Origin of the sequence: Nakamurella lactea DSM 19367 (genome assembly GCF_000426645.1) — a bacterium.
In the GTDB taxonomy this organism is placed as follows: Bacteria; Actinomycetota; Actinomycetes; order Mycobacteriales; family Nakamurellaceae; genus Nakamurella; species Nakamurella lactea.
Genome location: NZ_AUFT01000008.1, coordinates 344441 through 402111, shown reverse-complemented (window position 1 = coordinate 402111; position 57671 = coordinate 344441). Strand labels below are relative to the sequence as shown.

Genomic DNA, 57671 nt, shown 5'->3' with positions numbered 1-57671 from the left:
CTGCCCCAATCATCGACGCGACCGGTTCAGGCCGATACCACCAGGCTGATCGCGGGCGTGGAGAGCTCCAGATTCACGTGCCGCGCACGGATCAGGTACGAGCCCGGAGGGATGGCGTCCGGGTCGGCGTTGTCCAGCATGTCAACGGTCAGGGTCGTGACGGACAACGCCGGGATCGGACCCAGTGGCATCACTTGGGCCCCGACGCCCCACCGCGGCAGGCTCCTCGGCAGGGGCGTCCCATCGACACGAAGGAGTTCGCCGGTCACCAAGCTGTGGTCGTGGCCGTCACCCACCCACTCGGCATCCGCCGTATTGCGCAACAGCACGCTGGGCACGAACCGCTCGTTCGCATCATGGGCCAAGCTCGCAACCGGCCATTCCAGCACGAGCCCACGTCGGCGGACCGCCCGTCCGACCCGGATCACCACCGGACCGGTACGGCCGATCTGTGCATGCCCGTAGGGATTGGCAATATCCAGCAGCGACCAGGCGGACGGCCCGGCCTCCGGCCACGGCGCCGCGATCACCGAGAGCCCGCCGCGCGGTGGGATCGGCCGCTCGCCATGGATCAGCCGCCAGCCGGTGCGCGGGCGGCGATACCGCGACAGCTCGTCCAGGTTCCGGGGGCGGAAGCCGAGCAGTTCGTCGATGGCGCACCCAGGCGAACTCACTACGACGTCATCGACGTCGTAGTGGCCCAGTTGCCAACTGCTGGGGTGCATCACCGCAGCATGCCACCGCGAGCGACCTTACGGCTGGGTCACCGGCCGGAACCGGCGCAGCCGCAGCGAATTCGTCACCACGAACACCGAGCTCAACGCCATCGCCGCACCGGCCAGCATCGGGTTGAGCAGCCCGGCCGCGGCCAACGGCAGGCCGGCGACGTTGTAGCCGAAGGCCCAGAACAGGTTCCCCTTGATCGTGGCCAAGGTCTTGCGGGACAACCGGATCGCGTCAACGGCGGCCAGCAGGTCCCCGCGCACCAGGGTGAGGTCCGATGCCTCGATCGCCACGTCACTACCGGTGCCCATGGACAACCCCAGGTCGGCCTGGGCCAGCGCGGCGGCATCGTTCACCCCGTCACCCACCATCGCCACCACCCGGCCTTGCCGCTGCAGCTCGGAGACGGCCTCCACCTTGCCCTGCGGCAGCACGCCGGCGATCACGTCGGCCGGGTCGATGCCGACTTCGGCGGCGACCGCGGCTGCCGTCTCCGGACTGTCGCCGGTGAGCAGGATCGGTCGTAGACCCAGCTCCTTGAGCTTCGAGATCGCCGCCGCCGAAGACGGTTTCACGGTATCGGCCACCACCAGCACCCCCCAGGGAGCGTCGTCGACCAGCACCACAACCGCGGTGCGGCCGGCCGCCCTGGCCTCGATCGCGGCCCGGTTCAACTCCGTCGGCAGCGGGTGGTCGCCGTCGTCCGGCGATGCCCGACCGACCCGCACGACGTGGCCGTCGACGACGCCGCGCACCCCCAGGCCCGGCAGGTCGGTGAACTCGGTGACCCCCGGCAGCTCCCCGATCCGGGATGCGGCGCCGGCGGCCACGGCCCGGGCGATCGGGTGCTCGGAGGCATGCTCGACCGCACCGGCCAGCCGCAGCAACGCCGCCTGCTGCACCCCCGGCGCCGCCGTCACCCCGGCGAGCGTCATCGCGCCGGTGGTCACCGTTCCGGTCTTGTCCAGCAGCACGGTGTCGACCCGGCGGGTCGACTCCAACACCTCCGGGCCCTTGATCAGGATGCCCAGCTGAGCACCTCGTCCGGTGCCGACCATCAAGGCGGTCGGGGTGGCCAGCCCGAGCGCGCACGGGCAGGCGATGATCAACACCGCCACCGCCGCGGTGAACGCCGCGGTCGCCGGGGCACCGTTGCCCAGCCAGAAGCCGAGAGTGCCGACGGCCAACAGGATGACGACCGGGACGAAGATCCCGGAGATCCGGTCGGCGAGCCGCTGCACCGGCGCCTTGCCGGTCTGCGCGAGCTCGACCAACCTGGCCATCTGGGCCAGCCGGGTGTCGTCGCCGACACCGGTTGCCCGGACCCGGAGCAGGCCCCCGGCGTTCACCGTGGCGCCGACAACGGCCGAGCCCTCGGTCACCTCCACCGGCACCGACTCGCCGGTCAGCATCGACTCGTCGATCGCGCTGCTACCGGCCACCACCACTCCGTCGGTGGCGACCTTCTCCCCCGGTCGCACCACGAACAGATCGCCGACCGCGAGCTGGCCGATCGGGATCCGCGACTCGCGTTCGGTGCCGTCGGCGCCGATCCGCAGCACCGCAACGTCCTTGGCGCCCATCGACATCAGCGCCCGCAGCGCAGCGCCGGACCGCCGCTTCGCCCTGGCCTCGAAGTACCTGCCGGCCAATAGGAACGTGGTGACGCCTGCGGCCACTTCCAGGTAGATCTCGGTGGCCCCGCCCGACCTCGACGGGATCAGGGTGAACGGCATCGTCATCCCCGGCACACCGGCGCCACCCCAGAACAGGGCGTACACGCTCCAACTGAATGCCGCGATCACCCCGACAGACACCAGGGTGTCCATCGTGGCCGCGGCGTGCCGGGCGTTGATCGCGGCGCTGCGGTGGAACGGCCAGGCTCCCCAGACCGCCACCGGTGCGGCGAGCGCGAAACTCAGCCACTGCCAATAGGTGAACTGCAGCGCGGGGACCATGCCGAGGGCGATCACCGGGATCGCCAGCGCCGCGCTGATCAGCGTCCGGTCCCGCAGCGACCTGACCTCGGCGCCGTCCGGGTCGTCACTGCGGTCCGCGTCACCGCGGTCGGAATCGTCGGCGGCCGGCGGGGCGGGGATGACGGCCGTGTAGCCGGTCTTCTCCACCGTCGCGATCAGCTCGTCGGCGGTGACGCCCTCGACCGCGGTGACGTGGGCCTTCTCGGTGGCGTAGTTGACGGTCGCGCTGACGCCGTCCATCCGGTTGAGCTTCTTCTCGATCCGGGCGGCACAGGAGGTGCAGGTCATGCCACCGATGTTCAGGTCGATGATCCGGCTGTCGGCGAGCTCTGCTGGCGCCGAGGCCATTGAGGTTGGTGCGTCACTCATCTGTGCCTCCTTCCGAAACGAAATGACGATGTTGTCCGAAGTATTGGTGCCGGTCGAACAGTCAGTGCCGGTCGACGACGACGGTGAAGGGTGCGGTGTGCACCTGCCCTGCATGTTCGAAGTCGAGAAAGACCCGATAGATACCTGCGGTGGGAAATGTTGCGGCGAAACGGATCTGCGGGCCGCCGGTCGGTTCGTGGTCCTGCGGGTGGGTGTGCAGGTAGGCCAGGTCGCCGGCCCGCAGCGCCACCAGGTGTCCGTCGGCGCCCAGATACGGCGTCAGATCGGTCACCGGGCGGCCGGACCTGGTCACCGTGAACGTCAGCTCCGCCTGTTCCCCGGCTGCGGGTTGTCCGGCCAACACCACCCGGTAGCCGTCGATCTCCGCGGTCGCCGCCGGCGCCGGGAGCCCCTGCGGCGTCAGCTGTCCGGTGACCGTGAGGTCGGTCGCCAGCACCAATCCGTCGGACTCGGCCTGTGGGGTGAAGTCCGCGTAGACGTGCCAGCCGCCAGGTCGGTCCAGCTCGAGCGGGACGGACCAGGTGCCGTCGGCCGCCAGTGTCGGGTGCACGTGCCGGAAGGCGGCCAGATCACGGGACACCGCGATCAGGTGCAGTTCCTTCTCGTGCTTGCGCTGGTAGTCCACGACCGGCCGGCCGTCCGGCCCGTCGATGGCGAACCGCAGGTCGGCGCGTCCTTCGTCAACCACCGATGGAGACTCGAGCCGCAGGGTGTAGCCGCGCTCGGAGACGGCCAGACCCGGTGGCACGGCATCGGCCGGATGTTCGCCGGCTGCCGGGTGGCTGCCCTCGCCGGACCCGGCATCGCTGGTGGTCATGTTCTCGTCCATCGCACCGTCGCCGTGGCCGTCCGCGGTGTCCTCGTCGGCGTTCCCGGTCGCGGCGATCGCCGGCGCGGAGCTGCCGATCAGGTAGCCGCCGCCGAAGACGGCTGCCACGGCGACCAGGAAGCCGAGCAGCGTCATCGCCGTCCGGTTCTTCATCACGGCTACCTTGCCGGGACCAGCTGGTAGCCGGCCTCGTCGACGGCGGCTCTGACGGCCTCCCGGTCGAGTTCCGATTCGCTGGTCACCCGGACCGGCGAGTCGCCGCCGGCGACCAGGTCGATGGTCACCTCGGAGACGCCGTCCAGGTTCTGCAGCTCTTCGGTGACGGCGCCGACGCAGTGGCCGCAGGTCATGCCGGAGACGGTGTAGGTGGTGGTCAGGCTCATCAGAAGTCCTTTCGCGCAATGGAGGTCAGTGCGCATGAGATGGCGGCAGGCGCGTTGCGACGGCCGCTGAACGGAGGGTGTGGGGTGCTCCAGGTGCGAGACGGGACGGTCAGCTCCGGACCAGCCGGGCGATGGCCGCCGACGCCTCCTTGATCTTCGCGTCGGCTTCGGCGCCGCCGGATTCCACGGCGTGCTTGACGCAGTGGTCCAGGTGCTCGTCCAGCAGTTCGAGCGAAAACGCCTGCAACGCCTTGGTTGCCGCCGACACCTGGGTGAGGATGTCGATGCAGTACTGGTCGGATTCGACCATCCGCTGCAGCCCGCGGATCTGCCCCTCGATCCGGCGCAACCGCTTGAGGTGGCTGGTCTTCTCGGGCGTGTAGCCCCAGCCCTCGGGCGGGACGGCGCCGCCGGAGGCCGGCTCGGTGTTCTCGGTCATCAGGTCTCCTCGATACCTCTTGGGGGTATGACTAGAAGATACCCCTACCCGGTACCTGACGCAAGCTCTGGCGCGCGCGCATGACGACAGCCGGCCGGAACGGCCGGCTGTCGTGCGCGGTCGATCCCGGACCGTCGGATCGTCGGGGCCGTGCTGGATCAGGTCAGGTAGCGGAACGTCGTACTGCCCGGCGCGATCTGTTCCACCGTCATCGGGGACTCCGCAAGCCGCTGCAGCAACGGCTGCAGCCCTTCCGCGGATTCGAGTTCGAGCCCGACCAGCGCCGGTCCGGTCTCCCGGTTGTTCCGCTTGACGTACTCGAACAGGGTGATGTCGTCGTCCGGGCCGAGCACGTCGATCAGAAAGCGGCGCAACGCTCCCGGCTCCTGCGGGAACTCCACCAGGAAGTAGTGCTTGACGCCGAGATGCACCAGCGAACGTTCCAGGATCTCCCCGTACCGGGAGACGTCGTTGTTGCCGCCGCTCACCAGGCAGACCACCACCGAACCGGCCGGCAACTCGGGCATCGACGGATCCAGCAGCGCCGCGACCGACAACGCGCCAGCGGGCTCGGCGATGATTCCCTCCTGCTGATAAAGATCCAGCATCGCGGTACAGATCGCGCCCTCGTCGATGGCGAGCAGTTCGGCGCCCGGGCCGCCGGCGGCACTCGCGTGAGCGATGGCCGTCGACAGCACGGCGTACGGAAGGTTGCCGATGGTGCGGACCGCGGCCCCATCGGTGAACGGGTCCAGCCGGTCCAGCCGGACCGGCCGGCCGGCGGCCAGCGCCGCGGCCATGGAGGCGCCGCCGGCGGGCTCGGCGCCGATCACCCTCACCTCCGGGGCATGACGCGAGAGCCAGGCGACGGTGCCGCCGATCAGGCCGCCGCCGCCGACCGGCACGATCAGCGCATCCTGCCGCAGCCCGCGTTCCCGGAGCTGATCGGCGATCTCGGCGGCAACGGTGCCCTGGCCGGCCATCGTCCGCTGGTCGTCGAACGGCGGGACCGCGATCGCGCCGGACCGCTGCGCGTCCGCGGCGGCCGCCGCCGCGGCGTCGTCGAAGGTGTCGCCGGCGATCACCAGTTCCACCAGATCGCCGCCGTGCGCCCGGATCCGCTCCCGTTTCTGTCTCGGAGTGGTGGCCGGCAGGTGGATCCGGCCGTGGATGCCGAGTAGACGACAGGCCAGCGCAACGCCCTGCGCATGATTGCCGGCGCTGGCACAGACCACCCCGGCCGCCCGCTCCGCCTCGGACAGCTGCGCCATCAGGTTGTAGGCGCCGCGGATCTTGTACGAGCGGACCGACTGCTGGTCCTCCCGCTTGAGCAGCACCGTGTGACCGGTAACGGCGGACAGTCGCGGGCTCGGCTCCAGCGGCGTGCGGTTGACGACACCGGCGATCCGGGTCGCTGCCGCGTCGACCCGGTCGGCAATCCCGGCCAGGTCGATCCCGCCCAGGTCGACTCCGGGCGCGGTCGGGTCGAACGCGGTGCCGTCGGGAAGTGCCACCCGGCGATCCTGCCACCCGCGCCGATCGTGCCGTCGGCCGCGTCCCATCAGCCCGTTCCGCGACAAGCGACCGTCGAGACGGGTGTGCACCGCAGGCGTAGCGGGGTTGTCACACGGCCCCGACGACCACCGGGACAACCGCGCTACCGCAGGCGTAGCGGGGTTGTCACACGGCCCCGACGACCACCGGGACAACCGCGCTACCGCTGGCGTAGCGGGGTTGTCACACGGCCCGGACGACCACCGGGACAACCGCGCTACGGCTGCGGGGATACACCTGCACCGACGCGATCACACAATCTCGAACACAGCTCCGTTCGACAATGTTGACTTCGACCCGCAGTCACGGGAGGATGGGCCGTCCGGGGACGATCCGAGGTAGGTGAAAGGCACAGCATGCTGGCAGCGATCCGTCAGGCACGAATCCTGGACGAGGTTCGGCGGTCTGGTGGAGTGCGCGTCTCGCAGCTGACGGACATCCTCGGCGTCTCGGACATGACGGTGCGGCGCGACCTCGATTCACTCGACCGCAAGGGACTGCTGACCAAGGTGCACGGCGGCGCCACCGCGCTGGACACCGCAAGTTCGGTCGAGCCCGGTTTCGAGGTGAAGAAGGTCCGCGAACGCCCGGAGAAGGAGGCGATCGCCGCCCACGCCGCGAAGCTGATCCAGCCGGGTATGGCGATCGCGATCACTGCCGGAACCACCACCTGGGCGTTGGCCCCGCACCTGGCGGCCATCGCCGACCTCACCGTGGTCACCAACTCGCTCAAGGTCGCCGAAGTGCTCTACGACCAGTCCCGACCGGATCTCACGGTCGTGCTCACCGGCGGGCTGCGCACTCCGTCCGACGGGTTGGTCGGACCCATTGCGGTACAAGCGATCCGCTCGCTGCACGTCGATCTGCTGGTGATGGGAGTGCACGGCATCGATGCCAAGGCCGGCCTCACCACGCCGAACCTGTTGGAGGCCGAGACCAACCGGGCGATGGTCGATGCCGCGCGCCGGCTGGTGGTGGTCGCCGACCACACGAAGTGGGGCGTCGTCGGGCTGTCCCAGATCGCGCCGCTGGCCGCGGTCGACACGCTGCTCACCGACGAGCATCTCGATCCGCAGGCCCGCCAACAACTCTCCGAGCAGGTGGGCGAGGTGATCGTGATCCCCACCCGACCGATCGAATTCAGCGAGGCCGGTTCGTGAGCGAGTTCCACCGCACGTCCACCACCCTATCCGACGACCGCGAGCTGATCTATTTCGACGAAACGCCTGACGTCGACCGCGATTTCGTCGATCGCCGTGACCTGCCGAAGGTCGAGCCGCTGTCCCAGGTCAGGTACGACGCCCTGCACGGTGAGTGGGTTGGCATCGCCGGACACCGGCAGACCCGGACGTATCACCCGCCGGCGGGCGAGTGCCCGCTCTGCCCGTCCACGCCGGACAATGCATCGGAGATCCCGGCACCGGAGTACGACGTCGCGGTCTTCGAGAACCGGTTTCCGGCGTTCGCCGGCATGCCCGGCCGCGCCGACGGGGCAGGCGGGGCAGGCGGGGCAGGCGGGGCAGGCGGGGCCGACGGGGCCGACGGAGCCGACGGGGCAGCCGGTGGTTCCGACGACGCGGCCGATCCGGTGCCGACCGATCCGTTCAGCACCCGGCCTGGCGTCGGCCGCTGCGAGGTCGTCTGTTTCACCTCCGAGCACGACGCGACGTTCTCCGACCTGACTCCCCGCCGGGTCCGCACGGTGATCGAGGCGCTCGTCGATCGGACTGCGGCGCTGTCTGCGCAACCCGGTGTGGCGCAGGTGTTCTGCTTCGAGAACCGCGGGGCGGAGATCGGCGTCACCCTGGAGCATCCGCACGGTCAGATCTACGGCTACCCATATGTCACGCCCCGCACCGAGCAGCAGTTGGCTGCCGTGGACCGGCACCGGGACCGGACTGGCCGCAACCTGTTCGCCGACCTGATCAGCGGCGAATTGGCTGACGGTTCCAGGCTGGTCGCGCAGAACGAGCACTGGATCGCCTTCGTGCCGTTCGCCGCGCGCTGGCCGGTGGAGGTGCAGGTGTATCCGAGGCGCCAGGTTCCCGATCTGCCGGCGCTCACTGCAGCCGAGAAGGACGCACTCCCCGAGTTGCACCTGGAGCTACTGCAGCGGATGCAGGATCTTTTCGACGACACGCTGCCGGCGATCACCGCCTGGCACCAGGCGCCGGTCGATCGGGGTCGCGAGGACTACTGGCTGCACCTGCAGCTGTTCTCGATCCGGCGAGCGGCCGGCAAGCTCAAGTACCTGGCCGGTTCCGAGTCGGCGATGGGAGCTTGGGTGAGCGACGTGACCCCGGAAGCGATGGCCGGCCGGCTGCGTGCGGTCGAACTGGCCCCCGAGCTGGAAAGGGCAGCACTGTGAGGGATGCACTGTGAAGACATTGGTCGTCGGCGGCGCCGGCTACATCGGATCGGTGGTCACCCGACTGCTGCTCGACCAGGGCAACGAGGTGGTGGTGCTGGACAACTGTTCCACCGGGCACGCCGATTCGGTACCCGAAGGGGCGCAACTGATCCAGCGGGACATCACCGAGTCCGACGGCGTGTTGGCCGGTGCCGGGTTCGACGCTGTGCTGCACTTCGCCGCCAGGTCGCTGGTCGGCGAATCGGTGGAGCACCCGAGCAAGTACTGGCACACCAATGTGATCGGCACCCGCGCGCTACTGGATGCGATCACCGAACACCAGGTGCCGAAGCTGGTGTTCTCCTCCACCGCTGCGGTCTACGGCGAGCCGGACGTCATGCCCATCACCGAGGAGACACCGGCCCGTCCGACGAACACCTACGGCGCTACCAAGCTCGCCGTCGACATGATGATCACCGGCGAATGTGTCGCCACCCCACTGGCGGCGGTCTCGTTGCGGTACTTCAACGTGGCCGGCGCAGCATTGGGCGCCGGTGAGCGGCACACGGTTGAGACCCACCTGATCCCGATCGCGCTGGACGCGGTGATCGGCCGGCGGGACAAGCTCACCATCTACGGCGACGACTGGCCGACCCCCGACGGCACCCCGATCCGGGACTATGTGCACGTCCTCGACCTGGCCAGGGCGCACGTGCTGGCGATCGAGGCGGCCCAACCGGGCGAACACCTGATCTGCAACCTCGGCAACGGCGACGGCTACAGCGTCCGGGACGTGATCGCCGCCATCGAGCAGGTCACCGAACTGCCACTGCCGGTGACCGTCGGGCCACGGCGGGCCGGCGACCCCAGATCGCTGGTGGCATCAGCGGATCGGGCCCGCGACCGGCTCGGCTGGCGGCCCGAGTTCGACCTGCAGACCATGGTTCGCGACGCCTGGGATTTCCGCCGCACCACTGCGACGGGGCCGGCTGCAGCCGAATGAGCATCGCCGAACGCTTCCAGCTGCAGTACGGCGGCAGACCCGACGGCGTCTTCTCTGCCCCCGGCCGGGTGAACCTGATCGGCGAACACACCGACTACAACAACGGCCTGGTCTTGCCGTTCGCCATCGACGCCAGGGCACAGGTCGCCGTCCGGCGGATCGACGAGCCCGTCATCCGGGTGGTTTCGGTGCAGCGCGAGGGCGCCGTGATCGAGGCGCCGCTGTCGGTGCTGCGGCCCGGCACGGCAGCCGCAACGGGTTGGCCCGCCTATCTTCTCGGCACCGCCTGGGCGTTGATCGAGGCCGGCATCGACGTTCCCGGCGCCGAGCTCGCACTGGACTCGGCGGTGCCCGTCGGTGCCGGGCTGAGCTCGTCGGCGGCGGTGGAGTGCGCCACCGCGCTGGCGTTGTCCACCATCGCCGAGGTCCGGCTGACGCCGGCCGATCTGGCCCGGCTGGCACAGCGGGCCGAGAATGCCTTCGTCGGTGTACCGACCGGCTTGATGGATCAGATGGCTTCCGCCGGCTGCCGCGCCGGTCACCTGCTGTTCTTCGACGTCGGTGCCGGCACCACCGAGAACATCCCGTTCGACCCGGCGGCGAACGGGCTGCAGGTGCTGGTGATCGACACCGGTGTCCATCACTCACTGGCCGACGGCGAGTACGCCAAACGCCGGGCTTCGTGCGAGTGGGCCGCCGAGCTGCTCGGGCTGAACACGTTGCGGGACATCACCGATGCCGGCGAAGCACTGGCCCGACTCGGCTCACCGGCAAGCGGTCTGCCGGCGGCCGACCGCGAGCTGCTGGTACGCCGGGTCCGCCATGTGCTCAGCGAGAACGGCAGGGTGTTCGATGTCGTGCAGCGACTCCGGGCCGGTGACATCGCCGGCATCGGCGCCGACCTGACCGAGTCCCACATCTCGATGCGGGACGACTACGAGATCTCCAGTATCGAACTGGACACCGCGGTCGATGCCGCGCTCGGCGCCGGGGCGCTCGGCGCCAGGATGACCGGCGGCGGCTTCGGCGGTTCGGCCATCGCCCTGGTGCCGTCGCAGGACGCCGCCCGGGTGGCCGAGGCAGTCGACAGGGCCTTCGCAGCAGCAGGTTTCGCTGCCCCGACGAGCCGGCACTTCACCCCCGCCGACGGTGCACGTCGGGAGAGTTGACACCCCGCCCGTCGGGAGCGACCGAATCGCGCCCCGCCGGGCGGGAGGTTCTCACCCGTGGTGCTGGAGCTTCTCGTTGGCCGCGATCGAGTTCGCCATGTTCGAGGCGTTGCCGGCGGCGTTGTTGATGTTCGTCGAGGCGGTGGATGCGGAGAAGGCCGAGCGATCGTAGGCGCTGCGTTCGTGCGACCCGGAGGCACCGGTGGCACCGGGCTGGGTACCGGCGGAACCGTTGGCGGCCACCGTGTGTACCGAGGTACCGGTCTTGGTCGCGCTGCTGGCCAGCTTGATCCATTCCTTCGGGTCCGTCAGCTTCTCCGGGTTGGCGCCCATGTTGTAGCCCTGGTTCACCGTGGCGGCGCTGTTGGCCACCACGCTCTGCACGGCATTGAACTGATTGCCGGCTCCAGGGATCTTCTGGCCCAGCGCGGACACGCCGACCGCGCGGGCGGTCGCCGCCCAATCGCCGCCGGTCTCCCGGTAGGTCTTGACCCCGATCACCGCGGTGCCCGACGCGCCGGCAATCGGATCGATCACCTTCCAGGCGGTGTCGTGATACTTGGCGTACTTCTCGGCCTTGGCGAAGTTCGCCGCCTGCGTCGCATACTTCGACTTTGCCGCATTGAGTGCCGTCTTCGACGCGGCCAGCGAGGTGCGGCTGGAGTTGAGCGAGTTCTCCGCGGCCGAGATGGCCCGCCCGTTCACCCGGTCTGCGACAGCCCGGACGATCTTGAACCGACTGCCGGACTTCTCTGCGCTGAGCGCCAGCTTGGCCACCCGGGTGTTCTTACTGGCGGTCAGGAACGCGGTGCGGGCCACCTTGAGCCCGTCGTTCGCCTGGTCGAGTGCCTTCCCGGCCTTCGCCACCTTGGCGACCTTCGCCGCACTCGTCAGCCCCTTCACCCCGGGGATCAGCCCGAGGGCGTCGAGGCCGATCTGGGTCCACGATCCCTTGCCGTTCATCAGCTTGTTCAGCACGTCGAGGGCCAGCGCGGCGGCACCGGTTGCCAACGCGATCGGCCCCATGATCGGTGTCAGGCAAGGGATCAGCGCCAGCAGGCCGGCTACCGCGGAGATGATCTTCAGCACCGGCCCGAGGTGCTCGGCCGCCCAGGAGACGCCGGACTTGGCCGCGCTCCAGGCGTCCCCGGCCAGCTGCTTCAGCTTGTCCCGCCAGCCGGGTGGGTCGACCGGCCGCATCTTCTTCGCCCGGCCGATGTCGTCGCAGCAGGCCTTGAGGTGCTTGCTGTGCTCGACCCGGATGGCACCGGCCTTGGTCACCAGATTCTGCAGATCCTGCTGTGCCGTCTGCAGGGTGCTCAGCGCCGATCCGGACTGCGGGCGATAGCTGTCGGCGGGCAGCGTCCGGCCTTCCGGCAGGTCGTCAGCGGCCCGTTTCCGGGCGTCCTGGTGCGACTTGTCGGCCGAGGCGGCCGTGCCGTACGCGGTCTTCGCGTTGCTGACCGCTGTCTGCTGGTGCGCATGCTGAATGCGCAGCGTCGACATCTGCTGCTGCAGGGTCTCGAGGTGACCGGCGTAGGTGTGCAATGCGGTCCTGACCACGCCCCAGGCCTCGGCGGTGGTGTCCAGATGCGGCACCAGGTCCTTGTTGATCCGCCCGCGGTAGACCGCCGACTCGTCACCGACCCACTCGGTGGTGTCCACGGACTTGATGTCGCCCGCGGCACCGGAGGCGGTGGTGCCGAAGTTGCCCCAGAGCGTCGCGGAGGCCCGGATCGAGGACGGGTCCCCGCCGAGGGTGAAGGTCTCCATTCCGCGCCACCGCCGTCCCGATCCGCTTCTGCTTGGGGAAACCCCCCGACGACGACTCTAGGAGAGAGTGGCCCGCGGGGCAGCCCATGCGGATGGGGAGTACTCCCCATCCGAACCCGCTGCTACCTGACCCTGATCCCCCGGATCCTGTTCATGGCCCCTGTCCGGCAGATCGGGCACTCGGTCGGCGAGTTGCGGGCTGCCAGCCATGGTCATCGGCAGTGACGGGCGGCGACTACTTGACCGAGCCGGACATCATTCCGGAGATGAAGTAGCGGCCGAGCACGATGTAGATCACCAGCGTCGGGAGCGAGCTGATCAATGCACCGGCCATACTCGAGGCGTAGTCGGGGTTCTGCCCACCGGACAACTGTTGCAGTGCATAGGTGGCCGGGCCGTTCGTCGAGTTCGACAGGAACAGTGCGAACAGGAAGTCGTTCCAGGCAGAGGTGAACTGCCAGATCAGCGTGACCACGAAACCCGGGATGGAGACCGGCAACACGATCGAGGTATAGGTCTTCCACATGCCGGCGCCGTCCACCCTGGCCGCTTCCAGGATCTCGTTCGGCACCGCCGTCGCGTAGTAGTTCCGGAAGATCAGCGAACAGATCGGGATGCCGAAGATGGTGTGGACGACCATCAGGGTGACGACACCCTGCGACAGCCCGATGTCGTTGATCAGCAGCTGCTGCAACGGAATCATGATCGCCGGGTACGGCAGGAACATGCCGAACAGGAACAGTGTGAAAACCATGTTCGATCCGGGGAACCGCCACTTGGCGAAGACGAATCCGTTCATCGAGCCGAGCATCGAGGAGATGATCGCCGCCACCGATGCGATGGCCAGCGACCTGCCCATCGGGGCCTTGAGCGTGTCCCAGGCCTTGGACCAGCCCTGTCCGGTCCAGTTGATCGGCAGCTGCCACGACCGGCTGGCCGAGATCTCCGCCCCCGGCTTGAAGCTGGTCACGATCATCACGTAGGCGGGGATCAGCACGATCACCAGAAAGATGAACAGCAGCACGTACTTCACGATGCGCGCACTCGTTGCCCGGCCACCGCCCGGTTTCGGCGTGTTGGCGTTGGTCTGCCCCGGGATCACCGGGATCGCGTCGACGGTCGAGGTGGTCATGATCCTGCCTTCTTCTCGGACCGGCGGGTGTAGATCAGGTACGGGATCACGAAGATCGCCACCACCACCAGGATGATCGTCGAGTTGGCGCCGGCCAGACCGTATTTGTAGGTCGACAGCTGGGCCCAGAGCATGGTCGCCGGTACCCCGGCCACGTAGCTGGTCGCGCCGGCCAACGCGTAGATCAGGTCGAACATCTTCATCGACATGTGCCCGATGATGATCAGTGCGGACAGTGCCACCGGCGACAGTTGCGGGAACAGCACGTACCGGTAGATCTTGAACTCGCTGGCCCCGTCCATCCGGGCCGCTTCCCGCTGGTCGTCCGGGATGCCGCGGAAGCCGGCCAGGAACAACGCCATGATGTAGCCGGACAACTGCCACACCGCTGGCAGCGCCATGGCCACCATGTTGAACTTGGAGTTCGAGCTGAACCAGGCGTTCTGCAGCGAGTCGAGGCCGACCAGCTGGAACAGCTGGTTCAGGCCGATCGCGTTCGGCCCGGTCTGCGGGTTCAGCAACCACTTCCAGGCGACCGATGCCGCGATGAACGAGATCGCCATCGGGAACAGGTAGACCGAGCGGAAGATCCCCTCGAACTTCGGTCCCTTCTCCAGCAACAGCGCCCAGAGCACACCGAACACCATGGTGCCGATGATGAAAGCCACCGTCAGCACCAACAGGTTCCACCATGCGTGGACGTAGGTGGAGTCGTTGGCCAGCCGGGTGTAGTTGTCGAACCCGATGAAGTGGACCTTCAGGTTCAGGTTGTTGGAGTTGCGGTTCGTCAGCGAGGTCAGGAAGTTCTTGACGATCAGGTAATAGATGAAGACGCCGATCAGGATGATCGACGGCAGCACCAGCAGGAATCCTGGCAGCCAGGTCGGCATGCCGCGTTTGGGTCGCGGAGCGGGAGTCGCGGCGGCCGTTTCACGGTCGGCTACAGAGGTATCGGGCATCGTCTCCGGCTTTCGGTGAGTAGGTCGATCTGCAGTCTGACAGCGACCGACGGGGCCGGCTCGTTCGAGCCGGCCCCGTCGGGGTTACCGCTGCAGGCGCACTTCGTCAGCCGAGGTTGTCGGACGCCGCCGAAACCAGATCGGTCTGCAGACCGGCCTGGTCCTTGGTTGCCATGAACTTCGAGATCGCCGAGGAGATCGCGGTGTTCCAGCCAAGGCTGACCGCCGCGCCGTGTGCGATCGAGGAGACGATCGTGGCCGACTTGAACTCGTCCATCGCCCACTGCTGGTACGGCGGGAAGATGTCCTTGGAGATGTCGGTCCGGGCCGGGATCGAGCCCTTGGCCAGGTTGAAGGCGGTCTGGCCCTCCTTGGAACCGACCGTCATCAGCCAGTCCTTGGTGCCGGCAGCGTTCTTGGCGCCCTTGGGCAGGGTGAACGAGTCGGCGAGGAAGTCGTAGACACCGTCCTGGCCGGGAACCGCCCAGTAGCTGTAGTCGACGCCGTCCTTCTTGCCCTTGCTGGTGAACTCGGCAACCGCCCAGTCGCCCATCACGTTGTAGGCGGCCTTGCCTTCGATCACCATGTCGGTGGCCGGCGGCCAGTCGTCACCGTCAGCCGCGGTGTTGGTGTACTCCAACAGCTTTGCGTAGTCGGCGACCGCGGTGGTGACCTTCGGGTCGTCCCACTTGGTGCTGCCGTCGAACAGGCCGGTGTAGCCCTCGGCACCGAGGTCGGAGATCAGCACGGTCTCGAACAGCTCGACCTGGGTCCAGGTGCCGCCGATCGACAGCGGGGTGGCGATCCCGGCCGCCTTCAGCTTGTCCATGTCGGCGATCCACGCCTTGATGTCGGCCGGGGCCTTCTTCGGGTCGATGCCGGCCTTCGTCAGCACCTCGTTGTTCACCCAGACCACGTTGGCGCGGTGGATGTTCGAGGGCACCGAGTAGATCTTGCCGTCGACGGTGAGCCGGTCCAGCAGGTCCTTCGGGAACACCTTGTCGCCACCGAGGGAGTCGATGACGTCGTTGATCGGCTCGATCTGACCGGCGTTGATGTAGTCGGTGAGCTCGGCGCCCGCGTGGCCCTGGAAGGAGTCCGGCGGGTTGCCGGCCTGCAGGTCGCTGGCCAGCTTCGCCTTCGCGTTGCTGCCGGCGCCACCGGCCACCGCGAGGTTGACGAACTTGTTGTTCGGGTACATCTCGCTGAAGATCTTGGTCAGCGCGTCCAGGCCGAGCTTCTCCGAGCCATCGGCCCACCAGGTGAAGACACCGACGTCGCCACCGGCGCCGCCGTCACCGACCTTGCTGGCGCTCACCTCGGTGCCGCCGGCCGCGGCCGTGTCGCTGGCGCCGGCCGTGTCACTGGCTCCGGCGGAGTCGCTGGCCGCAGCGGTATCGCTGGCCGCAGCAGTGTCACTGGCCGCGGCGGTGTCTCTGGCCGCGGCGGTGTCACTGGCGGCGGCGGTCGGGCTCGAACCGCCCGAATCCGCGGTGTTGTCGGAGCCGCAGGCCGCCAGCATGAGGCTGACGGCGGCGAGTCCGGCGATCAAGGGGGTACGGCGCATTCCGCTTCCTCCGAAAGAGAGTGGGGCTCCACGGCCGCCGGCGCTGCGGTTCGGACCCATCGGAACGGGAACCATGAACGAAGCAGCGCAGGTTCGGTGGTCCGACGGATCGTATGACCCGATGCCCCTGGAATGCCAGCTGCGAGCCCCGCCTTTATCGGATCGTATTATTCTAGGATTAGTCGGAAATCTCCGGGGATGACGGGCGTGCGCGGCGGATCGTCACCCGTTTGAGCGCCGGGCGATCGATTTCTCGGTCCGGATGAGCGAGTTATGTTGCCGAATGCCGGCAGCATCCCGACCGGGCGCTTGACTTGTGTCTGATGAATGCTCCATTTTTGAGAGGTGACAACCAGCCAGGGCGAGGCACCGACGGTCCGTAGTCCTCGGGCGTCTCGGCTCCGCGAGATGAGCCGGCGGCTGGTCCTGGAGGAACTGATCAGGTCGGCACCGATCAGCCAGGCCGACGTGGTCCGCCGGACCGGTCTGTCCAGGGCGACGGTGGCGTCCGTGGTGACCGAGCTGACGGCCGAAGGACGGCTGGTGACCGTCGACGGACCGGCGCCGAACGGGCGCGGCCGACCGCCCCGGCTGTTGCAACCGCATGCCGGTTCCGGTGTGGTCGCCGGGCTGGACCTCGGTCACTCGCACCTGGCGATCGCGGTCGCCGACCTGACCGGGACGTTGCTGGCCGAGACCCGCACCCCGATGAACATCGATGCCTCCGCCGATGCCGCGATCGACACCGCCGTCACCAGCCTGCAGAAGATGCTCGGCGAGCTGGCCGCCGGTGGCGAGCTCGGAGCACCCAAGTCCATCGTCATCGGCGTGCCGGGACCGATCGACAGCACCACGGGACAGCTCCGCTCCGGGACCGTGCTGTCCGGCTGGGTCGGCGTGCAGCCGGCGGAGGAATTCAGCCGCCGGCTGGGCCAGCCGGTGGTCCTGGAGAACGACGCGAACCTCGGCGCCATCGGCGAGTACACCTACGGCCGGGGTCGCGGGATCGACAACCTGCTCTATGTGAAGGTGTCCAGCGGAATCGGTGCTGGGATGATCCTGAACGGCGAGCTGTACCGCGGATCCCGCGGTACCGCCGGCGAGATCGGGCATGTCCAGGTGTCCGAGGACGGGCCGCTCTGTCGGTGCGGCAGCCGCGGCTGCCTGGAGACCCAGTCGTCCGCCGAGGCGGCACTGGCGCTGTTACGTCAGACCCACGGACCGCAGATGACGCTGGAGGATGCGATCGCCATCGTCCGGGCCGGTGACCCCGGTGCGGTGCGGCTGTTCACCGACATGGGCACCGCGATCGGCCGGGTGGTGGCCGCGGTGTCGGCCAACCTGGACCCGCAACTGGTGGTGGTCGGCGGGCCGATGGTCGACGACCCAGGGCCGCTGCTGGCCGGCATCACCGCGGCGGTCCGGCGGTACACCCAGCCGTATGTGTCCTCGCAGCTGGTGGTGGCCGGCGGCCAGCTGCACCAGCGGGCCGGGCTGCTCGGCGCGGTCGCGATGGCCACCCAGCTGGCCACTGCCCCGTAGTGATGCACCGCAATCCAGTGATGCAACGGCCCCAGCGGGTTCGCGCTCAGTAGCTGTAGAGCGAGCCGCCGGCCTTCACCTTGCCGCCGACGATGGACACTCCGGCGGAGGTTCCGATCAGGTCGGCGCCGGCCGCCAGCAACGCCCGGACCTGCTCGATGGTCTTGATGCCGCCGGATGCCTTGACCCCGATCGAGGTCGGCACCGCCGCCCGCAGGTAACCGATGGTGGCCGGATCGGCGATCCCGACCGCGCCGCTCGAGGCGTTCTTGACGAAGGCGACCCCGGCATCCACCGCGGCCTGCACCACCTTGGCCCGCTGATCGGTGTTCAGCAGCGGAAGCTCCAGCATCACCTTGATACCGATCGGCGAGGCCGCCGCGACCAGTGCCTGCAGATCGGCCAGGAACCGGTCGAACCGGTGGCTCAGCACCAGGGCGATGTTGACCGTCGAGTCCAGCTCGTCGACCCCCTCGTCGACCAGCGTCCGCACCTCCGTCACCCTGGCGGCGGTGGTCATCATGCCGAACGGGAAGTCGATGATCGAGCCCACCCGGATGTCGGTACCGCGCAACTCGTTGCGAGCCGTGCCGACCCAGGTCGGTGGCACGATCGCCGCGTCGAAGCCGTACTCGAGACATTCGGCGACGTGCTCGCGAACCTGGGTCTCGGTGATCGCCTGGCCGATCAGCGTGTGCTGGATTCGACCGGCCAATTGTTCCGCAGGCAGGGTGAGCGCCGGATGTTCTTCCGCTGCCGGCCGTTCGTTCTGCATCATCGGCCCCCTCGCCGTTGGGGTTCGTTGTCGCCGGGGTCTCCGGGTCGAGCATGGCAGACGGGGCGCGCTCTAGTCTGTCCGGATGCGCATTCTGTCCATCCAGTCGTCCGTGGCCTACGGCCATGTCGGCAACAGCGCGGCGACCTTTCCGCTACAGCGGCTGGGCCACGAGGTCTGGCCGGTGGTCACGGTGCACTTTTCCAACCACACCGGCTACGGCCAGTGGCGCGGCCCGGTACTCGATCCGGCCGACGTCCGCGAGGTGATCGCCGGCATCGAGGACCGCGGCGTGCTCGGCACGGCCGACGCCGTACTGACCGGCTACCAGGGATCACCGGGCGTCGCCGAGGTCGTCCTGGACACCGTCGCCAGGGTCCGCGAGTTGAACCCGGCCGCGGTGTACTGCTGCGACCCGGTGCTGGGAGACGTCGGCCGCGGCTTCTTCGTGCTACCCGGGATCCCCGCGCTGATGCGCGACACCGTGGTGCCGACGGCAGACATCGTCACCCCCAACCTGTTCGAGTTGGCCTACCTCGCCGGTGACGGCCCGGACCCGGACACCGCGACCCCGGCCGACGTTTCGACGCCGGAGGCGATTCTCGCTGCGGTGCAGCGGGTCCGGTCGCTCGGCCCGCGGACGGTGTTGGTCACCTCGGTCGAGACCGCCGGCATCGGGGCTGACGAGATCGGCATGCTGGCCGTCGACGACTCCGGCGCCTATCTCGTCACCACGCCGAAGCTGGACATCTCGGTGAACGGCCTCGGCGACGTGACTGCGGCGCTGTTCCTGGCGCACCTGCCGGACGGCATCGACACCGCGCTGGCCAGGGTCGCGTCGTCGGTGTTCGCGATTCTGAAGGGCACGGTCGACGCCGGGTCAAGGGAGATCCTGTTGGTCCAGGCCCAGCAGCAGATCGCCTCTCCCGCAGGAGAATTCGCCGTCAGCAAGCTGGGCTGACGTGGCCCGTCGGTGGACAATGACCACGGCGCTCGGCGCCGCGGTGTTCGTCGTGGTCGCCGGCTGTTCATCGGCCGGAACGTCGGTCGGGACATCGCTCGGGACGTCGGTCGGGACGTCGACCGGGCCACCGATGGCTGACGGCACCGGCGACCACAGCACCGCCGCGTCGCCGATCAGGTCGAGGAAGCTCGACCTGCAGGCGCATCGCGGCGGCGCCGGCGAACGCACCGAGAACTCGATCGCGAGTTTCACCCATGCCATCGAGCTCGGGGTGACCACGCTGGAACTGGACACCCAGATCACCAAGGACGGCAAGGTCGTCGTCACCCACGACAACACCATCAATCCCGACGTCTGCGCAGAGACGGCCCCGGCAACGAAGAACGATCCGCAGTACCCCTACGTCGGGAAGGTGGTTCACGATCTGACGCTGGCCCAACTGTTGACCCTGGACTGCGGCTTCCAACAGCGCCCCGGGATGCCGGAGCAGCAGGCCACCAAGGGCTCGAGAATCCCTGAGCTGCAGGAAGTCTTCGCTCTGGTCAAGGCTCACCGCGCCACCGTGATGATGAACATCGAGACCAAGATCGACGCCACCGCGCGGGAGCAGAGCGCGCCGGTCGACGAGTTCGTCGGCCTGTTGCACGATCAGATCACGGCGTCCGGCCTTGCCGATCAGGTCACCATCCAGAGCTTCGACTGGAGCTCGCTGCAGGCCATGCACCGGCTCGATCCGACGGTGCCGCTGGTCGCATTGACCACCACCGCGAACACCCAGATGGACCTGCCCGGCGCGTCGCCCTGGCTCGGCGGGCTGGACATCGACGACTACGACCGGGACGTGGTGAAGGCGGCGCACGCGATCGACGGGGTGACCGCTGTTTCGCCAGCGGTGGTCGACGTGACTCCCGGGATGGTCCAGGAGGCACATGCCTTGGGGCTCACGGTGATTCCCTGGACGGTGGACGACCCGGACCAGATGCAGCAGCTGATCGACATCGGAGTCGACGGCATCATCACCAACTACCCGACCCGGTTGCGCACGGTGATGGCGGACAACAAACTGCCGCTGCCACCGGCCTTCCCGGCCTGATCGGCTGCCGAGGCGCCGGCGGTCAACGGTCAGTCCCGGCGTCCGCGCGGTAGCTTCCAGTAGCCGCAGAACATGATGCTGGTCTTCGGGACACCCTGCCCGACCCAGTGCCGGCGCATCGTCGTCGGGACGTGCGACTCACCAACCGCCCAGCCGAACATCTGCGGGTCGACGCCCTCGTCCAGCGCGTGCCGCACCGCGGCCCGGCCGGGTGCGGCATGCGGGTCGTCCCGGACCACCCATCGGAGTTCGACGCCGGACGGCCCGACGATCGGTTGGGCGTCGTCCGGGTGCGGGGTCTCCACGACGGCCGTCCCGGTGGCGTCATCACCCAGCGAACCGAGAATTCCGGCCACCGCCGGCAGGCCGGTCTCATCGGCCACGAGGAACAGTCGGCTGCACTGCGGATCGGGGTTGAACGCGGTGCCTTCGTCAATGATCGCCACCGCGTCCCCCGCGGAGCACGACTGCGCCCAGGTCGCGGCCGGGCCTACCGGGCCGGCGGCCGGGTCGCCGTGCAGGACGAAGTCCACATCGAGTTCCGGACCGTCGGAGCCACCAGGGCGAAACGCCCGCACGGTGTAGTTCCGCATGATCGGCCGGGTCGCCTTCGGCATCGTCAGATATTTGACGTACGACAGGGTGTCGAGCTTGTCCGGTAGCCGTTCCAGCGTGTGGTCAGCGATCGGGATGAACAGCCGGAACCATTGGTCGAAGCCCATGTGGTCGAACCGCGCGATGTCGCCGCCGCCCAGCGTCACCCGGGAGAAGTTCGGCGAGATTCGCTGCCGCCGGAGAACCCGCAGGTTGAGCAGCGTCGACTCGGCCGGCTTGACCCGGGTCGTCGAGAGATTGGTGCGTGCCATCGAACGCCCTTCCGTTTTAGAATTAGGCCAGCCTAACCTAATTATCGATTCGTCGACCGGCCGACCGCCCGGTCCGGCGGGGCACGCCGCGCTCGTTAGGGTGGGCCTGAGCGACCGTCGCCGATATCCCAGGAGAAGCCCATGCCCCGTACGAGCCAGGCTGTCATCGCCCGCGCCAAGGGCGCGCCCGTCGAGGTGGTCACCATCAGCGTGCCGGACCCCGGACCCGGCGAGGCGGTGGTGAAGGTGCAGGCCTGCGGGGTGTGCCACACCGACCTGCACTACCGCGAGGGCGGCATCGGCGACGAGTACCCGTATCTGCTGGGCCACGAGGCGGCCGGCCTGGTCGAGGCGGTCGGCGAGGGTGTCACCGAGGTGACGCCCGGCGACTACGTGATCCTGAACTGGCGCGCGGTCTGCGGCGATTGCCGCGCCTGCCGCCGCGGCAGGCCCTGGTACTGCTTCAACACCCACAACGCGTCGCAGAAGATGACCATCGCCGACGGCCCGGATGCCGGCACCGAACTCAGCCCGGCGCTGGGCATCGGCGCCTTCTCGGACTACACGCTGGTCGCTGCCGGCCAGTGCACCAAGGTCGATCCGGCGGCCCCGCCGGCCGTCGCCGGCCTACTGGGCTGCGGGGTGATGGCCGGCCTGGGCGCCGCGATCAACACCGGCGGCGTCGGCCGCGGCGATTCCGTCGCGGTGATCGGCTGCGGCGGCGTCGGCGCGGCGGCCATCGCCGGTGCCCGGCTGGCCGGCGCCGCGAAGATCATCGCCGTCGACCTGGACGACCGGAAGCTCGCCACCGCAAAGGATCTCGGTGCCACGCACACCATCAACAGCTCGGCCACCGACCCGGTCGAGGCGATCCAGGCGCTGACCGACGGCAACGGCGCCGACGTGGTGATCGACGCGGTCGGTCGGCCGGAGACCTGGAAACAGGCGTTCTACGCCCGGGACCTGGCCGGCGTGGTGGTACTGGTCGGCGTTCCCACCCCGGAGATGACGATCCCGGAAATCCCGCTGCTCGACGTGTTCGGCCGGGGCGGTGCGCTGAAGTCGTCGTGGTACGGAGACTGCCTGCCGTCGAGGGACTTTCCGATGCTCATCGACCTGTTCCTGCAGGGCCGGCTACCGTTGGACGCCTTCGTCTCGGAGACAGTCGGGATCAACGACGTCGAGGCGGCGTTCACCAAGATGCACTCGGGTGACGTGCTCCGGTCCGTAGTGGTTGTGGGGAACAGATGAGCATCGTCGGCAGCGCGGATGCGACCTCGGCGCCGCGGATCGACCATGCAGTCACCTCCGGCACCTTCTCGCTGGACGGCGAGACGCATCAGGTGGACAACAACATCTGGGTGGTCGGCAACGACAACGAATGCCTGGTGATCGACGCACCGCACAGTGTCGACGACATCATGGCCGTGGTGGGCGGCCGCACCGTGACCGCGATCGTCTGCACGCATGCCCACGACGATCATGTCCGGGTGGCACCGGAGCTGAGATCCCGTACCGGGGCACCGATTCTGTTACACCCGGCCGACCTTCCGCTCTGGGAACTGACCCATCCGGACGTCCGGCCGGACGATGACCTGGCCGACGGCCAGCTGCTCCGGTCCGGTGGGGCGGAGCTGCGGGTGCTGCACACGCCGGGCCACTCGCCCGGCGCGGTCTGCCTGTACGCGCCCGCACTGGGCGTGGTGTTCACCGGCGACACGCTGTTCAACGGTGGCCCGGGCGCGACCGGCCGCAGCTTCTCCGACCGCCCGACGATCGAACGGTCGATCCGGCACCAGCTGTTCACCCTGCCGCCGGCCACCGTGGTGCACACCGGGCACGGCGACTCGACCACCATCGAGGCAGAAGCCGACGCGCTGGGCCGCTGACGGCGGAGTGCCGGGACAACCCCGCTACGCCCCCGGGACAACCCCGCTACGCCTGCCGTTCGCCGGCACAGCGAAGCGAGGACACAAGCCCGCGACGAAGGAGCGGGATTGTGACCGCAGCCGAGCGCGGCCGGCGAACCAAATGACACAGCGCGGCCGGCGAACCAAATGACACAGCGCGGCCGGCGAACCAAAACGGCTCAGCACTGGGCGCCGCGCAACGCCTTCCAGGTGCGTGCGTCGACGGTGCCGGTGACCGGCAGCTTGTGGTCGGCCTGGAAGGTGCGGACCGCTTGCTGGGTGCCCGGCGTGTAGACACCCCACTGGTCCGGGCCCAGCGGGCCGACCGAATAGTTCAACCGGTTCGCCAGCACCCGCTGCAATTCGCCGATCCAGGCGTGCTGGTTGCTGCCGGGGCCGACTGCCGGGATCTTCGCCGGGTTGGCCGGGCAGACGCAGGAGTAGTAGGCGTGCGAGGTATTCGGGTTGGCGCCCTTGATGAACGCGTCGGCCGGGCCTGCCAGCCGGGCGGCGCAGGCGTCGTACGGCTGGGCGTAGGTGCCCGCGTAGAGCACCCAGGTGTTGCGCTGGTTGGCGAAGATGCCGCACGACTTCTTGGAGTCGGCGGCCTTGGCATCGGCCGGAACCATGCCCTGCGACTTCAAGGTCGCCACCCGCGAGGTGAACGCTGCTCGGTCGAGTTCGGAGGCCAGTTGCACGAGATACCCGCCACTGCAGGGGATATCGGCCTCCGGCACGCCGAGACCGGCCGGCTTCGGCTTGGTGGTCGGCTTCGGCTTGGTGGTCGGCTTCGGCTTGGTCGTCGGCTTCGCCTTGGTCGTCGGCTTCGCCGTCGTCGTGGACTTCGCCGTCGTCGTGGGGGTGACCGCCGTCGGCCTGGTGGTGGTCGGCTTCGCCGGCGTGGTCGCGGTCCCCGGTCCGGCGCCAACGGCGCCGGTCGCCGTCACCGTGACGGTGTGCGGCGCAACGGAGGAGGTCGCGGGATCGGTGTCCGGCGCTCCGGTGCCGCCGGATCCGCTCGCGGTTCCCGCCGTCGGGCTGCCACCGGTGGGCTCGACCGAGCCGGAGATGCTGCCAGTGGCAGACGTCGCGGTCCCGATCGGTGCGTCCGGATCCGGCTGGGCATTGTCCTTGGACCAATTCGGCGCGATCAGGATCGCGGCGAGCACGACGGCCACCGTCAGCCCGATCACTCCGATGACGCCGAACAGGGCATTGCGCCGCCGATGGGCCTCCGGCGGCAGCGCCGTCATCCTGGTCGGTTCGATCGAGGTGGGACCGTATCCGGGCGCTCCGTATCCGGGCGCTGGGTAACCGGCCGCGGCGCCTCCGTCGGTGCGGTAGGGATCGGCGCGGTAGGGATCGACTCGGTAGGGGCCGGAGCTGTACGGCCCGCCCGCGGGCTGTTGGGGCTGCTCCCAGGCCGGCGGTTGCGGGGTCTGTCGAGCGCTGAGCCCTGGCAGGATCGCGGCCGGATCGTCGTCCCGCGGCGCCCCGCCGAAGATGTTCGGGACGGTGATGTCGTTGTCCGGATTCGATCCCGAACCCGGACGCTGGTCGTCACCCGCCACTGGTCCTCCGTGCGTCGCTGTCCTGTGGCACAACCGGCTGCCGTGCCCTCGCAACCCGTCACGGTACTTCAGGACCCTGGGTCGCCCCGTCGTTTTGTCCGGATCGTCGCCGAACTTCGGTCGCCCGTAGGCACCTCACCTGCGCGAATGACGAAGAGTGACGAATTCGACGGTGGCCGGTGAGCGGCCGGTCAACTAGCGCCGACGGGCGATCCGGGCGCCGACCAACACCCCGGCGAGCATGCTGGCCGCACCGAACAACGCCGCCCCCAGCAGCGGCAGGGTCTGCACCCTCGCGGCCAGCGACAGCGGCCCGACGTGGCCCGGCAGGTAGGAATCCGGTTGACCGGGGCCGGGCCCGACCTCACCACCGACCGCCCCCGCGACGACCAGTGGCTCCGCAGCCGCCGGCGCCTTGCCGGCCGGCTTCTTGCCGGTCAACACGTCGTCAATCGCCGAGAAGAACAGCCCAGCGGTCTTCTTGGCGACGCTGGTCAACACCCGCTGGCCGACGCCGCCGACCATCCCGCCGACCACGGCGTCGGCGTCGTAGTCCAGCTGGGTGGTGCCATCGCCCAGGTCGGTCAGTTTCACCGCCACCGTGGTGTCGATGGTGCCCGGCCCGCCGGCGCCGTTGGCGCGCATGGTCAGCGACGCCGTCGCACCGGCGCTCGCCGGCGGAACCTTGTCGTAGAGCCGCACCTCGCCGGTGTAGCTGCCCTTGATCGCCGCCACCCCGAGGGTGACGGTCATCCCGAAGTGTCCGTCACCGATCTCGGTGAGCTGGTCGCAACCGGGGATCACCCCGGCCAACACCGCCGGGTCGTTGATCGCCTGCCACACCCTGTCGGGGGGGGCATGCAGCACTGAGGAACCGGAAACCTTCACGGGGTCAACCCTTCTCGTACCTGATTCGTCGTCAGCGCGGTGGCCGTCGCGCGCAACTCGAACAACTTGCTCGGATTGAGCGGCATCGCGTCGATCCGCAGCCCCACCGCATCCTCCACCGCCGAGGCGATGGTCGCCGCCACCGGGATGACGCCGGCCTCACCTGCCCCCTTGATGCCCAACGGGTTCAGCGGCGACGGTGTCATCTGATGGCCCAGTTCCAGTCGCGGCACCTCGGTGACGTACGGCATCAGGAAGTCCATGAACGAGGCGTTCTGCAACTGTCCGGACTCGTCGTAGGCCATCACCTCGTACAGCGCGCCGCCGACCCCTTGCGCGACCCCGCCGTGCACCTGACCCTCGACGATCATCGGATTGATCAGGTTGCCGCAGTCGTGCACCACGCAGTACTTGCGGATGGCGATTTCGCTGGTGTCCGCGTCGATCTCGACGATCGCCGCATGCATGCCGGAGGCGAAGGTGGACCGCGGCGGCGAGTAGTAGTCCTTACCCTCCAGCCCCGGTTCCTCCCCCTCGGCGACCGGCGGCTTGTCCGGGTCGGCCGGCTTGGCGAACTGGGTGGCGGCCTTGGCGGCCTCATCGAACGCATAGCGCAGCGGGTTGGACAACACTGCAACCTGGCCGAGCGGGATCGACGTCGACGGGTTGCCCTTCATGGAGATCAGGCCGGACTCGATCTCCAGATCGTCCGGGTTGCACTCCAGCACGTCGGCCGCCACCCGCAGCGCCTTGGCCTTCGTCTTGCGTGCTGCCAGCGCCACCGCAGATCCGGACATCACCGCCGCCCGCGAGGCGAAAGTGCCGACCGCGTAACCAAAACGTCGGGTGTCGCCGGTCACCACTCTGATCTTGTCGAAGTCAACGCCGAGCTCGTCGGCGACGATCTGGGCGAACACCGTCTGGTGTCCCTGACCCTGGCTGGTTAGCCCGATCGCCACCTCGACGCTGCCGTCGGTCTGTACGTTGACGTGCGCACCCTCGTACGGACCCGGCCCGGTGCCCTCGACGTAGCAGCCGAGCCCGATACCCAGCAGCCGACCCGACGCCCGCGCTTGTTGTTGCAGCGCAGGGAATTCGTCCCAGCCGATCATTTCCTTGAGCATGGTCAGCTGGTCGGGGTAGTTGCCGGAGTCGTAGATCAATGGCCGGCCGTCCTGAAAGATCAGGCCCTGGTCGTAAGGGAACTCGTCGGGCAGGATGAAGTTCGCCGACCGGACCTGCGTGCGGTCTCTGCCCAGGTACTGGGCGATCCGGTCCATGGTGCGTTCCATCACGAAGACACCCTGCGGCCGGCCGGCCCCGCGGTACGGGGTGACGATCACCGTGTTGGTGTACACCGAGGAGAACTCCACCCGATAGTTCGCCGGCTTGTACGGGCCGAGCAGCTGGGTCGAGGTGACGATCGGGCAGATGATGCCGTACGGGGTGTAGGCGCCGTTGTCGTGCCAGAAGGTGACATCGAGGCCGAGAATCCGTCCCTCGTCATCGAATCCGACCCGGACGTGATGTTCCTGCCCGCGCTCGTGCGCCGCCGAGATGAAGTGTTCGCGGCGGTCCTCGGTCCACTTGACCGGTCGGCCGAGCCGCATCGCGGCCATCGGAACCGTGATCTCCTCGGGCCACGGATGGACGATCTTCACCCCGAACCCGCCGCCGACGTCCGGCGCGATCACCTCCACCTTGCCCAGCGCCAGCCCGAGCTTGGCCGCGATGGCCGCCCGCACGCTGGTGGATGCCTGGGTCGAACTGTAGACCCGCAGGCTGGCGTCGTCGGCATCCCACTTCGCGTGAACCGCCTTGCCCTCCAACGGCATCGACGCGGACCGCTCGATCGACAGGTCGTACTCCAGGGTGTGCGGCGCGCCGGCAACGGCCGCCCTGGCGTCGCCGCGTTCCTGTACCAGGTGGGCGGCGACGTTGTCCGGAACGTCGTCGTGCACGGTCGACGCCGCGGCCCGGGACGCCTCGATCCCGACCACGGGTGCCAGGAACTCGTAATCGACCCGGATCCGGTTGACGGCATCCTCGGCCAGGTAGCGGTTCTCCGCCACCACCATCACGATCGACTCGCCGACGTGCCGCACCGTATCCTTCGCCAGCGCATAGCCGGTCCGCGCGGCATGCAGTCCGGGATGCGGGATCAGCACCGGAAGTGGCTCCCCTGCAGCACCTTCCAGGTCCTCGTGGGTATAGATGGCCACTACACCCTCGACGTCCAGGGCGTCGGTGACGTCGATGTCCAGGATTCTGGCGTGCGCGTGCGGGGAACGCAGGTAGGCGACTTCAAGGGCATGCTCCCCGTCGGGGCCGGTACCGACGTCGTCGGTGTACCGACCGTGCCCGGTGGTCAGCCGAAGGTCCTCGGTGCGTTTGACGGCGGTGCCGAAATAGCGAGTGACCATCAGGCGCCGGCCCCGTCGGCGTCCTGGTCAGCGGAATGGGCGGCATCCGAATGCTCGGTGAACCGGTCGGTGAGCGGCGCCGCTGGGTCCTTCGCCAGCTCGGCTGCCCGTAGCACCGCGTCGACAATGTTCTGATACCCGGTGCAGCGGCACAGGTTCCCGGCGATCATCTCGACCGCCTCGTCCCTGGTCGGGTCCGGGTTCTCGGCGATCCCGGCGGTGATGGTGGTCATGAAGCCCGGGGTACAGAACCCGCACTGCAGCGCATGGCAGTCCCGGAACGCCCGTTGCACGGGCGACAGCGAGTTCGGGTCGCCGGACTCGTCGAGCTGGCCGAGGCCCTCGGCCGTGGTCACCTGGTGGCCGGCCGCCGTGACCGCGAAGACCAGGCAACTGCGCACCGGGGTGCCGTCCAGCAGCACCGTGCAGGCGCCACACACGCCGTGCTCGCAGCCGACGTGGGTCCCGGTGAGGCCGAGATCGTGCCGCAGGTAGTCGCTGAGGGTGCGTCGGGACTCCACCTCCGCGCTGCGGTGAGTGCCGTTCACCGTGACGGCGACCGTCGATCGGGCACCGGCTGGCACGGTGCCGGTAGCCACCTCGGCGCCGTTCCGGGACGTTGATCTGACCTGCTCACTCACGCGCTGCGGTCCTCCTCGTTGTGTCCCGACTCGTTGTCCCGACCCATTGTTCCGACGCGCTGAACGGCCTGCGCCACCGCCTGTTCGGCCGCCCGGACGGTCAGCACGCCGGCCAGCTGACGGCGGTACTCGGCGGTGGCGTGAATGTCCGGCAGCGGGTCGACGGCCGCCCGGGCCGCCGCCGCGGTGGCGGCCGCTGCGTCGTCACCGGAGTTCCAGGCGTCGGTCAGATCCACCGTCAGCGGAGTCTCGGAGACCGAGAGGTAGCCGCAGCGCAGGCCGGTGACCGCGCCGGCGGGGTCGACCGTGGCGACCGCGCCGACGCCGCACAGCGCATAGTCGCCGTGCCGCCTGGCCACCTCGACGAACGCCGAGCCGGTGCCGGCAGAGGCGGCCGGGAAGTGCGCCGACACCGCGAGTTCGTCCGCGGCCAGGGCCGACTCCAGCGGCCCGACGAAGAACTCGGTCGCCGGAATGGTCCGCTCCCCGCGGGCCGAACGAGCCGTGATCGTGCCGCCGAGCAGCGTTAGCACGCTGGTCATCTCGCCGGACGGGTCGGCGTGCGCCAGCGAGCCGACAGTGGTGCCGCGATTGCGGATCGTCGGATGCGCCACCAGCCGCAGCGCCTGCCGCAACAGCGGCTGGGCCGCGGCCGCCGCGTCATCCCGTTCCAGACTCGCGTGCCGAACCAGCGCGCCGATCGTCACCCCGGTGGCATCCACAACGATGCGGTCCAACCCTGCTACGGCATTGATGTCGACCAGATGCGCCGGCTCGGCCAGCCGCATCGCCAGCACCGGGATCAACGACTGTCCGCCGGCCAGCACCTTGCCCTCGTGCCCCACCTCGGCCAGCACCGCGACCGCCTCGTCGACGGTGCGCGGCCCGTGCCAAGTGAAGGGAGCGGGTTTCATCCTTACGATCCTGCCCCAGCGCGGCCCCGGGCGTACGGCAGGACCTGACATCGACGGGTCGACTTGCTGTCAGGACCTGCCTGGCGGCGCCGCCGGCGCGCGGTCGAGCAGGTAATGACCCGCCCGGTCGAACCCGGTGACGGCCCAGCCTGTCGCCAACAGGGCCGGCAGTACCTCCCCGACGACCATCCGCCACCTGGTCGCCAGCTCCGGTTCGGAGCGCCGCAGTGCCTCGATGTCCGCCGGGATCGCCAGCCGACAGCGTGACGCGTCCGGCGTCGCGGCGGCGACCGGCGCACCCGCGGCATCCCGATAGATGGCAGCCGGGACCGCCCGGTCGATCCCGACCTCGGGCGGGTCGGGGACGGGCGCCGTCAGGTGCCAACGGACCAGCAGCCGATCGGTGCGGTCGCCGGCATTGATCGCGTCCGCCATCTGGCCGTAGAAGGCCACCAAGTACTCCTCGGCGCTGGCCCCGAGCACCCGCAGGTTGAGGTAGGCGTTCCGGGCGATCAGCGGATCGTAGGTCCACGCTATCGTCTGCACCTCGCGCTGCAGACACCACGCCCGCTGGTGGAGTTTCATCGCCCGACCCACTCCGCGACCGGCGCCGCCGGGCAACACGCCCGCCACATGCGAGTGCAGCAACTGGCTCCCGTTCCCGTCGCGGCCGAGGAAGCCGACGCAAGCACCGATCAACTGTGCCCCGGCGAAGGCGCCCGCCACGTAATTGCCGCTGTGGGCAAGCGCACGCAAGAGGTTCGGTTCCAGCAGCCGGTGTCCCTCGTCCATCTGCCACACCTGATCGATGACGTCGGCGGCATCACGTTGGTGCGCAACATCGTCGAGCAGTTCGATCCGGACAGCTGCTGCCGCCGCCGCGGACAGCGCGGCCGCGGACGCGCCCAGCGCCATCGTGGCCGCCTTCGGCTCCCCGGTCGAGGCTGCTGTTGGCGCGGCGGCGGACGGGGCCGCCGGATCCGTCCGAAGCGTCATGACGACCAGCCTCGCCGGTTACACCGGGCTCTGCATCGTCGGCCGGAACCAAAGCTCAGTGGACCCTGGTGACCGGACACCATCACCCTCCGCGACTGTCCGTGGGCACCAACGAACAGGGGAAGATGGTGGCAACAGACCAAGTCTGGCCTTAGACGGATCCCTAGCGTGAAGGTGTGCTGCCCATGGCGCCGACTGGCCACCCCCTGACCGGCCTGGCCCGCGTACTGTCCGATCTCGGGGGCACCTTCCTGGATCTTCTGCACGGCGACATCGAGCGGACCGGGCACGTCGGTGGCGTGCACATCTACGACCTCGCCCACCCGCTCGAACCGGCCTTCGCCGCCGTGGTGCTCGGGGTCGGCGTGCACGACGAGCAGCAGGCGGCCGACCTGGTCGCCGAACTGGCCGACACGGCCGCTGTCGCGCTGGTGGTCCCGCTGCCGTTGACAATCGGACCGCAACTGCGGGAACAGCTCGACCGCGCCGGTCTGGTCCTGTTCGGTCTGCGGCAAGGGGCGTCGTGGGTGCAACTGGCCGCCGTGATGGGCACGGTGCTGGCAGAGTTCGACGTCGGCGAGGTCGAGCCGGCGTCACTGGGCGGGCCGCCCTCCGGTGATCTGTTCGCCGTGGCGAACGCGGTCGCTGCGCTGATCGACGCGCCGATCACCATCGAGGATCGCCACTCAAGGGTGCTGGCCTTCTCCGGCCGACAAGACGAGGCCGATCCGGCCAGGGTGGCCACCATCATCGGGCGCCAGGTCCCCGCGGAGAACATCGCCCAGTTGCGGAGTCGCGGCGTCTTCGACCGGCTGCAGAACGGCACCGACCCGGTCCATGTCGACGCGCTCGTCCTCCGCTCGGGTGAGTTCTCGATGCCGCGAGTGGCCGTTCCGGTATGGGCCGGCACCGAGTACCTCGGCTCGATGTGGGCGGCAGTCCCCGCTCCGTTGGGCGAGCAGCGACTGGCCGCCTTCGCCGACAGCGCCAAGTTGGTGGCATTGCACCTGCTCCGGGTACGTGCCGGGGCCGACGTGTCCCGTCGGTTGCAGACCGACTTGGTCAGCACCGCGTTGGAAGGCGGCCCCCGCAGCGGCGACGCGATTGCCCGGCTCGGTCTGGCCGGACGATCCTCGGTGGTGATGGCGTTGTCGCTGGTCGCCTCGCCGGGTCTCGCCGGTGCAGCCGACCAGGCCGCCCGCCGCGAACACCTCTCCGACGCACTGGCCATGCATCTGAGTGCCTTTCACCGCACCTCGGCGGTCGCCACCATCGGTTCCGTCGTGTACGCCGTTCTCCCGGTCTTCGGCGACCCGGCGGGCCAAGCGACCCGCACGGCGCGGGCGTTCCTGGACCGGAGCAACAGTCCGGCCGTCATCGGGATCGGTTCGCTGTCACTGGACGCCGCCGGGTTGGCGCAGTCTCGGATCGATGCCGACCGCGCCCTGCGAGTGCTGGCGGCCCGTGGTCGGTCGGGCCGGCTGGCCACCATCGACGACGTCCATTTCGATGCCCTGCTACTGGAGTTCGACGACCTGGTATCGGGGCGCGGCGGGCTGCCCGTCGGGTCGGTCGCCCGACTGCTCGAGCACGACACACAGCACCAGACCCAGTTCATCAATACCCTGCACCACTGGCTCGAGGCCTTCGGCGACGTGTCCCTCGCCGCGTCACGAGCCATCGTGCACCCGAACACTTTTCGGTACCGGCTCCGTCGGTTGGCGGAGGTCGGCGACATCGATCTGGACGATCCGACCGATCGCTTCGCCGCGCTGCTACAGCTCCGGCTGATGTCTCTACGCGATCAACCAGGAGACCGTCCGGCCGCCGTCATCCCGATGTTCGGCCAGCAGAACCGGCCACCGACCGCGGACCAGGCCCCGCCAAGGCAGGAACCGTGAAGAACGCGATCCTGCAGGAACTCTCCCGACTCGCCGAACGCGACGAGCAAACGGCACACCACCGGTTGACGGAAGCCGTCCGGGCCGCGCGCGGTCCGCTGCGGCAGCAGCAGCCGGACGGTGATTACCTGGTGAGCTTCGTAGCCCTTGACCACACCGAGCGACCCGCGCTGCGGACCGAGCTCCTTCCCGGCCTCGAGCCGTCGGCATGGCTGGACCCGGTGCCCGGGATCGCCGGTGCCTGGTGTGTCGAACTGGTGGTGCGCAGGGACATCCGCACCACGTATCAGTTCCAGGACCGGATTCTGCCCTTCCCCGGCGCCGAGGCACTCGACGACCCTGCGGTGCTGCAGCGGTACGTCAGGCAGCGGTATCGGGTGAGCCACGCGGACCCGATGAATCCGGACCGCCGGCCACCGGCCGTCATCGACCCCGCAGCGCTGGCCGAGCCGACAACGCCGGCACCGGACGGTGGTGCCGGGGAGGCCGTGCAGCCGCCGATCGAGAAGTGGGATTCCCTGCTCGAACTGCCCGACGCGCCGGCCTTCCCCTGGCACCGCCCCATCGCGCAGCGGGGAACGGTGACCCGCCGGCGGTTCGACTCGGCACGGCTGGGCAACTCCCGGGACCTCACCATCTGGACGCCACCCGGACATCACGCTGCCGGTCCGCAACTCCCGGTGCTCCTGCTGTTGGACGGTGAGGCCTTCGCCGACGAGAACGTCCGTGCGCCATGGATCTTCGACGCGCTGCACGCCGCCGGAAAGGTGCGGCCGTTCATCGGGGTCTTGGTGCACAACGCTTCGGAGACCTCCAGGATGACGGAGTACCCGTGCAACCCGGAGTTCGCCGATGTCGTTGTCGACGACCTGCTGCCGGAACTCCGCGCTCGCTACCGAATCTCGTCCGAAGCAGCCGACGTGATCGTCGGTGGCTTTTCCTACAGCGGGCTGGCTGCCAACCATCTCGGGTTGTTCCGGCCCGATCGGATCGGCGGCGTCCTGTCGTTGTCCGCGTCGGTGTGGTGGGGCAAGCGTCGGGAGGGTACCGGCGAGCTGGTGGCCGCGTCCGGGCGGGACGACGCCCCCGAGTGGCTCACCAGGAACATCCCGGCAGCACCGAAAGTCGTTCCGGCGCCGCGATTCTGGCTCGATGTCGGGATCCTGGAGGATGCGTCCATCCCTTACGCGGACGGCGCAAGCATGCTGGACTCGAACCGCAGGTTCTCCGACGCCCTTCAGGCCAACGGGTATCGGGTCGTCGACTATGTCGAGGCTCCGGGGGGACACGATCTGCTGCACTGGCGGGTGGCGTTGGCCGACGGCTTGATCGCCCTGCTCGGCCGCTGATCACCAAGCCCCGGTCAGTCAGCCCGTCAATCCGGCACTGCCAGTTGTTCCGGGTCGATCTTCTCACCCAGCCGGGGGGCCGACTCCAGCAATTCGCGGGTGTAGGGATGTTGCGGATCGGCGACGATCTGCTCGGTCGGGCCGATCTCCACAATCCGTCCGCGTTCCATCACCGCAACAATGTCGGAAAGATAGCAAACGGTGGCCAGGTTGTGCGAGATGAACAGCACCGACATGGCCAGCCCGCGCTGCACCTCTCGCAACAGGTTCAGCACCTGGCCCTGCACCGAAACGTCAAGGGCAGAGGTGATCTCGTCGGCAATCAGCACCGCCGGCTCGGCCGCCAGCGCTCTGGCCAGCGCGATCCGCTGGCGCTGGCCGCCGGACAGGCCGGACGGCATTCGCGGCGCCAACAGGGGGTCGAGCCCGACCTGTTCCAGCAGCTCGGCGACGGCGCCCCGCCGCTCGGCCCGCCGCACGTCGCTGGGCAGCGCCTCGGCGATCGAGGCGCCGATGGACATCCGCGGATCCAGCGACGAGTACGGGTCCTGAAAGACCATCTGCAGTCCGCCGCGCCGGCGCCGGCCGGTGGTCGCCGGCTGTCCGTCAACCAGAATGTCGCCTGATCGGGCGTCGACCAGGCCGACGGCCGCGCGGGCAAGCGTGGACTTGCCGGATCCGGATTCGCCGACCAGCCCGACCACCGTCCGGTCGGGGACCACCAGCGAGACGGCATCGACCGCCACCACGGTCTTCTCGCCCCGCCCGAACGTCACCGTCAGGTTCCGGAACTCCAGGCTGCTCATCGACCGCGCTCCCTCGTCCGGCTGGGCTCATGGGACGGCATCACCGGGCCTGCCGTGGCGGTGGTCGCCCGCTGGCGGGACACGACTGCCGGAGAGTCGATCACCACCCCGGGGACCGGCCCCTGCTGCGGGTGCCAGCAGGCCACCGAGCCGTTGTCGATCGGCTCGAGAACCGGGTCCTGCTGACACTTCTCGCTGGCGAACGCGCAACGTTCGGCGAAGGCGCAGCCGATCGGGTAGTCGGCCGGCTGCGGCGGTCGACCTTCGATGGTCCGCAGCGATTGCGAGCGGTCGGTCTGAATGGTCGGCACGGCAGCCAGCAACGCCCGGCTGTACGGGTGCCGGGGGCCGGCCAGCAGGTCGTCGACCGGGATGTCCTCCACCACACGGCCGGCGTACATCACCAGGATCCGGTCGCACATCGCGGCCACCACCGCCACGTCGTGCGAGATCAGCAGCAGCGCAGACTGTTCCGCCGCGCGGACGCCGGCGATCAACTGCAGGACGCGGCGCTGCACCGTCGCGTCCAGGGCGGTGGTCGGCTCATCGGCGATCAGCAGGGTGGGAGAGCCCATCAGTCCCATGGCGATCATCGCCCGTTGCCGCATACCGCCGGACAACTCGTGCGGGTACTGCAGGGCCCGCTGTTCGGCCCGGGAGATACTGACGGATCTCAGCCGGCCGATCGCCCGATCGAGCGCGGCCCGTCGGCCGATGCCCTGGTGCTCGGTGGCAACTTCGGCCAACTGCCGACCGACCTTCATCACCGGATTGAATGAACTCATCAGGTCTTGGAACACCACGGACATTGTCGTTCCGAGCATCCGGCGCAGTTCCCGGGACGTGTTGGCCGACAGGTCCCTGCCCTCGAAAGTCAGCGACTGGACGTCGACCCTGGCCGGATCGGGCACCAGTCGTGCCACCGACATCGCCGTCAGCGACTTCCCAGATCCCGACTCTCCGAGAATGCCGACCGCCTCACCGCGGGCGATCCGCAGGTCGACACCTCGCACTGGGACGGACTTCTCACCCCGGCCGCGGGGGAAGCTCACCGTCAGCCCGCGCAGGTCGAGCACCAGGTCGTCAGCGCCGGGCGAGCCGTCGGGACCGTCCGCGACGGATGTGGCCGCTCCGGTCGCCGGCTTCGCCGGCAGCCTGGCACTGCCGACCCGTCGACCGACCAACTGCGCACCGACCTCGCCGGTCAGGTTGAGTGCGAGGCCGGCCAGCACGATGGCCAGGCCGGGGGCCAGCGCCGCCGCCGGGTTGACGTAGATGCCGTCGAGGCCGTCGAAGAGCATCCGACCCCAGTCGTAGGACGGTGCCTGCACACCGAGACCCAGAAAGGACAGCCCGGCGAATGCCAGCAGCGCCCCGCCCGCGCTGAGACTGATGTTGACCACCAAGGTGTCTGCGACGTTCGGCAGCAGATGTCGCCCGATGATCCGTAGCCGGCCGACCCCGATCACCCTGGCCGCCGACACGTAGTCGCGGCCGACCACCCCGGCGGTCAGGGTCTGGGTCAGCCGGGCGAAGCCGGGGGCGAACGCCACGCCGAGGGCCAGCATCGCGCCGCTCGGCGATGCGCCGAAGATGCTGGCGAAGAAGAGCGCGAGAAGCAGCCCTGGAAACGCGACTGCCACGTTGACCACTGCTACCACCGCCCTGCCCACCCGCGGCCCGGCCACCGCCGGGATGGCGCCGAGCAGTAGTCCGATGACGGCGCCGATCGCGGTGGCACCGAGCGCCAGCCCGATCGACAACCTGGTCGCCACCAGTACCCGCAACAGGATGTCCCGGCCGAGACTGTCGGTGCCGAACAGGTGCCCGTCGGTGGGCGGCGAATTCATGTTGTCGACGTCGAACTCCTCGGCCGCCGCACCCCAGATCATCGGCCCGAACACGACCAGCAGGAGCAACAGCAGGTCGACCAACAGCGCCGCCATACCCAGTGGTGAGGTGGCGAGCCGCCGCAGCAGTCCGCCGCGGCCGGTCCCGGCCCTAGCTGCCGCCCGGTCGACCATCTTCTCGGCGATGTCCGTGGTACTCATCAGGTTTCCTTGATCGTCGAGCGCGGGTCGGCCAGGCCGAGCAGGATGTCGACGACGAAGTTGATCAGCAGGACCAGGCCGCCGTACACCAGCACGATGGCCTGGACCAGCGGATAGTCGTTGTCCAGGATCGAGCTGACCAGGGACGGGCCGAGGCCGGGCCAGGCGAAGATCGTCTCCACCAGGACCGTCCCGGCGACCAGGCCCGACAGCAGCAGCCCGGACAGGGTGAGGGTGGCGGTCAACGCGTTGGGCAGCGCATGTCGCAGGTAGATCCGCCACGCAGGAAGCCTCTTGGCCCGCGCGGTCCTGATGAAGTCGAGGCCGAGCACCGCCAGCGCCTCGACCCGGACGATCCTGGACATGGCCGCGATCGGCCCCAGGGCGAGCGCGGCGACCGGAAGTACGAACGACGCCGGGCCATCCATCCCGGCGATGGGGAACCAAGGGTTGGTGACGGCGAACAGGTACACCAGCCCGACCGCCAGCAGGAACTCAGGGATGGCGCTCACCACGATGGAGACCGTGGTGAAGGAAAGTTCGACGCCCCGGCGCCGTCCGTTCTGGGTGAGTACTGCCATCAGCATGCCGAGCGGTACGGCAATCACCATCACCACAACGAAGGCGATGACCGCCAGCAGCAGAGTGTTCGGCAGCAGATTGCCGATCGTCTCGCCGACCGGTAGCCGGCTGGCCAGCGACACCCCCAGATTGCCGGAGAACAGGTCGCCGAGGTATTTCAGGTACTGCTGCCACAGCGGCAGGTCGAAGCCGAGCTCGGCGCGAATGCTGCTGACCAGCTCGGGCGAGGCGTTCAGCCCGAGCGCCTTGCGCACCGGGTCGCCCGGCACCAGATGAATGATCAGGAACGCGAAGGTGATCAGGGCGAACAGCGAGACCACCAGCCGCACCGTGCGCCGGAGCAGGAACCCCAACCACGGTGAGCGTTGCGGTCGCTCCGACGGTGATTGCTCGACGGCCGTCGAGGCTGTCTGCTGAGCCATACCGCGATTATCGGGGCACCATCCGGCACCGGTCTCGTATCGCCGGACGAACTCCACCGGGTTCTCTGGCCCCGCGGACACACGCCCGACCGAGGCAGCGGGCGGCGGATGGCTACAGCGCGACGTCCGGCGACTGTCTGTTGGAACAGAGGACCGGCCATAAATTGGGCAGTGGAACCACCTTTCCCCGGCGGCGAACGCGCACCCTGGCATCAACCAATTCACCCGTCGAAGGAGTTCCCATGCGTGCACGCGTGTTGGCGGCGGCATCGCTCGCCCTGTTGCTGACGGTGGCCGGATGCTCGTCAGGTAGTCAGGGATCCTCCACCGGATCGGCCGGGCCGACGTCGAGTGGTGCCGCTTCTGGTACTGCCGGCGGCACCGGGTCGGATGCATCATCGGGAGCCACCGGGTCGGCCGGCATGGGTTCCGGCACGAGTTCCGGGGCCGCGTCCGAACCGGCGGGCACGCCGGCCGGCGCGGTGACGATCGGACTCGGTGCCGACCCCGGCAATCTCGATCCGTGGTCGTCACTGAGCCAGTTCAACCTCATGCTGGCGCTGTTCTCGTACGACACCATCGTCTCGATCGACGCCGACGGACGTCCCGTCCCGGCCCTCGCCGAGAAGTGGGAGCAGGACGGCGATTCCTGGACCTTCCACCTCCACCAGGGCATCACCTGCAGCAACGGCACCCCGCTGACAGCGAAGACCGTCGCGGACAACGTGAACTGGGCCGGCGACCCGAAGAACAAGTCGCCGATGGCCGGGCTGTACCTACCGGCGGGCGCGACGGCGACCGCGTCCGGCGACAGCACGGTGACGATCACGCTGAAGAGCCCGTCCCCGTTCTTCCTGCAGGGCCTCTACGGATTCCCGATCATCTGCAGCGACGACCTGAGCAAGCGCGACGCGCTGGCCGCCAAGACCTCCGGGTCCGGCCCGTACGTGCTGACCGAGGCCGTTCCGAACGACCACTACACCTACACCGTCCGGGACGGCTACACCTGGGGCCCGGCTGGGGCGACCACCGCGGTGGCCGGCATGCCGAAGACCGTCACCATCAAGGTAGTTGCGAACGAGACCACCCTGGCCAACCTGCTGCTGAAGGGTGACGTGAACATCGGCGCGGTGGTCGGGCAGGACCGGACCCGGCTGGCGAAGGCGAACCTGTTCAAGGTCGACATCCTCTCCCCGGCCGGCGAGTTCTTCTTCAACCAGAAGAAGGGCCTGCCGATGGAGGACGAGAACCTGCGCAAGGCATTGATCGCGGCCATCGATCTCAGCGAGCTGAACAAGGTGTTCTCCAGCGGCAACGGAGTGGTGCCGACCCAGATGCAGGTGATGGCCATCACCTGCCCGACCGAATCGATGAGCAACCTGCCGGCCTTCGACGTGGAGGCGGCCAAGTCGCTGCTGGACCAGGCCGGCTGGAAGCTCGGTGCCGGCGGCGTCCGGGAGAAGGACGGCAAACCGCTGTCGCTGACGCTGATGTACGACACAGGCAGCCCCTCGATCCAGGCGGCCGCGGAACTCGCAGTGGCGCGCTGGAAGGCTGTCGGCATCGACGTCAAGGCCACGGCAGGCGATGTGATCGGCGACGCTCTCTTCGGGACCGCCACCTGGGACATTTCCTGGCAGGGTGTCGGCACGCTGAATCCGGCGCAGCTGATCCCGTTCTTCACCGGGCCGGCGCCGACCGAGGGCAACAACTTCGGTCACACCGACAACTCGGAGTACGCCGAGCTGACGGCCAAAGCGATGAAACTACCGGCCGAGAAGGGCTGCTCCTTGTGGAACCAGGCGGAGGCGAGCCTGTTGTCCCACGTGAATCTGGCGCCGTTCTCCTTCTCCCCGCAATCGTTCTGGGGTTCCGGGGTCACCTTCCGGATGACCGCGGGTCAGATCACCGCCACCAGCCTGCGGGTCGCCTCGTGATGGCGAACGCGCGAACCACCGCCTCCAAACCTTCCCGATCCTCCCGGACCGGCGGTTCCCGACCGGCAACCGTCGATCGGGCCATGGCGGAACGACTGACCGCGGTAATCGAGGCGGAACTGGCGACGGCCGGGGTCCCGGGCGCCGCGGTCGGGGTGGTCCGGGACGGCACGGTGTTGCTGGCCCGGGGATTCGGCCTGCGCAACGTCGCAACCGGCAAGCCGGTGACCACCCGGACGCTGTTCCCGATCGCCTCTTGCACCAAGGCGTTCACCGCTGCCCTGGTCGGCGGCCTGGTCGACGAAGGCACTCTGTCGTGGGAAGCGCCGGCACGCACCTATCGGCCCGGCCTGCGGCTGACCGACACCGCCGCCGCCGAACAACTCACCCTTGCCGACATGCTGTCGCACCGCTCCGGTCTCCCTCGGCACGACCTGATCTGGTACCACAACGACGAACTCGATCGGGAGGCGCTGATCGCCGGCCTGGCCCATCTGCAGCCGAGCCTGCAATTGCGTCAGGGCTGGCAGTACAACAACCTGATGTTCGTGCTGGCCGGGCACATCGCCGGCAGCGCATCCGGCAGCAGCTGGGAAGACGCTCTGCACCAACGGGTCCTGTCGCCGCTGGGAATGACTTCTACACTGACCGGCCTGTCCCAGCGGCGACCGGCTGATCACAGCCTGGGTTACGCGCTACGGAACGGCGAGACGCGACCGATCCCATTGGAATCGGTGGACGCCTGCGGGCCGGCTGGAAGCCTGGTTTCCAACCTGGACGACATGCTGGCCTGGTTGGCGTTCAATCTGGATCCGGCGTCGGTGACCGGCAACGGACTGCCGACTCCGGCGACGGTCGGCAAGCTGCAGCGGCCGGCGATGCTCAAGCCGGAGCCGCCGGTCAGGTGGCCCGAATGGACCTCTCGGGGCTACGGCTTCGGCTGGTCGATCGACGACTACCGCGGCACCACCGTGATTTCCCACGGGGGCAACCTGGACGGTTTCAGCAGCATCGTCAGCATGGTGCCGGCGGCCGGCATCGGGATCGTCGTGCTGTCGAACCTGGACGTGAACGGCGCCCGGGACGCCATCCCGCTCGCCGTCGTCGACGAGCTACTCGGGCGGCAGCCGCCGCCGTGGGGCGAACGGTTCGCCGAGCTCTACGACCTGATGGTGCACCAGCCGAATGCTGCTGCCAATCGCCGGATCAGCGTGGCCGGCGGCGCGCCGCGGCCCCGACCGACCGCCGACTACGTCGGCAGTTACCACCATCCGGCCTACGGGGCGCTCGAGGTCACCCGGTCCGGCCGACGGCTGGACTGCACCCTGCACGGCTATCAGCTGGCGCTCGAACCGGTGCACCTGGACGCGTTCGAGTTGCGCGACGAGGTCAAGGACCTTCGCTTCCCCGGCCGGTTCGAGGCCGACTTCGACGGCCGGGTGCACGCGGTTTCACTGCTGCTGGAGCCGACCGTCGAGCCGGTGGTCTTCACCCGTCAGCCGTTGGACCTGCCCGATTCGACCGCGTCCCGGCTGGCCGGCCGGTACCGGCTGGGACCGCTCGACGCGGTCGTGGCCGAGGGCGAAGGCGACACCGGTCTGACGCTGGCGATCGGACCGAATCCGGCCACGCCGCTGGAGCTGCACCAGGGCACCACCTTTGCGGTCACCGGCGACGCCAACAGCTGGGTGAACTTCGACGTCACCGGGCGGGCCAGGGCCCGTTCGGTGACGGTGTGGCCGGTCGGGGTGTTCGAGCGCGTCGGCGACTGAGGGCCGACTCATCCGCGCCGATCAGCGCCCGTGTCGGCCCCGGCCATCTGAGCCGGCGTCGTCATCGGTGTCTTCCTGGAACGGATGCATGTCCCCTTCGGCGGTGGTGACCTTGCCCAGCGAGGGTCCGGTGCCGCCGACGTAGACCCGGTCGCCGACCAGCGGCTCCTGCAGTTCTTTCGGTGCCAGCCAGCGGGCGATGTGGAAGCCGACGATCGCCACGATGGAGCCGAGCGCGATCCCGCCGAGCTCGAACGACGAGCCGATGTGCCAGGTGACGCCGCCGATACCGGCGATCAGGCCGGCGGCGATCGGCACCAGGTTCACCGGATTGCCGAAGTCGACCCGGTTCTCCTTCCAGATCTTGGCGCCGAGCAGGCCGATCATGCCGTACAGCACCACGGTGATGCCGCCGAGCACCCCGCCAGGGGTGGCGTTGACGATGGCGCCGAACTTCGGGATCAGCCCTAGCAGGATCGCCACGATCGCGGCCACCCAGTAGGCGGCCGTCGAGTAGACCCTGGTCGCCGCCATCACCCCGATGTTCTCGGCGTAGGTGGTGGTCGGTGAACCGCCGACGGCCGAGGCCAGCGTGGTGCCGATGCCGTCGGCGAACAGCGCCCGGCCCATGTACGGGTCGAGGTCGTCGCCGGTCATCTCGGCGACGGCCCGGACGTGACCGGTGTTCTCGGCGATCAGCGCGATCACGCCGGGCAGCGCGAGCAGGATGAAGCTGACCTTGAAGTCCGGGGAGTGCAGGGTCGGGAATCCGAACCAATCGGCCTTGCCGACGCCGGAAAGGTCCACCCGGAAGTGCGTGGTCACCTCGCCGGCCGCCGCCGAGTAGGAGGTGATCTCGCCGACCGCCTTGTCCAGGATCCAGGACAGCACGTAGCCGAAGATCAGGGCCAGGAAGATGGCGATCCGCGACCAGAACCCGCGGAAAGCGACCGCCGCGATGATGGTGAAGACCATCGTCAGCAGCGCGACGCCCTCGTCCTGCGGCCAGTAGGTGCCGGCGACCACCGGGGCGAGGTTGAAACCGATGAGCATGACGACCGCGCCGCTGACCACCGGCGGCAGCACCTTGCGCAGGACGCCGGCTCCGACGAAGTGCACCAGCACGCCGACCAGGGCCAGCACCGCGCCGGCCACCAGGATCGCGCCGGTCACGTTGCCGCTGGTTCCGCCGCCGGCCCGGATCGCCACCACGGCACCGACGAACGAGGCCGACGTCCCCAGGTAGCTGGGAATCTTGCCGTTGACGATGAGCAGGAACAGGATCGTGCAGACGCCGGACATCATGATGGCCAGGTTCGCGTCCAGGCCCATGATCAGCGGGAAGACGAAGGTCGCCCCGAACATTGCCACCACGTGCTGGGCGCCGATGCCGATGGTCTTCGGCCAGCTCAGCCGCTCATTCGGCCTGACCACCGCCCCCGGCGGCAGATCTTTCGCGACGGGTTTCCAGCCGATGGCCATGGTGCCTCCTTGGTATGCCGCAGACGCTGCGGGCAACAACGACGGTGCGCGGATCCGGGGACCCACCGCACGGCACAACTTCACCCGCTGTGGTCCGGACTCGCGGAACGCTAACGCCACCCGGCCATCGCCCGTTGGGTGAGATCTGCCAGTGTCTGCCCGGTTGGATTGTGCACTCCGTCACACCGAGTCTCCCGCCGGGTCGGCCGTCATCCGTACGGGTGCACCCGGGCGCTACCGACCGCAGCTCGCGGCCGATATCAATCGCTAGGACATTCTTGCGTTGGCACTAGATTCGCCGATACTTCCCTCGCGATTCGACCGCCGACGCCAGCACCCTGTGCCCGCCCGATCAATTGGCGATCGACGGTTCAGTCGTGCGCCACCCGCATCTGCCAGACATGCAGCGCCACCGTGAGATCGGCGCGTAGCCGGGCGTCGGTGGTGAACGAGCCGAGCAACCGTTCCAGCTTGCCGATCCGATAGCGCAGCGTGTTGTAGTGGAAATGCAACCGGCGGGCGGTCTGCGCGACGTTGAGGTTGGTGTCCAGCAGGACCTGCAGGGTGCGGCGCAGTTCGTCGGCCTCGACATCGCCTTCCGGTTCGGCCAACGGGCCGAGCGTGTCGGTCAGGAACGAGCGCAGCTCCGCCGATTCTGGCACCAGCGACAGCAGCCGGTAGAGGCCGAGATCGTCGAACCTCGACACCGTGCCGGCGCCGGACAACCGGCGCCCGACCCGGACCGCTTCCCAGGCCTGTCCGTAGGCGGCCGGCAACCCGGCGGCATCGGGTACCACGCGCGACACCCCGAGCAATCCGTCGAAAGGCGCGGCCGGCGAGGCCAAGCCGCCCATCAGCTCGGTCAGCCGTTGCGAGCTGGGTACCGTGCCGTCCGGCGAGTGCAGCACGGCGACGGCCTCGGTCGCGAAGGCCGCGACCGCCGCCGCCGGATCCCACCGTCGCACCCAGGACTCCCAGGATCCGGCCAACTGCTCGGCCCGCCGGCGGCGGGTCGAGTCGTCCACCGACTGGGTGGCTCCGGCCGCCACCACCACCACCAGCGGACCGTTCAAATCCCAGCCGAACGGTTGCGCGCCGCGGATCGCCGCCTCCGGAATCACCCTGCCGGACAGCACATCCCGCAGGAAGTCGCCGCGGTACTTGCCCTCGACCGCGGCCACCGCCAGCTCCCTGGCCACCACCAACGCGGCTACCGTCGCGCCGCGTTCAAGGGCGATCACGTCCTGGTCGTCCCACTCGGTGTCGGTACGCACGGCGACCAGATCGCCGTGGTCCTCGGCCGCCACCACCGATGCGACCAGCACCCTGGCGTCGCCCACCCGGTGCCTGCCGTGCCGGAATGCGGTGGTGCGGAACAGCCCGTCGGCGTCGAACATGGCCGCGGCACTGTCCGGCAGATCCGCGCCGACCCGCACGGTGGCCCGGCCGCTGCGGTCGATGTGCAGCACACTGATGTGCTCGCCACCGAGTTGACTCGGCATCGCCTGCAGTACTTCGGGCAGTCCACCGCCGTGCAGCACGTGCTGCAGCAGTTCGTTGTGCGCGCTCGCCGCCCTGGACAGCAGGGCCGCGTGCCGGCCGAGTACCTCGGACAGGATCTGGTTGAGGATCTCGTCGAAGCCGACGCCGTCCGGAATCTGCAGGACCGGGAAGCCGCGTCGATCGGCGACCGCGATCATCTCCGCCGGCAGCTGGTCGATGTATCTGCCGAGCTTGATGGCGATCCCGGCCAGGCCCTTGGCATCCAGCTGGGCGACCAGGTCCTCCAACGAGTCCGGTGTGGCGCGCAGCGGATAGCCGGTGGTCAGCAGCAGCTCGTCGGCCTTGGTCCAGGGCAGTACATCCGGCACCTCCATGATGTTGACGAATCGCACCATCCGGTCCAGACCGGTGCCGCCGGCCAGCACTTTGGCGCCGGACATCGCCGGCTGCTCGAGCACTTCACGCACGGTGATGCCGCGGATCAGCTCCTGCCGGTCGTGGGTCGGGCGGCCTGCTCCGGCCATGGCGATCTCCGATCATTCTTAGCGGAATCCACCGCCGTTCTGCCCCGTCGTCGTCAAATCTTGTCATGGGGGGTGACGACGGGCGCGTCTAGCGTCAGCCGAGTGACCTCCAGACCGGTAGCCGCGGCAGCTCCGCTGACCCCGCTGCTCACCGGGCCGCCGACCGCCGGCTCGGTGCTGGCGGTGTTCCGCTCGGCCGCGCTGCTCGCGGTGAACGCCGACGGCGCCGGGCCTCGCATCGTTGCCCTGTTGAGCCTGCAGGCCGGCGGCTCGCCGAACGGGGTGCGGGTGCCGCTGTCGGCACACCTGCGGCCGTTCGCGGGTCTGCGGGCCGGTCAGCCGGTGACGCTCGGCGCCAGGGAGATCGTGACCACCTCCGATCGGTACCGGCTGGCCAGGACCTGGCGGACCGCCGTCCCGGCTGTCCGGTCCACCGCCGAGGTGCTCGATCTGGTCTCCGCGCACGCCGCCGGTTCGCCGATCGGCGTTCCGCGGCAACGGGTTTCCGAACTGGCCGCGGCATTGGCCGGCGGTGATCCGGCCGCCACCGACCTTCGGCCGGCGGTCCGTGGGCTGGTCGGCCTCGGCAAGGGGCTGACGCCCGGGGGTGACGACGTCCTGGCCGGATTGATGGTCGGGCTGCGGGCGGCCGGCCGGCGATTACTGCTGCAGCAAGTCCGCCAGGCGATCGGCCCGGACGCCGCCGACCGGACCACCGCGGTGTCGGTGGATCTGCTCCGGCTTGCCGCCGCCGGGCACGGCTCGACCGAGGCCCTGCGGCTCCTCGGCGCGATCCATGCGATCCGCGACGACCCGAACTGCGACCGGCATCGCGCCATGTTGCGGAAGGCCCTCGACGCACTGCTCGGCATCGGGCACACGTCCGGGGCCGACCTGCTCACCGGACTCGTCCTGGGGCTGACGCCGTCCACCCGCTTACTGCCCCGCCCTTCCATGCCCGGCCGGACCATCCGCTTCCCGATCAACCCGACCGCCATCAGAAAGGTCGCACCATGACCGACCATGTCGAACTGCGCCGCGGCGTCTACCAGGATTCGGTGACCCTGCTGCGCATCGCCCAGGCCGTCTCGGCCGCCCCGGGGGTGACGGCGGCCCAGGTCGCCATGGCCACCGAACTGAACGTCGAACTGACTGTCGGGCTTGGCTTCTCTATCCCGGACGGCGCCGGGCCGAACGATCTGCTGGTGGCCGTCCGCGGCGATGACGACGCGACCATCCGGGCCGGTCTGGACGCGCTCGACGCCGCCATGGCCGCGGCGGCCGCTCCGGCGCAGTCGACCGGGTTCGGCGGCGCCCCGGCGCCTCGTTCGGTGCGGGCCGCCGCCCAGGCCGCGCCGGACAGCGCCGTGGTGGTGCTGTCGGTGCCCGGCTCGGCGGTGATCGGCGAGGCGATGGACGCCATCGAGGCCGGCCGGCACGTGATGATCTTCTCCGACAACGTTCCGGTGGAGCACGAAGTGGCACTCAAGGAGGCCGCCGATCGCGCCGGGGTGATCGTGATGGGCCCGGACTGCGGCACAGCGGTGATCGGCGGTGTGGGGCTCGGCTTCGCGAATGTGTTGGCGGGGAGCACTTCCGGTCCGACGGTCGGAGTGATTGCCGCCTCGGGTACCGGTGCTCAGCAGCTGACCTCGCTGCTGGACGAGGCCGGGGTGGCCATCTCCCAGGTGATCGGCGTCGGCGGTCGGGACCTGTCCGAACCGGTAGCAGCGCGCAGCACCTTGGCCGCCCTGAGGCTGCTGGAAGGTGACCCCAACACCGATCACATCGTGATCATCTCCAAACCGCCACATCTCGCGGTCGCCAAGAAGGTGCAGGACGCCGCGTCCACCGTGTCGACACCGACCATGCCGGTGCTGCTGGGCAAGGGCCGACCGAACATCACCGAGGCGGTGGAGGCCGTTCTCGGCGCGCTCGAGGTGCCGGTGCCCGAATGGCCAAGCTGGCTGCCGGAATCGGTACGCGGCAACGACTCCGAATCCGATGTGGGCGGCGCATTGCGTGGCTTGTTCTCCGGCGGAACGCTGGCCGACGAGGCGATGCTGGTGATCGGTGACGTGCTGCAGACCCCGATCCGCTCGAACATCCCGCTCAGCCCGGAGCTTGCGCTGCCGGCGGCAGCGCTGGGGCACGGTGTTCCACATCTGTCCGGCCTGGGCACAGTGGTCGTCGACCTCGGCGACGACGAGTTCACCAAGGGTCGGCCGCATCCGATGATCGACCCGTCGGTCAAGCTCGACCTGTTGGCAGCACAGGCTTCCGACCCCGACGTCCGGGTGATCCTGCTGGATGTGGTGCTGGGCTACTGTGCTGAACCGGATCCGTCGGCGCTGCTGGCGCCGGTCATCGCCGCGGCCCTCGACACCGCCGCCGCGGCCGGCCGCCCACTGGACGTCGTGGTGTCGCTGTGCGGCACCGCCGGCGATCCGCAGGACCGGGAACGGCAGGCGGCGGCCTTGGTCGCGGCCGGCGCGCAGGTCCACGCCTCGAACGCGGCCGCGGCCCGCGCCGCCGCCGCGATCGCCGATCCGTCGCTGCAGACCCGCTCCATTGCACCACTTTCCGGGAAGGACGCCTGATGGCTCACGATCTGCTCGCCGGCCCACCGTCGGTGATCACCGCCGGCATCGACCTGCTTGCCTCCGCCCTGCGCGAGCAGGCGGTCGACGTCACCGCAGTGGATTTCCGTCCGCCCGTCACCGAGCCGTCGGACGACCCGGCGGCCACCGCGGCCGCGCTGGACGCAGTGCTGGCCGACCCGCGCCGGGCAGCGGCGAATGCCGAAGCCGCCGCCCGGATGCTGGCCGTGCGGGCGGTACTGGTCGACGTGGTGCCGGCCAGGGAGGCATTGGGGATGACGGCCGGCGAGTTCTACCACGCCGGTCCACCGATCACCTGGGATCGCACCTCGGGACCGCTGCGTGGTGCACTGATCGGCGCCATGTTGTTCGAGGGCCTGGCCGCCGATGCCGCCGATGCTGAGGCGAAACTGGCTGCCGGCGATGGCGTTTCCTTCTCGCCGTGTCACGAACACCACGCCGTCGGCCCGATGGCCGGCCTGGTGTCGCCGTCGATGTGGATGTTCAAGCTGGTCGACGCCGAGCATCCGGATCGGGTCGCCTACTGCTCGCTGAACGAGGGCCTGGGCAAGGTGCTGCGGTACGGCGCTTACTCGAACGAGGTGATCGAGCGGCTCCGCTGGATGGCGGACATCCTCGGGCCGGCGCTGCAGATCGCAGTGCGGTCGATTGTCGCTTCCGGCAAGGAGATCGACGTCTCGGCCATCGTCGGCCAGATGGTGCAGATGGGCGACGAGGGGCACAACCGCAACCGGGCCGGGACGCTGATGTTCCTGCGGGAGGTATTGCCGGCATTGATCTCCTCCGGTCTGCCGGTCGCCGACGTGTCGGCCGTTGCCGCCTTCATGGGCGGGAACGACCACTTCTTCCTCAATCTGGTGATGCCCTGCGGGAAGCTGATGGGTGACGCGGCGAGCGGGATTCCGGGATCGACCGTGGTGACGGCGATGTGCCGCAACGGCACCGACTTCGGCATCCGGGTCTCCGGCACCGACGACGAATGGTTCACCGGCCCGGCGAACTATCCGGAGGGCCTGTTCCTGGCCGGTTTCAGCGCGGAGGACGCGAACCCGGACATCGGCGACTCGGCGATCACCGAGACGATGGGGATCGGCGGCATGGTGATGGCGACCGCGCCGGCCATCGTCCGGTTCGTCGGTGGCGCGGTACCGGATGCCCTGGCGGTGACGCAGCGGATGTACCAGATCACCGAAACCGAGAACCCGGCGTTTCCGGTGCCGATCCTGGAGTTCCGCGGCGCACCAACAGGTGTCGACGTCACCCGGGTGTTGCGATCGGGCATCCTGCCGCAGATCAACACCGGGATGGCCGGCAAGGTAGCCGGCACCGGCCAGGTCGGCGCCGGCCTGGTGACGCCGCCGATGGACTGCTTCACCAAGGCCATTGTGTCGCTGGCCGGCAAGGTCTGACGGGCTTCGTCCGGCAGTGGATAGGGTCGGGTATGCCGCAGAACCAGCCAGTGGTCACCGTCCTGCACAACACCGCCTGCTCGACGTCGCGGTCGGCGCTCGAGGCTGCCGAGTCCGCGGGCGTCGCGACAGAAATCGTGCAGTACCTCAAGCACCCGCTGGGCCGCACTGAGCTGCTCTCGCTCATCGGCAAGCTCGAGGACCCACCGGCCGACCTGGTCCGCAAGGACGCCTACTTCCGGCAACTCGGGCTGGCCGCCGAAGATTTCGTCAGCCCCGAGGCCGTAACCGATCTGCTGGCGGAACACCCCCGGTTGATGCAACGGCCAGTGCTGGTCCGCGGTGACCGGGCGATCATCGGCCGGCCGAAGGACCGGGTCGCGCCGTTCCTGGCTGGATGACGCAGTCCGGCCGCTGAAATGCGGCGACGACCCGCCCTGGGGGCACTTTCGGCGCACCCCGAATCCCTGACCGCGTCACCGCGGTCAGCCGCGTTCACTCAGCGCGAAATAGCTCGTACAGTTGTTCGTTATTTGATATCCTATCTGTAGGCAGTGTGAACGAGATGGGGTGACGGCATGGCGCAGATGACGGCGGAGGGTGCCCGATTGCGCGTCGCCCTGGATCGCATCGTGTCCGAACTTCGAGAGCCATCGCCCCGGCCCGAACGAGCGGTGCCACCTCAGTCAATCGACGATGTCCGACAGTGGCGCGACGACCTGGCGACCGTCGGCGAACTCCGTTTCGTGGAGTTGGCCGCACTGCTCCGCGACCGCCCGCAGCCGTCCAAGGCGGCGATAGATGCCGACACCGAAGCGGCGAAGGAGCGGACGGGAAGTCCTGCGGACCGAGCACCGGTGTGGGCACGAGCGCTGCTGGACAGCCTGATTGCCGGTCAGCGACTGATCTCTCATCTGCAAGCCTCGATGGCTGCGGACTTCGCGGCTCTCGCGGCCGGCTATCCGGGCCTGCGCGAGCATCTGGCCACCGAGATCGCGCTGGCGCTCGGTTGTTCGGAGGGCTCCGCCGACCGGCAACTCGATGCTGCAGAGGAACTGGTCCGCCGGCTCCCGGCAACCCAGGTCGCGCACTACCGCGGCCGTCTGACGGCATGGAAGGTCACCGCGATTCGCAGCGAGACCAACGACGTGTCCGACGAGGTCGCGACGCAGGTCGAGGCGGACGTCCTGCCCGACGCACCCCGGCAGACCGTTCCCGAACTGCGCCAGGCGATCCGCCGGGCCATCCTGCTCCGCGATCCGGAAGGTGCCGAACTCCGACACCGCTCGGCCGTACGTCGCCGGCGGGTCAGGACCTGGGGGCTGCCAGATGGGATGGCGGCGCTGAAAGTCACCTCGTCGGCACCAGACATCAGCGCGATCAAGGAGTGCCTGAGCGCGCTGGCCCGAAATGCGAAGACTCCAGGCGACAGCAGGGTGAGCGACGAGCGCGAAGTCGACGCACTGGTCGACCTGTGCACCGACATTCTGGACTCCGGCGTGTACCACGGCCGCGATCTTCCGCTTGCCCAGCGCAATCGTCCGCATGTCCGGATCACCATGCCGCTGGATGCACTACTGGGCAGCGACAGCCCTTGCGAGCTGACCGGTTACGGACCGATCACCGCCGACCAGGCGCGCAAGATCGCCGGCGACGGAGAACTGCGTCGAATGGTCTGCGATCCGTTGTCCGGCACGTTGCTCGACTACGGGCGCACCACTTATCGTCCGCCGAAAGCCTTGGCCGACCATGTCATCGCGCGCGACGTCGTCTGCTCACATCCTGGCTGTCGGCGGCCGGCCGAGCACTGCGAACTCGACCACACGGTGCCCTACCCCGAGGGACCCACCAGCGACGAGAACCTGGCAGCCGCCTGCAAACACCATCATCGGGCGAAGGATGGCGGCGGACACACCACCGAGCGTTTCGGCGACGGCACCCGGTGCTGGACGACCCCGCTGGGCATCACTGTTTTCACTCCGGCGCCGCGGTTGTGGCATCCGCCGCGACCGACGGTCCCCGAACCACCAGCAGCCGAATCACCGGCCCCCGAGCCGCCCAGTGCCGGGTCTCCAGGTGCTGCGTCCCCGCCTGCGCAGGCGCCGCTCACCGAATCGCCGCCGAACCTCGACGATGGAAGTCCACCGTTCTGAGTGGTTGACATCGCGTTCCGTTAGTCGTAGCTTACCGTTCGTGTCGACTAACCTTTCCGATGACGAGTGGTCCGTTCTGGGCGATCGCACCAGGCGTGCCATCGTCGAGCGGCTGGCCGAACGACCCAGCGCGGTGGGCGAACTCGCCGATGCACTCCCCGTCACCCGCCCTGCCGTGTCGCAGCACCTGAAGGTGCTCAAGGACGCCGGCCTGGTCACCGAGCAGGCAGCCGGCACCCGCCGGATCTACCGGCTCAACCCGATGGGCGTCGCCGCGCTACGCGACCAACTCGACACTTTCTGGAACCGGGCGTTGGCCGGCTACGCCGACATCGCCGAACAACCGACCCAGCAACCGACCCAGCAACCGACCGAAGACCAACCGAGGCCGGCCACACCATCCACCGAGGAGGATTCATGACCAACGCAACGGAACAGATCGTCCGCAAACAGGTCGTCGTCGAGGCGCCGATCGAGCAGGCCTTCAGCGTGTTCACCGAGCGATTCGGCGATTTCAAACCACGTGAGCACAACCTACTTCGGTCCCCGATCACCGAAACCGTCTTCGAGCCACACGCCGACGGTCACATCTACGACCGCGCGGAGGACGGCAGCGAGTGCCACTGGGCACGGGTGCTGGCCTACGAACCGCCGAACCGGGTGGTGTTCAGCTGGGACATCGATCCGCGATGGCAGTTGGAGACCAACCCGGCGAACACCAGCGAGGTCGAGGTCCGGTTCGTCGCCGAGTCCCCTGAACGCACCAGGGTCGAGCTGGAACACCGGCACCTCGACCGGCACGGTCCCGGCTGGCAGTCCGTGAGGGACGGCGTGGACGGTGCCGCAGGCTGGCCGTTGTACCTCGCGCGCTATGCCGACCTGTTCACCGACGGCGGCTGACGGCTCCAGCCAGGAGAGTCATCCGGTCACCGCACCGACGGAGGCCGACTGCACGAGCTTCGAGTACTTCGCCAGTACCCCGCGGTCGTAGCGCGGCGGCAGCGGCTGCCAGCCCTGCCGCCGTGCGGTGAGCTCTTCGTCAGACACCAGTAGCTCCAACGACTTCGACGGAATGTCCACCCGGATACGGTCGCCGTCACGGAGCAACGCGATCGGACCGCCATCGGTGGCCTCGGGAGCGATGTGACCGATGCACAGGCCGGTGGTGCCGCCGGAGAACCGCCCGTCCGTCAGCAGCAGCACATCCTTGCCCAGACCCGCCCCCTTGATCGCGCCGGTGATCGCCAGCATCTCCCGCATCCCGGGCCCGCCGCGCGGGCCCTCGTAGCGGATGACGACAACGTCACCGGCGTTGATCTCGTTGTTGCTCAACGCATCCATCGCCGCGCGTTCCCGTTCGAACACCCTGGCCGGGCCCTCGAAGGTGGCCAGGTCGAAGCCGGCGGTTTTCACCACGGCACCCTCCGGTGCCAGGCTGCCGCGCAGCACCGCCAGCCCGCCGGTGGCGTGGATGGGATTGTCCATGGTGCGCACCACATCGCCGTCCAGGGCCGGGATCTCCATCGCGGCAAGGTTCTCCGCGACGGTCTTCCCGGTCACCGTGAGGGCGTCGCCGTGCAGGAATCCGGCGTCCAGCAACGCTTTCATCACCACCGGGATGCCGCCGACCCGGTCCATGTCGTTCATCACGTAACGGCCGAACGGCTTCAGGTCGGCCAGGTGCGGCACCCGGTCGCCGATGGTGTTGAAGTCGTCGAGGGTGAGTTCGACGTCGGCCTCATGGGCCATCGCCAGCAGGTGAAGGACCGCGTTGGTGGAGCCACCGAGCGACATCACCACCGTGATCGCGTTCTCGAATGCCTTGCGGCTCATGATGTCCCGCGCGGTGATGCCGAGCTTGATCAGGTTCACCACGGCCTCGCCGGACAGCCGGGCGAAGTGGTCGCGGCGCCGGTCGGCCGACGGCGGCGCCGCCGATCCCGGCAGGCTCATCCCGATGGCCTCGGCGGCCGAGGCCATGGTGTTGGCCGTGTACATCCCGCCGCAGGCACCCTCGCCGGGGCAGACGGCGCGCTCGATGATGCCCAGGTCGTCCTCCGTCATCTTCCCGGCCTTGCAGGCCCCGACCGCCTCGAACGCGTCGATCAGGGTGACGTAGCCCTCGGTGCCGTTGGACAACTTGACCCAGCCCGGGGCGATCGTTCCGGCGTACAAGAACACCGAAGAGAGGTTCAGCCGCGCGGCGGCCATCAGCATGCCGGGCAGCGACTTGTCGCAACCGGCCAGCAACACCGAGCCGTCCAGCCGTTCCGCCTGCATCACGGTCTCCACCGAGTCGGCGATCACCTCACGGGAGACCAGTGAGAAATGCATGCCCTCGTGGCCCATCGAGATGCCATCGGACACCGAGATGGTGCCGAACTGCAACGGATAGCCGGCCGCCGCATGCACCCCTTCCTTCGCCGCCTGGGCCAACCGGTTCAGCGACAGATTGCACGGGGTGATCTCGTTCCACGAGCTGGCCACCCCGATCTGCGGCTTGACCCAGTCGTCATCCCCCATCCCGACGGCCCGCAGCATGCCGCGGGCGGCGGTCTTCTCGATGCCGTCGGTGACGTCGCGGCTGCGCGGTTTGATGTCCGGTGTCTGGCTCATTGGTTCAACATATGCTGCTTGCCCTTCCACCCGCTCGCCCGCCTTGACCTGCCCGTTGTGGACAACCGGATGGCCACGCCCAGGATTCTGCGATCGTTCGACCGTGGGCAGGGGGCAGGTGGCTGCGGCGGGCGGGTTCGACCCGGGTCTGTTCGTACTGGGTGGGGTGCCGGTCGCGATCCGGGATTCCGCGACCCGCTGGCGCACGTTCGCAACCGAGGCGCAGGTCGCCTCGGTGGCCGTCACCGCAGTCGCCGCGATCGCGTCGGCCGAGTTCGTCGGTGACGAGGGGGTCACCTACTCGGCCCGGTTGCGGACGGAACTGGCGTCGGGGTTGACGACGGTCGCCGACGCCTGGCAACGGGTCGCCGCCGCTCTCACTAGTTGGACCCGGTCGTTGATGTCGGCGATGGTTGCCCGAGGGGATGAGCAGCGCGTGGCGGTCCAGCAGCTTGACGGCGTTGCGGATCATCCAGAGCCTTGTTGGTTGCGGGCGGTCATAGCCCAGCATCGATCCGGTGTCTCGTGTGCTGACGATCAGTGCGCTGATGCGGGGGACGTGCATGGAGCCGCGGAGTGTTCGAGGCACACGGCGCGGCTGAGGCCGGTTCACTTGCATGGAGGACCGAGCGAGTCGACTGTGCCACGCGTCACTTGTCGCTACCGCACCAGTCCAGCACTCGCTGCAGATAGTTTGAGACCAAACGAGGAGAATTGAGCTATGAGAATAGCTTGGCAATGGCGCCGAATTAGTCTGATCGCTTGTGCGATCGTAATTCCTGTCATGCTGCCTGTTCCAGCGACCGCCGTCGAGGGGCTATTCCCCGTTATAGCGATGCCAGCGGAAATGGGTGCCGACCCAGTAATCGTCGAACGCCAGAACCTGTTACATCCAATTGCGAGTTCTATCCGAGATTTGGGTACAAGTTCTGATCCGGAGTTCTCGGTCGTCGTCGTTGATGCGTTAGATATGTCTATCACCGTCTATAGGGCGGGTTCCGAATTCCAGTCAGCCCGAGCCCTATATGAGCCCTTACTACCATCTGGGGTGACTCTTCGATTTGTTCAAGCGGTTATGTCACTCCGCGATGTAGATGCGCTCGATCGTGAACTTTCGAGTATTCACGAACAGCTTGCCTCCCAAGGCGTGAGGTTGACGGTCTGGGGGCCCGAAGAGTACGGCGGCTCATATGTAGTGAAATTTGATCCCAAGTATACGCCGCTTACGGCAGAAATGCTTCGTGCGGACAGTAGCGACTCGGCCGGGGACGCAAGGAGTGCTGATAGCAGCGTACTTCAACGGGCACTAGCATCCGGAAACGAGCTTGTACTGAGTCCGGGCGAGGTCCTTTCTCAAGGGAACAGAGAAAGTCCAACCTCTCCCTTCTTCGGGGGCGCCGCAATACATGGACCCAGCTTCGCCGACCGTCCGGGCCATTTCGTGACTTGTTCCTCAGGGTTCCCGGTGCGATCCACGGTGAACACCTCTACCTACTACCTGATAACCGCTTGGCATTGCTTCCGCCCAGATTCTCGCGTCATGTACACGCAATGGGAACCTCCGGGGAACGTCGCCTTCGGTGACGTCTCGTCGTGGAACAAGGGCGCAGACACAGCGTTCATCAAGCTGCGCGGGAGTTATCGGTCTACGCCGCACATCTACAACGGCACCCTACAAACAACTGGCTGGCTGACGCAGACTGCAACTGTCACAGGCTGGGAAAACCCTGATGCAGGGAACATAGTCTGTACCTCCGGGTATGCGGTTGGGCAGCGTTGCAATCTAAAGGTAGGAGTGCTGACTCATTGGACTATTACAAACGATTACTCGACAGAGTCTACGACCGTATACGGGTCGGGTGCGGTCTCCTTAGATAATAGGGCCGCTTCGGGTACTGGCCAGAGTGGAGGGGTCGTTTACAGAATTTCCGGAACCGGCGTGGTCTCCGCGGTGGGTGTTGACTCCGCAGGCAGTGGTAAGGTGACGTGTCCTGCTGGCTCAAACACTTCCGAGTGTTCGATTCGGGTGTATTTCGGATTAGTGTGGACCTTGGCACGGGACAATAATGTTGTCTTTGCCGGATGGGCGTGAGTCAACTAACCCAGAATGAGGTGCGTAGAATCCTGTCCAGTGTCGCGCCCAGAGCGTCACAGGCGGATTCGTCGTAGAAGGGTCTAGGGTCTAGTGGCTGTTATTGATCCGCGATTGTTGGACAAGACGAGCGTTCTATTCTCGTTTGAGAGAGTGACGTTCGGCCCGCCACTGGCTTCGCCGAATGAAGAGGTGAGGTCATCGAACCTCGGAATTGGCTGTTCTTGGCCGCCGTTGGTGCTGGCGCAACCGTTCTGCGGCAGGACGAGGTTTTCCAAGATGAGCCTGTCCGCTGTCAATGACCAGCTTATGGCCGTCTTTCGATTACAGGTATCCGTCACCGCGAATGTGTCATGCTTGAATTCAAGAGCCTGTGGCTCCGTTGGCGGAGGGACGTACTGCTGTCCATCGATCTCATAGCGAACTACAATCCACTTCCCCATCAGGTCCTGCCTGGTCAGTCCTGCTTGTGCAGTGGACTGCGACGGCGCTGACGCTCCATGCATGTCATTTCGATTGTTGATGATTGAAACAGCGGTGAACACAACGGCAGCGACCACTGCCACGGCGGCAGCCGCGGTCAATGGAACGAGCCACCGGCGTCGCTGTGGTTGGTGGATTCGTTGACCGGCGGTTGCTGTTGCGCGAGCGACGTTCGGCCTGGCTCTGCTAGCGCGATTTGTGATGGCATGTTGGATTTCTTGGTCGGTGATCATCGTGAACTACCCTCGCTCTCGGTAAGGGCAGCAGCGAGCCGCGCGCGCCCCCTGCTCTGATAGGTACGTGCTGCTGCCGAGGTGCAGCCGAGTATCTTGGCGATGCTTTCTGTTGGTTGGTCGAGGTAGTAGCGCAGGACCAGCGCGGCCCGTTCCTTCGCCGGGATGCTGTCCAGTGCTCGGTCGAGTTGGTCGTGGTGTGCCAGTGTCTCCGTACGGTCAGTGGGTGGGCTGTTGATCTCCTGCTGTGCTCGGAGGCGCGCCTCCAGCGAGCGTCTTCGACGGTCTCGACGCACCGCCGCCAGGTAGGTCGTCGTCATGATCCGCCGCCCGTACGCAACCTGGCTGTCGGCTTTCGTCACCAGGTGCCATTTGCGCCATATCTCGACCAGGGCGTCGGCGAGGAGTTCCTCAGCGTCTTGACCAGCACCACAAAGCGCGGCCGCCAAGCCGCCCAGATCCCGCGCTTGCTCGGCAACGTACGCCTCGTAGTCCGGTGCCGAACGCCTGCTCCGGTCATTTGCGCTCATACCTCTAAGATGCTCCTACCGACCCCAAATGCAACATTCGTGCACGATTACGTGCACCGATGGCGTGCCCGATGCGGTCCCTCACGCGAGCGGTTGGCGCCCACGGACTGCTGGGCGCACCAAGTCGTCGTCCGCCAGTTGAGCCGCAGCAAGGATCCGGACGTGAGTGGCAAAGCCATCTGATTGTAGAGGCGGCGGCGCTCCCGCGCACCGTCGCTGCCCCACAGGGGTGCGACCCTCGGAATGTCCGACTCGGAACGACCTGAACGGTGGGAGTTTCGGGTCCGTCCGACCCTCGGTGTAACCGGCGTTTTCATGTGCGTTCCTGCGCGGTCGGCATGCGGTCGGTGACGGTGAATGCGAATGCGTTCA

General features: G+C 68.4%; 45 protein-coding genes. 20 read left to right on the top strand and 25 right to left on the bottom strand.

The window, feature by feature from the left end; translation table 11 throughout:
- Positions 1-26: 26 nt before the first annotated feature.
- The 6 genes from K340_RS0111735 to ilvA all read right to left on the bottom strand — a co-directional run bounded on the left by K340_RS0111735 (position 27) and on the right by ilvA (position 6305).
- A complete protein-coding gene (locus K340_RS0111735; protein WP_029136851.1) occupies positions 27-725 on the bottom strand; it encodes a hypothetical protein in 699 nt (232 codons plus the stop codon).
- 27 nt (positions 726-752) lie between these two features.
- Positions 753-3071, bottom strand: coding sequence for a heavy metal translocating P-type ATPase (locus K340_RS0111730; RefSeq protein WP_154674205.1), 2319 nt, complete (start codon positions 3069-3071; stop codon positions 753-755).
- A 61-nt stretch (positions 3072-3132) separates the two neighbouring features.
- Positions 3133-4074, bottom strand: coding sequence for a hypothetical protein (locus K340_RS29440; protein WP_154674204.1), 942 nt, complete (start codon positions 4072-4074; stop codon positions 3133-3135).
- 5 nt (positions 4075-4079) lie between these two features.
- Positions 4080-4304 carry a heavy-metal-associated domain-containing protein gene (locus K340_RS0111720; RefSeq protein ID WP_029136849.1) on the bottom strand — a complete coding sequence of 75 codons (225 nt, stop codon included), beginning with the start codon at positions 4302-4304 and terminating at the stop codon, positions 4080-4082.
- A 109-nt stretch (positions 4305-4413) separates the two neighbouring features.
- Complete coding sequence (locus K340_RS0111715; RefSeq protein WP_029136848.1) at positions 4414-4743, bottom strand: metal-sensitive transcriptional regulator; 330 nt, start codon at positions 4741-4743, stop codon at positions 4414-4416.
- A 158-nt stretch (positions 4744-4901) separates the two neighbouring features.
- The gene (gene ilvA / locus K340_RS0111710; protein ID WP_084614312.1) at positions 4902-6305 is read right to left on the bottom strand and encodes a threonine ammonia-lyase IlvA; all 1404 of its coding nucleotides are present in this window, start codon (positions 6303-6305) and stop codon (positions 4902-4904) included.
- A 348-nt stretch (positions 6306-6653) separates the two neighbouring features.
- Between ilvA and K340_RS0111705 the strand changes: the two genes are divergently transcribed.
- Genes K340_RS0111705 through galK form a run of 4 tightly spaced genes read left to right on the top strand, consistent with a single transcriptional unit; the run spans position 6654 to position 10819 of the window.
- A complete protein-coding gene (locus K340_RS0111705) occupies positions 6654-7457 on the top strand; it encodes a DeoR/GlpR family DNA-binding transcription regulator (RefSeq protein WP_029136846.1) in 804 nt (267 codons plus the stop codon).
- The gene (galT, locus tag K340_RS29435) at positions 7454-8665 is read left to right on the top strand and encodes a galactose-1-phosphate uridylyltransferase (protein ID WP_051265913.1); all 1212 of its coding nucleotides are present in this window, start codon (positions 7454-7456) and stop codon (positions 8663-8665) included. The genes K340_RS0111705 and galT overlap by 4 nt, the downstream gene beginning before the upstream one ends.
- A 10-nt stretch (positions 8666-8675) precedes the next feature.
- On the top strand, positions 8676-9650 hold the full coding sequence (gene galE, locus K340_RS0111695) for a UDP-glucose 4-epimerase GalE (RefSeq protein ID WP_029136845.1): 975 nt from the start codon (positions 8676-8678) through the stop codon (positions 9648-9650).
- Positions 9647-10819, top strand: a complete 1173-nt coding sequence (gene galK, locus K340_RS0111690; protein WP_037364052.1) for a galactokinase — start codon at positions 9647-9649, stop codon at positions 10817-10819. The genes galE and galK overlap by 4 nt, the downstream gene beginning before the upstream one ends.
- Positions 10820-10870: 51 nt before the next feature.
- Here galK and K340_RS0111685 read toward each other — a convergent pair whose 3' ends face one another.
- The 4 genes from K340_RS0111685 to K340_RS0111670 form a co-directional block, all read right to left on the bottom strand.
- Positions 10871-12592 carry a hypothetical protein gene (locus K340_RS0111685; protein WP_029136843.1) on the bottom strand — a complete coding sequence of 574 codons (1722 nt, stop codon included), beginning with the start codon at positions 12590-12592 and terminating at the stop codon, positions 10871-10873.
- Positions 12593-12827: 235 nt separating this feature from the next.
- The gene (locus tag K340_RS0111680) at positions 12828-13724 is read right to left on the bottom strand and encodes a carbohydrate ABC transporter permease (protein ID WP_029136842.1); all 897 of its coding nucleotides are present in this window, start codon (positions 13722-13724) and stop codon (positions 12828-12830) included.
- Positions 13721-14614: a carbohydrate ABC transporter permease gene (locus K340_RS0111675; protein ID WP_029136841.1), complete on the bottom strand. Its 894-nt coding sequence runs from the start codon at positions 14612-14614 to the stop codon at positions 13721-13723. The genes K340_RS0111680 and K340_RS0111675 overlap by 4 nt, the downstream gene beginning before the upstream one ends.
- Positions 14615-14789: 175 nt before the next feature.
- Positions 14790-16250, bottom strand: a complete 1461-nt coding sequence (locus K340_RS0111670) for an ABC transporter substrate-binding protein (RefSeq protein WP_029136840.1) — start codon at positions 16248-16250, stop codon at positions 14790-14792.
- 408 nt (positions 16251-16658) lie between these two features.
- Here K340_RS0111670 and K340_RS29430 point away from each other — a divergent pair, with 408 nt between their 5' ends.
- Positions 16659-17792 (top strand): ROK family transcriptional regulator, encoded by a 1134-nt coding sequence (locus K340_RS29430; RefSeq protein WP_037364317.1) that lies wholly within the window; start codon positions 16659-16661, stop codon positions 17790-17792.
- Between the two features lie 46 nt (positions 17793-17838).
- On the opposite strand, the gene deoC is transcribed toward K340_RS29430, so the two are convergent.
- The gene (gene deoC, locus K340_RS29425; RefSeq protein ID WP_245599531.1) at positions 17839-18570 is read right to left on the bottom strand and encodes a deoxyribose-phosphate aldolase; all 732 of its coding nucleotides are present in this window, start codon (positions 18568-18570) and stop codon (positions 17839-17841) included.
- A gap of 82 nt (positions 18571-18652) precedes the next feature.
- On the opposite strand from deoC, the gene pdxY reads away from it, so the two are divergent.
- Positions 18653-19528 carry a pyridoxal kinase PdxY gene (gene pdxY, locus K340_RS0111655; protein ID WP_029136839.1) on the top strand — a complete coding sequence of 292 codons (876 nt, stop codon included), beginning with the start codon at positions 18653-18655 and terminating at the stop codon, positions 19526-19528.
- A 19-nt stretch (positions 19529-19547) separates the two neighbouring features.
- The gene (locus K340_RS29420; RefSeq protein ID WP_051265909.1) at positions 19548-20624 is read left to right on the top strand and encodes a glycerophosphodiester phosphodiesterase family protein; all 1077 of its coding nucleotides are present in this window, start codon (positions 19548-19550) and stop codon (positions 20622-20624) included.
- Positions 20625-20653: 29 nt separating this feature from the next.
- Here K340_RS29420 and K340_RS0111645 read toward each other — a convergent pair whose 3' ends face one another.
- A complete protein-coding gene (locus K340_RS0111645) occupies positions 20654-21490 on the bottom strand; it encodes a siderophore-interacting protein (protein ID WP_029136838.1) in 837 nt (278 codons plus the stop codon).
- A 141-nt stretch (positions 21491-21631) separates the two neighbouring features.
- Here K340_RS0111645 and K340_RS0111640 point away from each other — a divergent pair, with 141 nt between their 5' ends.
- Both K340_RS0111640 and K340_RS0111635 read left to right on the top strand, forming a co-directional pair.
- Entirely contained in the window at positions 21632-22741 is a 1110-nt protein-coding gene (locus K340_RS0111640) for an S-(hydroxymethyl)mycothiol dehydrogenase (protein ID WP_029136837.1), read from the top strand.
- Positions 22738-23379: an MBL fold metallo-hydrolase gene (locus K340_RS0111635; RefSeq protein ID WP_051265906.1), complete on the top strand. Its 642-nt coding sequence runs from the start codon at positions 22738-22740 to the stop codon at positions 23377-23379. Before K340_RS0111640 ends, K340_RS0111635 begins: the two co-directional genes overlap by 4 nt.
- A 200-nt stretch (positions 23380-23579) precedes the next feature.
- Here the strand turns inward: K340_RS0111635 and K340_RS0111630 are convergent, their stop codons facing one another.
- The 6 genes from K340_RS0111630 to K340_RS29410 form a co-directional block, all read right to left on the bottom strand.
- Complete coding sequence (locus K340_RS0111630) at positions 23580-24971, bottom strand: peptidoglycan-binding domain-containing protein (protein ID WP_029136835.1); 1392 nt, start codon at positions 24969-24971, stop codon at positions 23580-23582.
- Positions 24972-25166: 195 nt separating this feature from the next.
- Positions 25167-25838, bottom strand: a complete 672-nt coding sequence (locus K340_RS0111625) for an SRPBCC family protein (protein ID WP_211229390.1) — start codon at positions 25836-25838, stop codon at positions 25167-25169.
- Positions 25839-25855: 17 nt separating this feature from the next.
- Entirely contained in the window at positions 25856-28282 is a 2427-nt protein-coding gene (gene cutA / locus K340_RS0111620) for an aerobic carbon-monoxide dehydrogenase large subunit (RefSeq protein ID WP_029136833.1), read from the bottom strand.
- Positions 28282-28881, bottom strand: coding sequence for a (2Fe-2S)-binding protein (locus K340_RS29415; protein WP_154674210.1), 600 nt, complete (start codon positions 28879-28881; stop codon positions 28282-28284). Before K340_RS29415 ends, cutA begins: the two co-directional genes overlap by 1 nt.
- 38 nt (positions 28882-28919) lie before the next feature.
- Positions 28920-29837, bottom strand: a complete 918-nt coding sequence (locus K340_RS0111610; RefSeq protein ID WP_029136832.1) for an FAD binding domain-containing protein — start codon at positions 29835-29837, stop codon at positions 28920-28922.
- 69 nt (positions 29838-29906) lie between these two features.
- Positions 29907-30833: a hypothetical protein gene (locus K340_RS29410; RefSeq protein WP_211229389.1), complete on the bottom strand. Its 927-nt coding sequence runs from the start codon at positions 30831-30833 to the stop codon at positions 29907-29909.
- 185 nt (positions 30834-31018) lie between these two features.
- On the opposite strand from K340_RS29410, the gene K340_RS29405 reads away from it, so the two are divergent.
- On the top strand, positions 31019-32734 hold the full coding sequence (locus K340_RS29405) for a PucR family transcriptional regulator (protein ID WP_084614284.1): 1716 nt from the start codon (positions 31019-31021) through the stop codon (positions 32732-32734).
- A complete protein-coding gene (locus tag K340_RS34220) occupies positions 32731-34083 on the top strand; it encodes an alpha/beta hydrolase (RefSeq protein ID WP_029136831.1) in 1353 nt (450 codons plus the stop codon). Before K340_RS29405 ends, K340_RS34220 begins: the two co-directional genes overlap by 4 nt.
- Positions 34084-34109: 26 nt before the next feature.
- Here K340_RS34220 and K340_RS29395 read toward each other — a convergent pair whose 3' ends face one another.
- Genes K340_RS29395 through K340_RS0111580 form a run of 3 tightly spaced genes read right to left on the bottom strand, consistent with a single transcriptional unit; the run spans position 34110 to position 37944 of the window.
- Positions 34110-34889, bottom strand: coding sequence for an ABC transporter ATP-binding protein (locus K340_RS29395; RefSeq protein ID WP_037364298.1), 780 nt, complete (start codon positions 34887-34889; stop codon positions 34110-34112).
- Positions 34886-36940 carry a dipeptide/oligopeptide/nickel ABC transporter permease/ATP-binding protein gene (locus K340_RS29390; protein ID WP_211229388.1) on the bottom strand — a complete coding sequence of 685 codons (2055 nt, stop codon included), beginning with the start codon at positions 36938-36940 and terminating at the stop codon, positions 34886-34888. The genes K340_RS29395 and K340_RS29390 overlap by 4 nt, the downstream gene beginning before the upstream one ends.
- Positions 36940-37944: an ABC transporter permease gene (locus K340_RS0111580; protein WP_029136830.1), complete on the bottom strand. Its 1005-nt coding sequence runs from the start codon at positions 37942-37944 to the stop codon at positions 36940-36942. Before K340_RS0111580 ends, K340_RS29390 begins: the two co-directional genes overlap by 1 nt.
- A gap of 242 nt (positions 37945-38186) precedes the next feature.
- On the opposite strand from K340_RS0111580, the gene K340_RS29385 reads away from it, so the two are divergent.
- Positions 38187-39881, top strand: coding sequence for an ABC transporter substrate-binding protein (locus K340_RS29385; RefSeq protein WP_084614283.1), 1695 nt, complete (start codon positions 38187-38189; stop codon positions 39879-39881).
- An 83-nt stretch (positions 39882-39964) separates the two neighbouring features.
- Complete coding sequence (locus tag K340_RS0111565; protein ID WP_161632094.1) at positions 39965-41653, top strand: serine hydrolase; 1689 nt, start codon at positions 39965-39967, stop codon at positions 41651-41653.
- Between the two features lie 21 nt (positions 41654-41674).
- Here the strand turns inward: K340_RS0111565 and K340_RS29380 are convergent, their stop codons facing one another.
- On the bottom strand, positions 41675-43135 hold the full coding sequence (locus K340_RS29380) for a uracil-xanthine permease family protein (protein WP_084614282.1): 1461 nt from the start codon (positions 43133-43135) through the stop codon (positions 41675-41677).
- A gap of 371 nt (positions 43136-43506) precedes the next feature.
- Entirely contained in the window at positions 43507-45162 is a 1656-nt protein-coding gene (locus K340_RS0111555; protein ID WP_051265899.1) for a PucR family transcriptional regulator, read from the bottom strand.
- Positions 45163-45264: 102 nt separating this feature from the next.
- Here K340_RS0111555 and K340_RS34215 point away from each other — a divergent pair, with 102 nt between their 5' ends.
- The 7 genes from K340_RS34215 to K340_RS0111520 all read left to right on the top strand — a co-directional run bounded on the left by K340_RS34215 (position 45265) and on the right by K340_RS0111520 (position 52245).
- On the top strand, positions 45265-46179 hold the full coding sequence (locus tag K340_RS34215; RefSeq protein ID WP_029136827.1) for a DUF2877 domain-containing protein: 915 nt from the start codon (positions 45265-45267) through the stop codon (positions 46177-46179).
- Complete coding sequence (locus tag K340_RS29370; protein WP_051265896.1) at positions 46176-47762, top strand: hypothetical protein; 1587 nt, start codon at positions 46176-46178, stop codon at positions 47760-47762. The genes K340_RS34215 and K340_RS29370 overlap by 4 nt, the downstream gene beginning before the upstream one ends.
- On the top strand, positions 47762-49192 hold the full coding sequence (locus tag K340_RS0111540) for a YlbE family protein (protein WP_037364046.1): 1431 nt from the start codon (positions 47762-47764) through the stop codon (positions 49190-49192). Before K340_RS29370 ends, K340_RS0111540 begins: the two co-directional genes overlap by 1 nt.
- A gap of 32 nt (positions 49193-49224) precedes the next feature.
- Entirely contained in the window at positions 49225-49593 is a 369-nt protein-coding gene (locus tag K340_RS0111535) for an ArsC/Spx/MgsR family protein (RefSeq protein ID WP_037364044.1), read from the top strand.
- Between the two features lie 273 nt (positions 49594-49866).
- Complete coding sequence (locus K340_RS0111530; protein ID WP_161632093.1) at positions 49867-51345, top strand: HNH endonuclease signature motif containing protein; 1479 nt, start codon at positions 49867-49869, stop codon at positions 51343-51345.
- Positions 51346-51385: 40 nt separating this feature from the next.
- The gene (locus K340_RS29365; protein ID WP_245599529.1) at positions 51386-51766 is read left to right on the top strand and encodes an ArsR/SmtB family transcription factor; all 381 of its coding nucleotides are present in this window, start codon (positions 51386-51388) and stop codon (positions 51764-51766) included.
- Positions 51763-52245: an SRPBCC family protein gene (locus K340_RS0111520; RefSeq protein WP_037364042.1), complete on the top strand. Its 483-nt coding sequence runs from the start codon at positions 51763-51765 to the stop codon at positions 52243-52245. The genes K340_RS29365 and K340_RS0111520 overlap by 4 nt, the downstream gene beginning before the upstream one ends.
- A gap of 18 nt (positions 52246-52263) precedes the next feature.
- Here the strand turns inward: K340_RS0111520 and ilvD are convergent, their stop codons facing one another.
- Both ilvD and K340_RS34210 read right to left on the bottom strand, forming a co-directional pair.
- Entirely contained in the window at positions 52264-53961 is a 1698-nt protein-coding gene (gene ilvD, locus K340_RS0111515; RefSeq protein WP_029136822.1) for a dihydroxy-acid dehydratase, read from the bottom strand.
- 2804 nt (positions 53962-56765) lie between these two features.
- Positions 56766-57299: a sigma-70 family RNA polymerase sigma factor gene (locus K340_RS34210; protein ID WP_051265890.1), complete on the bottom strand. Its 534-nt coding sequence runs from the start codon at positions 57297-57299 to the stop codon at positions 56766-56768.
- Positions 57300-57671 lie beyond the last annotated feature (372 nt).

Bases quoted from the DNA above. Each gene is read 5' to 3' on its own strand.
- K340_RS0111535 (WP_037364044.1), top strand. From the start codon at position 49,225: ATGCCGCAGAACCAGCCAGTGGTCACCGTCCTGCACAACACCGCCTGC.
- K340_RS0111670 (WP_029136840.1), bottom strand. From the start codon at position 16,250: ATGCGCCGTACCCCCTTGATCGCCGGACTCGCCGCCGTCAGCCTCATG.
- K340_RS0111685 (WP_029136843.1), bottom strand. From the start codon at position 12,592: ATGGAGACCTTCACCCTCGGCGGGGACCCGTCCTCGATCCGGGCCTCC.
- K340_RS0111555 (WP_051265899.1), bottom strand. From the start codon at position 45,162: ATGGCCGGAGCAGGCCGCCCGACCCACGACCGGCAGGAGCTGATCCGC.
- K340_RS29380 (WP_084614282.1), bottom strand. From the start codon at position 43,135: ATGGCCATCGGCTGGAAACCCGTCGCGAAAGATCTGCCGCCGGGGGCG.
- K340_RS29370 (WP_051265896.1), top strand. From the start codon at position 46,176: ATGACCGACCATGTCGAACTGCGCCGCGGCGTCTACCAGGATTCGGTG.
- K340_RS0111640 (WP_029136837.1), top strand. From the start codon at position 21,632: ATGCCCCGTACGAGCCAGGCTGTCATCGCCCGCGCCAAGGGCGCGCCC.
- ilvA (WP_084614312.1), bottom strand. From the start codon at position 6,305: ATGGGACGCGGCCGACGGCACGATCGGCGCGGGTGGCAGGATCGCCGG.
- K340_RS0111715 (WP_029136848.1), bottom strand. From the start codon at position 4,743: ATGACCGAGAACACCGAGCCGGCCTCCGGCGGCGCCGTCCCGCCCGAG.
- K340_RS0111580 (WP_029136830.1), bottom strand. From the start codon at position 37,944: ATGGCTCAGCAGACAGCCTCGACGGCCGTCGAGCAATCACCGTCGGAG.
- K340_RS29405 (WP_084614284.1), top strand. From the start codon at position 31,019: ATGGCGCCGACTGGCCACCCCCTGACCGGCCTGGCCCGCGTACTGTCC.
- K340_RS29390 (WP_211229388.1), bottom strand. From the start codon at position 36,940: ATGAGTACCACGGACATCGCCGAGAAGATGGTCGACCGGGCGGCAGCT.
- K340_RS29430 (WP_037364317.1), top strand. From the start codon at position 16,659: ATGAGCCGGCGGCTGGTCCTGGAGGAACTGATCAGGTCGGCACCGATC.
- K340_RS0111705 (WP_029136846.1), top strand. From the start codon at position 6,654: ATGCTGGCAGCGATCCGTCAGGCACGAATCCTGGACGAGGTTCGGCGG.
- K340_RS34210 (WP_051265890.1), bottom strand. From the start codon at position 57,299: ATGAGCGCAAATGACCGGAGCAGGCGTTCGGCACCGGACTACGAGGCG.
- K340_RS29420 (WP_051265909.1), top strand. From the start codon at position 19,548: ATGACCACGGCGCTCGGCGCCGCGGTGTTCGTCGTGGTCGCCGGCTGT.
- K340_RS0111540 (WP_037364046.1), top strand. From the start codon at position 47,762: ATGGCTCACGATCTGCTCGCCGGCCCACCGTCGGTGATCACCGCCGGC.
- cutA (WP_029136833.1), bottom strand. From the start codon at position 28,282: ATGGTCACTCGCTATTTCGGCACCGCCGTCAAACGCACCGAGGACCTT.
- K340_RS29385 (WP_084614283.1), top strand. From the start codon at position 38,187: ATGCGTGCACGCGTGTTGGCGGCGGCATCGCTCGCCCTGTTGCTGACG.
- K340_RS0111520 (WP_037364042.1), top strand. From the start codon at position 51,763: ATGACCAACGCAACGGAACAGATCGTCCGCAAACAGGTCGTCGTCGAG.
- K340_RS0111610 (WP_029136832.1), bottom strand. From the start codon at position 29,837: ATGAAACCCGCTCCCTTCACTTGGCACGGGCCGCGCACCGTCGACGAG.
- deoC (WP_245599531.1), bottom strand. From the start codon at position 18,570: ATGATGCAGAACGAACGGCCGGCAGCGGAAGAACATCCGGCGCTCACC.
- ilvD (WP_029136822.1), bottom strand. From the start codon at position 53,961: ATGAGCCAGACACCGGACATCAAACCGCGCAGCCGCGACGTCACCGAC.
- K340_RS0111735 (WP_029136851.1), bottom strand. From the start codon at position 725: ATGCACCCCAGCAGTTGGCAACTGGGCCACTACGACGTCGATGACGTC.
- pdxY (WP_029136839.1), top strand. From the start codon at position 18,653: ATGCGCATTCTGTCCATCCAGTCGTCCGTGGCCTACGGCCATGTCGGC.
- K340_RS0111720 (WP_029136849.1), bottom strand. From the start codon at position 4,304: ATGAGCCTGACCACCACCTACACCGTCTCCGGCATGACCTGCGGCCAC.
- galK (WP_037364052.1), top strand. From the start codon at position 9,647: ATGAGCATCGCCGAACGCTTCCAGCTGCAGTACGGCGGCAGACCCGAC.
- K340_RS29440 (WP_154674204.1), bottom strand. From the start codon at position 4,074: ATGAAGAACCGGACGGCGATGACGCTGCTCGGCTTCCTGGTCGCCGTG.
- K340_RS0111730 (WP_154674205.1), bottom strand. From the start codon at position 3,071: ATGAGTGACGCACCAACCTCAATGGCCTCGGCGCCAGCAGAGCTCGCC.
- K340_RS0111645 (WP_029136838.1), bottom strand. From the start codon at position 21,490: ATGGCACGCACCAATCTCTCGACGACCCGGGTCAAGCCGGCCGAGTCG.
- K340_RS29410 (WP_211229389.1), bottom strand. From the start codon at position 30,833: ATGACGCTTCGGACGGATCCGGCGGCCCCGTCCGCCGCCGCGCCAACA.
- K340_RS0111565 (WP_161632094.1), top strand. From the start codon at position 39,965: ATGGCGGAACGACTGACCGCGGTAATCGAGGCGGAACTGGCGACGGCC.
- K340_RS0111675 (WP_029136841.1), bottom strand. From the start codon at position 14,614: ATGCCGACCTGGCTGCCAGGATTCCTGCTGGTGCTGCCGTCGATCATC.
- K340_RS29395 (WP_037364298.1), bottom strand. From the start codon at position 34,889: ATGAGCAGCCTGGAGTTCCGGAACCTGACGGTGACGTTCGGGCGGGGC.
- K340_RS0111635 (WP_051265906.1), top strand. From the start codon at position 22,738: ATGAGCATCGTCGGCAGCGCGGATGCGACCTCGGCGCCGCGGATCGAC.
- K340_RS0111680 (WP_029136842.1), bottom strand. From the start codon at position 13,724: ATGACCACCTCGACCGTCGACGCGATCCCGGTGATCCCGGGGCAGACC.